This window comes from Anaerococcus vaginalis ATCC 51170 (assembly GCF_000163295.1).
GTDB classification, from domain to species: domain Bacteria; phylum Bacillota; class Clostridia; order Tissierellales; family Peptoniphilaceae; genus Anaerococcus; species Anaerococcus vaginalis.
In genome coordinates, this window is the sequence record NZ_GG700527.1 from 117,435 (window position 1) to 174,856 (window position 57,422).

Consider the following 57,422-nt stretch of genomic DNA (forward strand, 5'->3'; position numbering starts at 1 on the left):
TTTTTTTAAAAAACCTTTATAATAATAAGAATAAACTTATATTAATTAGAAAGAGGTTAGTCCGTTTTGGAAATTATAAAATTAAATGCTAAGTTGGGCGATTTTTTGTGGGGTTATCCTATGATTATCGTCTTGATTTTTGGAGGAATAGTTTTAAATTATAGGTCAGATTTTTGGGTTTTTAAAAATTTTTCTTATATTTTTAAAAATACTTTTGGAAGACTTGTTAAGGATTCAAAATCTGATGAAAATTCTATTTCTCCTTTTGAGGCGGTTTCGACAGCTCTTGCTGGAACAATTGGAGCTGGAAATATTGTAGGAGTTGCAACGGCAATTGGCTTTGGTGGTGCTGGGGCGATTTTTTGGATGTGGATTGCAAGTTTTATTTGTATGACAACAAAAATGGTTGAAGTTACTATGGCTGTTGCTACAAGAATTTCAGATGATGATGGAAAATATATTGGCGGACCAATGTATTATATCGAAAAGGGAACTGGGTCAAAATTTTTGGCGAAAATTTTTTCGTTTTTTGCTTTTATTGCAATTATTGGAACAGGAGCTTTGGTTCAATCAAATTCTATTTCTGAATCTTTAAATGCTATGACTGGTTTAAATTTGCATCTTGGTGGAATTTTAATCGTTATTTTTATGCTTTTGGTTCTTGTTGGTGGGATAAAAAGAATTGGAGCTTTTGCATCGAAAATTGTGCCTATAATGTCAGTTTTTTATATTGTAGCTTGTATTTTGATTCTTATTTTGCAAATTGAAAATTTAATTCCAGCTTTTAAAGAAATTATTATTGGAGCTTTTAATCCAAAAGCTTTTGCAGGAGGAGCAACAGGCTCTGGGATTTTAATTTCTATTAGGTGGGGGCTTGCTAGAGGGATTTTTTCAAACGAAGCAGGTCTTGGTACAGCGCCTATGGCTCATGCAACAAGTCATACCGACCATCCAATTAGACAAGGAATGTGGGGAGCGATTGAAGTTTTTATTTCTTCAATGATAATTTGTACCATGACAGCTCTTGTAATTATTACAAGTGGAATTTATAAAACACAAGGCCTTGAAGGTGCTGCTCTTACGGCTGAATCATTTTCAAAATCAATTTTTTGGGGAAAATATTTGGTTTCTTTGGCTTTGGTGTTATTTGCTTTTACAACGGCAGTTTCTTGGTGCTATTATGGGCAAAGATGTGTAAAATATTTGACGGGTTCAAGTAAACTTTCTGATTTATTCAAATATATTTATATTATTTTTTGCTATCTAGGCTCAATTGGCGGTTTGAAATTTGCTTGGTCGGTTGCTGATACAGCAAATGCTTTAATGGTTGTTCCAAATATTTTGGCACTGATTATAATGAGCAAAACTTATAGGAAAATTTTAAATGATTTTGATAAGTACAAAGATTCAGAAAAAAAAGGAAATTATTTTTGGACTTATGATAATAAGTGGGAAAAATATTTTGAAAAAAATTAAAAAACAAAAAAGACTTTTGCAAAAAAATACGCAAAAGTCTTTTTTTGTTTATTTATTTAATTTTTCAAGCAAGAAATCTGGATCAATTCCGTGAACCATACAAGCTTCATCTAAGGTTTCGTACAAAGATGAAGGACAAGCAATACAACCCATTCCTATTGATAGGAAAGTGTTAATTGATTCTGGCTTTGCTTGGATTATATCACCGATTAACATATCGTGTGTGATTTCCACCTTCTCTTTTTTTCTATCTTCTAAAGCCATAAAAACCCTCCTTTATGTCTAAAATTTATTTTACTATAAGAGAAATTAAAAATCAAAGTAAAATACTAGGAATTGGGGTACAATTATTTTGGTGATATTATGAATGAGAAAAATTTAAAAAATATTATGGAATTAAGGAAAAAACTCCAAGATCTAGATGAAAATTTGGAAAAAATAAAAAAGAAAAATTCATTTTTTTCATTTTTTCTTAAATCTTTAATTTTTTCTTTGATTTTTTTATTAATTATATCTTTGGCTAAGACAAAAACGCCTACAAAAATTATAGTTTTTGTTGGAGCTTTTATTATTTCAAATTTTGTTCAGTCGATTTTAATTTCAAAAAAACAAAATGAGGAAATTAAAAAAATAAAAAGGGAAAAAATTAAAATTCAAGCTGAAATATTCAGCCTTGCCAAAGATTTAGAAAATTGAAAAAAATTTTAGAGTAAGTATAATATTAGCAGTCAGCAACTTAAAGTGCTAAGGAGGATTTATGAAAAAAGAATTTAAAGCAGAAGCCAAAAAAGTTATGGATTTGATGATAAATTCAATCTATACAAATAAGGATATTTTTCTTAGGGAATTAATATCAAACGGCTCAGATGCTATTGATAAATTATATTATAAAGATTTAAAATCAGATAAAAATGTAGACAAAAAAGATTATTATATTGAAATTATTCCAAACAAGGACGAAAGATCTTTAACCATAAGAGATACTGGAATTGGAATGGATGAAAAAGATTTGGAAGAAAATCTTGGAACAATTGCAAAATCTGGTACAGAAATTTTCAAAAAAGAAATTGAAAGCGAAGATTTAAATAATTTAATTGGACAATTTGGAGTTGGATTTTATTCAGCCTTTATGGTAAGCAAAAAAATTATTGTAAATACCAAAAAAGATGACCAAGCCTATAAATGGATAAGTGAAAATGCCGAAAGCTATGAAATTGAAAAATCCGACAAAAAAGAAAATGGAACAGATATTACCTTATTTTTAAAAGAAAATACAGAAGACGAAAACTATGATATTTATCTTGACCAATATAAAATCAAAGAACTTGTAAGAAAATATTCAAACTACATTAGATATCCAATCAAAATGGAAGTTACAAAGTCAAGAAAAACAGATGATTCAACTGATGAAAATCCAGAATATAAAGATTACAAGGAAGTAGAAGTTTTAAATTCTGAAATTCCAATTTGGAAAAAATCCAAAAATGATTTGACTGATGAAGATTATATAAATTTCTACAAGGACCAAGGCTTTGGTTTTGATGATCCCTTATCATGGATTCATTTAAATATTGAAGGAACTGTTGAATTTAGGGCGATAATTTATATTCCAAGAAAAGCACCTTTTGATTTTTATTCAAAAGATTATCAAAAAGGCCTTCAACTTTATTCATCAGGAGTAAAAATTAAAGATAGGCACGAAGACTTGCTTGAAGATGAATTTTCTTTTGCAAAGGGAGTTGTTGAAAGTGACGATATTTCTCTAAACATTTCAAGAGAAACCCTTCAAGAAACAAGAGAATTAAGATTTATTGCCAAACAAATAAATAATAAAATCAGATCTCACTTAATGGATTTGATGAAAAATGATAGGGAAAAATACCAAATATTTTTCAAAGAATTTGGCAATAATTTGAAAGTTGCAATTTATGAATCTTTTGGAGGAAAAAAAGATAGGTTAGAAGATTTATTATTGTTTAATTCCTACAGAAAAGATAAGATGATTTCATTAAATGAATACAAGGAAGATTTGAAATCAACAGATGAAAATATCCTCTATACAGTTGGAGAAAATTTAGAAAAAATCAAAAATTCCCCAGCCTTAAAATCAGTAGAAAAAGACAAAGATGTTCTTTTACTTGATGAAAAATTGGATGAATTTTTGATAAAAATGCTAAATGCTTACAAGGAAATTCCATTTAAATCAATAAATCAAGTTGATGAAGATGAAGATGAAAACGAAGAAAACAAAGACTTGGTTGAAAAAATCAAGGAAATTTTACCGGAAGAAGTAGTAGATGTAAAAATTTCAGATAATTTATCAGAAGATGTAATTTCAATGATAAAACAAAGGGGAGATGTTTCAATTGAGATGGAAAAAACTTTAAAATCTCAAGTAAATGCCCCAGATATAAAGGCGGAGAAAGTTTTAGAAATAAACAAAAATTCTAAGGCCTATAAACTATTAGAAAAAGATTTTAAAGAAAATTCTGATGAATTTAAAATGATAGTAAATATTTTATTTGACCAAGCAAAACTTATAGAGGGACTTGAAATTGATAATCCTCTTGAGTATGCAAAAAATATATGGAAATTAATTTAGGAGAAAAAAATGACAGAGTACAAAAGAAAAAATGTTTGGGAGAATTTATCCTTAGAACAAGAAAAAGAATTAGAAAGTCTCTCAAAAGATTATATGGATTTTTTGGACAAAGGAAAAACTGAAAGACTTGCTGCAAAAGAAATTATAAATTTAGCAAAAAAAGCAGGTTATGTTGACCTTGAAGAAAAAATAAAGGCTGGAAAAATAAAGACTGGCGATAAAATCTATGCAGTAAATAAAAATAAAGCTGTAGCTATGTTTCATATAGGAAGCGAAGATTTATCAGATGGACTTGCTATAGTTGGAGGTCATATCGATTCTCCAAGGCTTGATTTAAAACCTGTTCCACTTACAGAAGAAAATGGACTTGCTTATTTAAAAACTCACTATTATGGGGGAGTAAAAAAATATAATTGGACAAATATGCCCCTTGCCCTTCACGGAGTAGTTTTTACAAAAAATGGAGAAAAAGTAGATATTTCAATCGGAGATAAGGATGATGAGCCAGTATTTTTCATCTCAGAACTTTTAATTCATTTATCAAGACAATTGATGGAAAAATCTGCAAAAGAAGTTATAACAGGTGAGCAATTATCAATTATAGTTGGCAATAGACCACTATTAGATGAAAAAGAAAATCCGGTTAAGAAAAATATTTTAAAAATTTTAAATGAAAAATACGGAATTGAAGAAGAAGATTTTATTACAGCAGAACTTGAAGTAGTTCCTGCAGGAAAAGCAAGAGAAGTTGGTTTTGATAAATCAATGATAGCTTCCCACGGTCACGATGACAGAGTTTGTTCATACGCAGCTTTGAGAGCTTTGCTTGATATAAAAGAAACAAAGAAAACTTTGCTAGGACTTTTTGTTGACAAGGAAGAGATTGGTTCAGTTGGAGCAACAGGAATGACTTCACAATTTTTTGAAAATACTCTTTTAGAAATTATGAATTTAAAAGAAGAGTTTGATTTGATTAAATTCAAAAGAGCTTTGAGAAATTCAAAAGTTTTATCAGCTGACGTAACCTTGGCAGAAGATCCAAACTTTAAAGATGCAACAGAAAGTCAAAATGCAGCACAAATTTCTCATGGAGTTGCCTTAACAAAATACACAGGCTCAGGCGGAAAAGGCGGATCAAATGATGCTGATGCAGAATATTTATCACAAGTTAGACTTGCTTTTAATAAAGATGAAGTAATTTTCCAAACAGGAGAGCTTGGTAAAGTTGATCAAGGTGGTGGAGGAACAATTGCCTATATTCTTGCAGAATATGGAATGGATGTAGTTGATTGTGGAACACCAGTAATATCTATGCACGCACCAATAGAATTAATTTCAAAAGCAGATTTCTACTCAACCTTTACAGCTTACAGAGCCTTTTATAAAAATATTTGACAAGAATTTTAATCTAGCGTATAATATTACGCTAATTTGACTTATCCACAATTTTGTTGTATAATATATACAAATGCATGGAAGGTGGATATATGGAATTTAAATCAGTTAGTGAAATAAGGTCAGAAGTTAAAAAAAACGTAGGAAAAGAAGTTACTTTAAAAGCTGATAAGGGTAGAAAAAGAATTGTTACCAAAAGCGGTATAATTTTAGACGCTTTCCCAAGTGTATTTACAATAAAAGTAAATAATGATTTTGATGCAGAAAGAACTGTATCATACAGCTACTCAGATGTTTTAACATCTACAGTTAGATTACAAATAAACAATTAATTATAGATTAATTCAAAAAATCATCCTAATATTTTGAGGATGATTTTTTTGATTTTGAATTTATTAAAAAAATAATTTAAATTTTTTAATTTTAATTTTTAAAAAATTTTAAACAAAAAAGAGCAAGAATTTCTTGCTCTTTTTTTGTTTAAAATTTAATTATTTATTTGATCCAGCGTCTGAAGCAGGTGTACTAGCATCGTTTGATGATGGTGTGCTTGCTGCGTTTGAATCCATTGTACTAGCGTTAGAATCAGCTTTTTCTGTAGTTGTTGTTGAAGCTGGTGTGCTTGAAGCGTTTGATGTTGTGTCAGCTTTTTTTCCACATCCTACTAAAGCAACTGTTAATGCTAATACTGGTAATACTTTTTTAATTTTCATTGTTTAATCCCCCTGTTTAAAAAAATATACTTACTATCTTTACCGATAGTAAGTATAATATACCAGATTTGAAGAAAAATTCAAATATTTATGTGAAAAATATTTTTATTTTATAATATATAATTAAAATCTCATTTAATTAAATTTCTATATTTACCCAATCGCCTTTTCTAAATCTTGTCCATAATCCAATAAATCTTGAAACTTGATCTGCTAGAACTCCTATCCAAATTCCTTGAAGTCCCAAATGAATAATATTTACAAAAAATATTGTTGCAGCTGATCTTATAAAGGTAATTGAAATCAAACTTACGGCAAGTGTATATTTAACATCGCCTGCTGCTCTCAAAGCCCCTCCAAAAATTATTGCGGAAATTTGGAAAATAACTATGAATATAAGATAAAAAGTTATCACAGACCCCATAGCTATTATTTTGTCATCATCAAAAAATAATCTAAAAATATTTTTTCTAAATAATACCAAAATAACAGATATTATTATTGAAATTGTTAAGCCAATTTCTTGGCAAGTTTTTCCATATTTTACGGCTTCTTCTTTTTTTCTTGCTCCAAGACAATTTCCTGTAAGGGCAACTGCTGCAACTTGCATACCATCCCCGAATGAAAATGAAAGAGAAAGCAAATTCATTCCTACATTGTGAGCTGCAAATTGGTCTGTTCCAAGTTTTGCGGCTGTAATTGCTGTAACCAAAAATCCAATTCTTGCTGCAATATTTTCTATAAAAATATTTGAGCCTAGTCCAAAAATTTCTTTAAATATAAAATTTGAGAAAGTAAGTTTATATTTTTTTATAAGCCCAAAGGACATATATGATGATCTTCTAAATAATGAAGAAAAACTCATAATTGCCGCAACAAAAGCTCCCAAAACTGTTGCGATTGCTGCTCCTTTTACTCCTAATTTTGGAAAACCAAAATTTCCATTTATAAGTAAATAATTGAAAAATATATTTACAATAGAAGAAACTAGATTTGTTGTAAAGGCTATTTGTGTATTTCCACTTCCTCTTTGGCCTGCATTTATTGTCATGGAAATTACATTAAATATCATTCCTGCCATTATAATTTTAAAATATGAAACTCCCAAATCGTGAGTTTCAGGAGATGACCCTGCAAGTTTTATAATTTGTGGAGTAAATATTACAAAAATTGAAGAGATTATTATACATAAACCAACAGCTACAATCATTGCAGTAACCATAGTTTGATTTGCCATTTTTTTATCTTCTTCGCCTTTTCGTCTTGCAACTAAGGCTGAAACTGAAACGGAAATTGCAATAAAAAAGGAAAGGGCGATAAATTTTGGCTGGGTTGTAAGTCCAATTGCAGCAACTGCTGATGAACCAATTGATGAAACCATAAAGGTATCAATCAAGCCTGCCAAAGAAATAAAAAATGACTCCAAGACAGACGGCCAAGCAATTTGCAAGGCCCTTTTCCAATATTTATTTTTAATCAAAAAACTACCTCACTTTCTATAATTTTTTCAAAATTTCATTTATACTAATATCATTTGCTTTATCATCAATCTTAATTTGCATATCAAGAATACAAGCTATCATATCCCTTGTATCTTTAATTGCAAGTAAAAAATCATTATTTTTCAAATAATTTGCCAAAAAAATTGAGTCAAACAAGTCCCCGCTTCCGCCAAAAGACTTGTCTAAAAATTTATAATCTTCTTCTATAAAATATTTATCCTTAGCCAAAATAAAATGTCTGTTTCCATCTTCAACACTTGTAATAATAAATTTTTTACCGATATTTTCAAAATAATCTACAATATCATGAGCTTTTTCAAATTTATTATCAGTCAAAAGCCTTGCCTCTGTGAGATTTGGAATAATTATATGAGCATAATCTGCCATATATTTATAAATTTCTACAATATTTTTATCAAGACCACTGTAGATTTTTCCAGAATCTCCCATAATTGGATCAAGTACCATAAATAGATTATTTTCTTTTACAAAATCACAAATTATTTTTGCCTGATTAAAATTTAAAACAAATCCCACAAAAACTGCCTTATATTTTCTATTTTGCTTTTTATAAACTTCAAGAGTATTGGTCAAAAAATTACTAGAATCAAAAATTTCTATGGGTTTTAGAGAAAACATATTTGAAATTAAAGCTGTAGGTACAAAATCTATATCAAAAGAATAAAAATTTAAAACACTTTTGCAAAGACTTCCACCAATATTTCCACTTGAAAGAAAGTCATTAATGAGCAAAATTTTTTCATTATTTTTACAAGATTTCATATAACTCCTTTAAATAAAATACTAATTCATTCTTATAGAACTATTATAGTTATATTAATGAAAATAAGCAAATAAGAAGATTTTTGTTAGATTTTTTAATAAAATATTTTGAATTTTTATCCTGTTAAAATAAGGCGAAATTAGATATAATAATATCATGAAAAAGTATAATAACAATATGAAAAAATATAATAACAATATGAAAAAATATAATGAAAAAATTAAAAAAATATTAAACGATAACAAATTTGTTGAAAAAACAAAATCATCTTTATTGAAAGTTGTTTTTGGCAGGGCGGGTTTGTATGTTTTGTTAGTACTTGCTCAAATTTTTATTTTTATGGCAATACTTAGACATCTTTCAATCGATCCATCTGTAATTTTTGGTTCATCAGCATTGATAGCAGCAATTTCTTTGCTTGTAATTTTGTCGATGGATGTAAATCCTTATGAAAAACTTTCTTGGTTTTTTCTAATTGCAGCCTTTCCTACTTTTGGAATTATGTTTTTTATCTTATCAAGAATTGACATAGGAAAAAAACTTGAAGAAAGCTCAATTATGGATAGCGAAGAAGAAACCAATTATCTGCACACAATCGATGAAGATTTGGTAGAAGAATTAAAAAATGAAGATAAGGAATTTTATAATTTAGTAAAATATTTAAATGATTACGGCTCATATCCTGTAAGCAAAAATAATGATGCAAAATATTACAGAGTTGGAGATGATGCAGTTAATGATATTATTGAGGCTATAAGAAGTGCAAAAGATTTTATTTTTGTAGAATTTTTTATAGTACATCAAGGATATTTTTGGGGAACAATTCTTGAAGAACTTGCACAAAAAGCAAGCGAGGGAGTTGAAGTAAGACTTATGTATGATGGAACAAATGCAATTTTAAATCTACCAAAAAATTTCCCAGAAGAGATGGAAAATCTTGGTATAAAATGCAAGGTATTTTCGCCAATAATTCCAATAATATCAACCTATCACAACAACAGAGATCATAGAAAAATTTTGGTAGTAGATGGCAAAGTAGCTTTTACAGGCGGAGTAAATTTGGCTGACGAATATATAAATGTAGAAGAAAGATTTGGCCATTGGAAAGATACTTTTATAAGATTAAAAGGCCCAGTAGTTCAGTCATTTACAATTATGTTTTTGCAATTGTGGGATAGCGAAGAAAAAGAAGATTTAAAAAGATATTTACAAACATATCCACAAAAATCAAAAGGCTATATGATAGGAGTTGGAGATAATCCGATTAGAAAAGAAAGATTTTTCAAAAATATTTATATGCACATACTAGATACTGCAAAAGACTACGCATATATAATGACGCCTTATTTAATTATAGATAATGAAATGACAAAATCTTTAACATTTGCAGCAAAAAGAGGAGTAGATGTAAGAATAATTCTTCCAGCAATTCCAGACAAAAAAATTCCATATATGCTAGCAAAATCTCACTACAAAAAATTAATTGAATCTGGAGTTAAAATTTATGAATATTTGCCGGGATTCATCCATGCGAAAACTTGGGTTTCAGATAATGAAAAAGCAGTAGTAGGTTCGGTAAATGTAGATTATAGAGCTCTTTATTTAAATTTTGAATGCGGAGTTTATATTCACAAACATCCAGTTATAAATGAAATATTGAAAGATTTTGAAATAAGTTTTGATATAGGAAAAGAAATAAGCCTTGAAGATGTAAAATCTTATCCAATTTATAAAAAAATAATAGCTTTTATAGTAAAACCATTTGCTCCATTAATGTAAACCTAGTTTTATCTAGGTTTTTTTCTTTGAAAAATTTTAAAATAAATTTCAAAAAAATATTTGACAAGAAAAATAATCTAGTTATAATTGAATTAAGAAGTGTATGGAGATATGCCATACACCATACAGAAAATAAAGGAAGGGGTTTTTATGTTTGATTTAAATAGCTCATCTCAAATTCCTTTGAATGAACAAATCGTTGAGCAAACAAAATTAATGATTGCTCAAGGAATTTTGATTGATGGCGACACTATGCCATCTGTAAGAGATTTATCAAAAGCTCTTTTGATTAATCAATCTACCGTTCAAAAAGCCTACAACAAATTAAAAGAAGAAGGAATTTTGCTTACAAAAAAAGGTCTTGGGACTTTTGTAAGTTTAGATGATGAAATAATTGATGTAAAAAAAGAAAAACTCGAGAAAAAACTCTACGATATTTTTTTAAAATGTATTTTTTATGGAATAAGTTTTGAAAAGATTAAAAATATTTATGAAAAGAGCAAGGAGGATTCTAATGGCTGTGGAAGTAATGAGCCTTTATAAATCTTTTGGGGAAAATAAGGTTTTGGAAGATGTGAATTTTTCTTTGGAAGAAGGAAAAATATATGCTTTGGTTGGAAGAAATGGATCTGGCAAAACTACTCTTTTGAAAGTAATGGCTGATATTTTTCAAAAAGATTTAGGCAAGGTTAATGTTTTTGGAAAATCTTGTGTGGAGGATAAGCATATATTGGAAAATATTGTTTATTTGCCTGATAGGTTTGATTATTTTGATTATATATCGGTTGAAAAAATGCTTGAATATTATGAAGTTATTTATCCAAATTTCAACAAAAAATTTGCAAAAAAAGAGCTTGAAAAAAATAATATAGATTTAAAAAAATCTTTGAGATCTTTTTCAAAAGGATATAAAAATTTGATTGGGCTTTTGGCTACTATTTCTACAAATGCAAAAGTGATTCTTTTAGATGAAATTCTTGATGGAATGGATGTTTTAAATAAGGAGATTATTCTTACTTATATTTTAGATTTGAAAGAAGAAGGAAGAACTGTTCTTGCATCAAGCCACGAGCTTGAGGAATTGGCAAAAGTTGCTGATGAAACTCTTTATCTTTCTAAGGAAGGAAAACTTACAAATCTTTATCAAAATAAGGAAAAATTTGTGAAGTTGCAAGTGGTTGTAAAGGATGAATTAGATCCAAAAATTCTTGAAAAATCTGTTTTGAGATTTCATTTGGGAAGAGTTTATACAATTTTGATTGATAATAGGGAAAATATTCTTGATGATATAAAAAGAAATGAATCTATTGTGCAATTTGATGTTTTGGAATCAAAAATTGAGGATAATTTTTATTGGGAGAAGGGAAGGAACAAATAATGAAAGACTTTAAGAAAGAAATTAAAATTCTTACAATAAGAAATGGATTTTGGATAATTCTTGCTGTTTTAGTTAGCCTTCTTTTTTATGGAGTTTTCCAAACAAATACATTGGAAGAAAAACACGATTCTTTAGTTAATGTTACAAATAAAATAAATATCATGGCAAATACAGGCAAGAAATACAAAAAAGATGTAGTAATAGATAAAGAATTCTTTGAAAAAAATGATATTATTTTTGAAAAAATGGCAAAAAAATATGAATTTGGCAAGTATGATAATTTTGATTTTTCAAAAGCAAGCGAAGAGGAAATGAAAAAATATGATGAATATCAATTGAAAAATGGAGAATATTTGCAAAATCTAACTAGCTATAACTATTTGTCAAAGGAGATGAAGGAAAAAACAAATAATTTCTTTTCAATTCCTATAAGTATTACGGGTATGATTGTGGTTTTAGTTTTGGGATTTTTATTTTCATCAATGGAGCATTCAACTTCTTATTATGAATTTGCCAGAACTTATCCATGGACAAAGAAAAAAGATTTTCTAATGAAAATTATTTTTGGGCTTATGATTATTTTTGGATTTGTTTTGATAAGCTCAATTTTAAATTATATGATAGTAAAAACTTCAAATGTTGAAATTTTAAAAACTGGCGTCAAATATATTCCAGGAAATTTGAAAAATTTTGGATTTTTGTCAGCTCTTTATCTTACAATTTTGTCAGTAGGTTTTATGGCAGGAAATATTTTAGGTCATGTTGGACTAGGCGTAATGACTTTTTTCTTTATTGATATTGTAAATGCTATATGGGACAGTTTAAATATGTTATTCAAAGGCGAATTTTTATATGAAAGGTCTTTAATATATTTAATTGAAGATAAAATTCCTAATGACACATCTTATTTTAACAAAATAATTAAAGTTATTTTAAGACCTGCTTCAAATTATGATAATTCTTATTTAGCCTTGGCTGGATTAATAATATTTTCCTTGCTTGTATTTATAGTTTCATATTCTTTGATAGAAAAAACAAAAACAGAAAAATCTGGAAAGATGGTTTTGTTAAAACCTATAGAAAATCTTGCGAAAGTTTTAATAATTTTGCTTTGTGCATGCGGTGGAACAATGATTTTTCAACAATCTGTTTTCAAAGGATTCTCTATAATTAATTTTGTAATATTTGCAATTTTGATTTTTGTATTTAGTAAAATATTTAATATTTTGTTTAAATTAAAATTAAAAGTTTAAAAAAATTAAAAGGCTGGAGTTTATCTTCAGTCTTTTTGTGTGATTAAAATTTTAAATTTGGTAAAATAGAATAAAGAAAAAAATTAAGGAGAAAAATTATGGCAAAAGATAGGCTAACTTGGAATGAATATTTTATAAAACTTGCTCACATGGTTGCTCTTAGGGGAACTTGCGATAGGGCTTATGTTGGTTGCGTTCTTGTAAATGGCGAAAATAGAATTATTTCTACAGGCTACAACGGTTCAATAAAAGGAAATCCACATTGTGATGAAGTAGGGCATACGATGAGAGATGGCCATTGTATTGCAACAATTCATGCTGAAATGAATGCACTTTTGTATTGTGCAAAAGAAGGAATTCCTGTAAAAAATTCTATTTGCTATGTAACTCATTTTCCTTGCTTAAATTGCACAAAAAGTTTGATTCAAGCGGGTATTAAAGAAATTTATTATTCAAATGATTATAGAATTGATCCTTATGCAATAGAACTTTTGGAGAAAAATAAAATAAAATATGAAAAGATAGAAAATAGAAATTGAGAATAAAATGGGATACAAAAAAAGAAAACTTGAGATAATAAAAAAATTTATAAGTCTAAATATTATTTTGGACGGCAGAAAACTTTTGAAAAATAAGGGAGAAAATTCAAAAGATTTAAGCGAGCTTGAAAGTCATTTTGGCAAAAATTTGAGGAGCTTGTTTGAAGAATTGGGACCTGTTTTTGTAAAATTTGGACAATTATTATCTACAAGAAGAGATATATTTTCAGAAAATATAATTACAGAGCTTGAAAAATTACAAGATGATGTAAAAGAAGAAGATTTTGAAAATATAAAAGAAGTTTTTTATGAAGAATTTTCAAAAGATATTTATGATGTCTTTGATGAATTTGAAAAAAAACCACTTGCATCAGGCTCAATTGCCCAAACTCACTTGGCAACTATAAAGGTCGGCTCTCTTGAGAGAAAGGTTGTTGTCAAAATTCAAAGAAAAGATATGGACAAAAGAGTTGTTGAAGATTTGAAAATAATGAATGATCTTTATAAAAAACTCGAAATAAAACTTGAAGGAATAAAATCTTTTAATTTTGGAGAAATTATCCAAGAATTTTCTCTTTCCCTAATTAGAGAAATTGACTTTGAAGTTGAAAAAAATAACATAAAAAAATACAGAAAATTAAATATCCAAAAAAAGGACCTCCTTTCTCCTGATGTCTATGATTCATATTCAAGCAAAAAAATCTTGACGATGGAATACATTGACGGCAAATCTATAAGAACAGTTTATGAAAAAAGATCAGATATTAGAAAGGAATTAGCTGAAAAAATCATAGGAGCTTATGTAAATCAAATGTTTACTTATGGATATTTTCACGCTGATCCTCATCCTGGAAATATTTTTGTAGATGATAATTTAAATATTTATTTGATAGATTTTGGAATTGTGGGAAATTTATCGGAAAATTATCGCTATCAAATAATGAAAATATTTTTGGGAGCAAGTTTTAATGAAGTAAAACTTATAACTGATGCTATAATTGGCATGGGACTTTTGGAATTTGATTCCAAAAAAATTGGAGATTTTGAAAAAAGAATTCAAAAACTTTTGGATAAGTATATGGTAATGAGCTTAAATCAAATGAAACTTGCAGATTTGATTAGAGATTTTTATACGCTTTTGGTGGATTATTCCATAAAAATACCATCAGAGCTTACAAATTTTGCAAAAACAGTTTTAATTTTGGAAGGCTTAATCGAAAAATTAGTTTACAAAGAATCATTCCTAGAACTTGCCCTTCCAATAGCAAAATCTATGGTTTTTAAAATTTTTAGTCCAGACTTAGTTTTGGATAGAATTAGACCAAAAATGTATGATACCTACTCATTAATAAAAGAATTTCCACAAACAACCCTAAATATTTTAAGGCAACTTGCAAGAGGAGATTTTAGGATAATCGACCAAAAAAGTGAAGAGGAAAGAAAGTCCTATGAAAAAACTGAAAATCAAAAAACACAAGCTATAATTTTTCTAGGACTTTGCCTAATAATTGCATCATCACTTTTGGGCTTGGCATTTGTAGAGATTGATAAAAATATTTTAAAAGCACTCTTGGTAACAAGTTTATTTTTGGGATTTTTTATGGCGTTTGCCATAATCAAAAATATATACAGAAAGGAATAAAATGAGAAAAACAAAAGAATTTGAAGTAGAAAGATTTCTTGCAAATAGCGAGGGATATTTAAAAAATAAATATCTTTTGTCTTTAATGTTTGAAGTATCCTTTGATCAAGCAGAAGAAGTAGAAAATAAAAAAATTATGGAAGATAAGAGGTGGATAGTTTATTCTTGGGATATAAAAATCAAAAAGCCAATAAAATCAAAAGATAAAATAAAAATTACCACCTTTGCCATTGATATGAAAAAATTCTATGCCTACAGAAACTTTATCATAGAAAGAAATGATGAAGAAATTGTAGAAGCCTATTGTGTGTTTTTGCTTTTTGACCTTAAAAAAAAGCGACCAATAAAAATTCCAAAAGAAATAGCAAAAGCCTACCAAAAAGAAAAGGCCATATACGAAGAAAAATCACACAAATATGATGATGAATTTACAAATTTAGAAAAAATTCAAATAAGATATACAGATATAGACACAAATTATCACGTAAATAACGCATCATACATGGATTTATTAAGAGAAATTACAAAAGTCAAAGACCAAGATATAGAATTTATAAATATAGTTTATAAAAATGAAATAAGAGATAAAAAATATATACTTGGAGAAAAATCCAAAAACAAAAATGAAATTTCATACAGATTTATAGACGATGACAAAAAAATTTATACCTACGGAAAGATAGTAAAAAGAAATGTATAAAGAAAATTATGGAAATATTCCAAACAAAGACAAAATAAATTATTATTTAATAGAAGATAACCAAAATATAGGAGCTTGGGTAAGAAGATCAAAAATTATAGGCAAAACAGCAAAAATGATGGCAAAAGAATTAGGACTAGACGAAGACATAGCCTTTGCCTGCGGCTCACTTTTTGAAATTGGAAAAAAAGAAAATAAAAACAATTTAGAAAAAAATATAAGAGGATTTTATATTTTAAGAAAAGAATCATATTTTTTTCCAGCAAAAACAAATCTTAGCCATTCCTTTATAATAAAAGATATAGACTCCTTTATAGGAGAAGATAATCTAGAAGAAAAAGATAAAAAAATAATAAAAAATTTTCTCCTATCCCACACTTACACAGATTACGACAAACTAATCCAAGTGCTAGACAATTCAATCACAGATAAATATATAGGAATAGAAAAATATCAAAAATATTTAAAAGAAAAATACAAAAAAATACCATACGAAAAAGAAAGATTAAAAATATTAGAAAGCTACCAAAAATATTTTGAAAATAAATTAAAAAATCCAATAGAATATTATGTAAATAAAAATATAAAAAAATAAAACGACTCAAAGCAAATACGATTTGAAAGAGTCGTTTTTTGTTTGTATAAGCCCACTCAGTTAGACTGAGGAGTTCAGTATAGCTTTAGCAATGATATCCAAACAAAAATACTTCAGTGATATAATAAATTTGCGGTCTGCCAACTGCAGAATAAAAAAATCAAGGAGATATTAAATGATACTCATAGTGTATCACACACTAAATGGAGTTGTAAATATTACCATGATAGAGACCAATGAAATGGCTCTCTGCTAGTGATCTAAAAGGAAAAAATGATTATGGAAAAGATGATGAATACAAAAACAGAGGGGAACACATTTACAAAGAAAATCGGGCAGAAGGTCTATGTTGTCCGTTATCATTTCGGTGAATAGGCAAAGGAAACAATGTAGGAGAAGATCAACTGGATGATGGTTACAGAAGCAAGCCGAATGGCAGTGTATTAGAATTAGGTGGATGTAATTGAAGAAAAAATATGATATCATGTGAATAACAAATCGGGATTTGGAGGTGCAACATGAATTCTTATAAATTACTTTTTGATTGGCAAATTTCTATGCCAGATAACTGGCAAGGCGAATACGATAAAGAGAGTGGTCAGTACATTTTTTATCCTGACAATAGTGATTTGACAATTCGTATAACACCGTTCCACGCAGAAAGGGATGGTATACTTGCACCAAGAGAAGTAATGGAAGATGCTTATATCAGAACAGTGCCATTATCTGCAAGACAGCGAAATTTAGATTTCTACATTCCAAGCGGATTTGAAGCAAAGATATACGACGATGTATTAACGGAAGATAGCAACACTATTTATGTTGTTTATGTAGGGTATTATTCTGCGGGTGAATTATTGTCTATCAGCGTATGGAGTACCAACAGAGATGAAGGTGAACAAGTCTTAAATGTTCTTAATACGATAAGGAAGTAAGCAATCGCCAAATTCCAGTTTGTAGAATTCAAAAATTTAATATGAAATGTGAGATAGAGCGTATGGAAATAATTTATATGTTCTATTTTTTTTGCCTTTTTGAAAAAAGTGATTAAAAAACTATTGACATTTTGTTACTGGAAAAACTGCCAAGTCAATTCTAATATCTTGTGGAGCAAGACTTGCACCTTTTGATATAAGAGAGCTTAGAGAACTAATGAGCTAAGACGAACTAGAACTTGATAAAATTGGAGATAGGAAAACTGCACTATTCGTAATAATATCAGATACAGATTATACATTTAACTTGTAGTTTCGATAATGTATTCTGAATTATTTAACCTACTATGTGATAAGGCAGATGATGTGTATGGTGGAAGACTTCCAGTTCATGTTAGGTGTCTACTTGATGAGTTTGCAAATATTGGCTTAATTCCTAAATTAAAAAAATGATTGCAACAATTCGTTTAAGAAAAATATAAGCAAGTATAATACTGCAAGAACAATCTCAGTTAAAAGAAATTTATAAATATAATGCAGATACAATAGTTGGTAACTGTGACTCAACACTCTTTCTGGGAGGAAAAGAAAAAACAACATTAAAAGATTATCAGAAACATTAGGAAAAGAAACTATAGACTTAAATAACACATCAGAAACAAGATCAAATCAAAAATCTTTTGGTCTAAATTACCAAAAAACTGGCAAGGAACTTATGAGCAAGATGAAATGACTTTAATGAATTGTGGTAAGTGTATTTATATACTAAGAGTAGTGAGGACTTTATCAGATAAGTTTGATATTAAAAAGTATAGAAAATATAAGCTACTTGAGGATTATATTAATGAAAACTTATTTATATTGAAAAATAAGTATAAAATAAAATTTAACACTATATTGTTGTACGATAATATATAAGTAAGTTAGCTCATATGATATAATTAATATAATATCAAAAAAGTGAGGGTAAGCATGTTCGAACGCTGTAAAATGAAACTAAAACAAAAAAAGAAAATTCATTCGGATAATTATAAGATTTATATAGGCAGTCTGAAAAAATCTAAGGATGCGATAAATAATTGTACTTTTAATGCTAGTTTAATTGAGTATAATTCTACAGAAAAGATAAAAAAATTTATTGATAATTGTAGTATATATGAAACCAGAATAATTACATATAAAGATAAAGGGACAAATGAAAGGAATGCTTCTATAGGTGCTAATATAAGAAATGGATATTCAGAAATAAATGCAAGTTTTGGTAGTCATGATTCTAAATCAGTAGAAAAAGGAATAGAATATAGTTCTCAATCCATAATTAGTGATATTAGAAATTATTTAAATAGTAACAATAATAATATAGATAATTGTTTTGATGTTAAAGCAGGTAATTATTTTAAAATAAGGTTTCCTGTATATGGAGGTAGGATTTGTTCTTTGTCAAAAAAATATCCTTCGATATATGTTTGGACAGGGAGATATAGAAATGTTGAGATATTTTTATGTGGAAATATAAAAAATGTAGACAGAGAAAATTGTAAAAACTTTGATGAGTATACTTGGAACCCCTCAAATTTAGGTGCTTCAGAAGAATTGCTTGAAGAAATCGAAAAGTATGTTTTAAACAATAAAAAAATTGAGGGAGATATAAATTTTAAAAACTTAGAAAGCAATATTAAACCTAGCACAGCAAGAATGGGAACAAAAAATTTCGGTTGGAAGGATATTCTTGCTATTTGTGATAAAAAAGAGATTACAGAAGATGGAATGATAAGAATATTAGGGTCCCCTGTAATTGTAACAGCTAATACAGACTGTGGTTATGGTTGGTACAATATTAATAAAAAAAATTATTTTGATAACTTTGAATTCTTTGAGTATGACGGGAATAACTTTACGGGGAAAATACTTAAAAAAAATCAATATTCTAAAGTGATATCAGATTATAAAGATCTAGTTATAGATATTCAAAAAGATTATCATGAAATTTATAATAAAATAAAAATAAAAAGTGAAGTTGAAAATTGTAGATTTGAAACTTCAATAATAGATCCAGTATTTTTTTATGATATAAAAAAGGGAAGATTTAATGATAATGAACAAACTAAACTAAAATCAAGATTATATCAATGTGAAGATATAATAGGAATTTGTATCACAAATGATTTACTAAATAATTAATATAACAAATATATTAAAGATGATAATAAATTATAACTCTAATCGTCTTTTTCTATACCCAAAATTAGGAGGTTAAAATGCTAAGGATAATAAGTCTTGCTTAAAAAATATAATATATTAGTAATTTAGCGATTTATTAAAAAAATTAGTGGCTTTTTTAATTGAAATTTATATATCAATGATAAGAAATTAATGGATAGAGAAATGATAAATTTAATGCAAATTTAGTTAAAGAAGCTGGATTTTCAGAATTTTAAAAAGGAGATCTAATCCATGTCTTTGGATATATCAAAGAAAACAAAAAAGGAGATAAGGTTTACAAAAATTTTATAGTTAAATCACTAAACAAAATAGAAAAAAGACAAGAAAACTAGGAGAAATAATATAGAATTTCGCAGCTGGAGTTGTATTTTAAAGGAAGTTGCAACTGCAATTGTTGCAGGTTTATTTTAGCGTTTAATGACTTATAAAATACTATATTATTGATTATTTTTTTAAAATGAGTAAAAATTTATGATTTTTTTATTTTTTTAGATTTACCTCTTATAATTAAATAATCAAAGGAGAAAGTTATGTCTAAGGAAGTACTTGAAATAAAATATCTAAACAAATCTTATGTTAAAAGAAAAATTATAAATAATTTAAATATGACTGTATTTAGAGGAAATGTTTATAGTTTTTTTGAAAAAAAAGAGAGGGGAATACAACTGCTAATAGAATGATATCATAACTTATATAACTTATAAGGGTAGATTTTGGAGAGATTTTAATAAATGATAAACCTGTAATAAAAAATGGGGATCAAGCAATTAAAAATATAGGAGCTATGGTAGGAGCTCCTAAGTTTTATGGAAATCTATCTGGATATGAAAATTTAAAATTGATGGCAAAACTAATTGATGGTACAAGTGATAAAGATATTGATAAATCACTTGAATTAGTAGGTTTAAAAGATAGAGGCAAAGATAAATTTACCTCATACTCTTTGGGTATGAAACAAAGATTTGGCATGACTTATCAACTTCCTTATCTGTAATATAAGCCAAGCCCACACAGATGAAATAAGTGACGGAGTTGCTGATAGCCCAAAAAAAGGATTAATATATAAGAATAATAAATAAAAAATTGAACAATAGAATCAAGTAACTAAAAAAGTATTCATCATTTGGCATATATTACAAAGATATAAATTACATAAAAGCTGGGGAGTCTTTAGATAAAATTGTAGAAGATTTAAATAAATCATTTAAAACTGAAATAGAAAATATTTTTTATAATAATGGTATAAAAGAAAGTACGATAATAGGCTTATCTTTAGTAAAAAAAATCATAAATAATGGTGGAGGAGATATAAAATTACAAAGTGAATTTTAAAAATATACAGTATTTTTATAGAGGTTCCTATAGTTCAAATAAAATAAATAAACTTGCAAAAAATTTAAAAAAATAAATTAATAAAAGGTATAGACGATTTTGATGTCTACACCTTTTATTAATTTTCAAAACAAATACAACTTATAAGTACCAACCTAAATACAAAAGAAATTAAACAGACCTTAGGAGCTTAGCTTATGTATTAATTTCACTTTGATAGTTGAAATTTGTTGTAGAAAAATTTTTTGATAAATTTTTACTCTCTGTTTTTATCTCCTATATATAAAGTAAGAAATAAAAATTTGCAAATTTTCACTTTGGCATATATAATAAAACGGATTGGTACAAAAATTATAAGAAAATGCTTGAAAATTTTTAAAAAAATTAGGAAATTTACTTGATTTTTCTTATGAATTGTTGTATCATATTTAAGTGCTATGAAGTGGGAGGTTGCTTTCACACTAAGCCAGATGTGGAAGGTAATTTCCACCAAGCAAGCTAGAGAAAAATCTCTAGTGCTTTCCAAATATAATTAAACGCCCGGTAGGGTGGCACATCAAAAGGAGGAAAAATGGCTAATCAAAAGATAAGAATTAGACTAAGAGCGTATGATCATGAAATAATTGACAGCTCTGCAGAGAAAATCGTTGAAGCGGTAAAAAGATCAGGAGCAAAAGTAAGTGGACCTATTCCATTACCAACTGAAAAAGAAGTAATAACAATTCTTCGTGCGGTTCACAAATACAAAGACTCAAGAGAACAGTTTGAACAAAGAACACACAAAAGATTAATCGACATCATTGGACCAAATGCAAAAACTTTAGATTCTCTAAAGAAATTGAATTTACCAGCTGGTGTTGACATAGAAATAAAACTGTAATTAGAATGATTGAAGGTTTTCCAAATAATTTTGGATCAATCCGCTGTAATTAAGGAGGTACTCAAATGAAGAGTATATTTACAACAAAAGTAGGCATGACTCAAGTCATTGATGAAGATGGTGTTGTTACACCTGTAACTGTACTTAAAGCTGATGAGAATGTAATTGTTCAAGTTAAATCAGAAGAAGTTGATGGTTACAATTCAATCCAAATCGGTTATCATGACAAAAAAGAAAAAAATGTAAAAAAACCTATCAAAGGACACTTTGACAAGGCTGGCGCTTCTTACAAAAGATTTTTAAGAGAAGTTAGACTTGATGAAAAATCTGAATTAAATCCTGGAGATACACTTAGTGTTGACCAATTTGAAGAAGGCGAATTAGTAGATATTACTGCTATTTCTAAAGGAAAAGGAACACAAGGTGCTATCAAAAGATGGAATTATGGAAGAGGACCAGCAAGCCACGGTTCTAAATCACACAGAGTAGCAGGTGCAAGAGCAGCAGGTTCTGATCCAGCTAGAGTGTTCAAAGGTAGAAAAGGCTCTGGAAAAATGGGACATGAACGTGTAACAGTTCAAAACCTAAAAGTTGTTAAAGTAAACACAGAAGACAGCTACATCCTAGTTAAAGGCGCAGTTCCAGGACCAAAAGGTGGACTTGTTCAAGTTAAACAAGCAACAAAGAGCCTATAATAAGGAGGAATAAATGCCTAAAGTAGAAGTTTTAAATATTAAAGGAGAAAATGTTGGTGAAATCGAGTTAAATGAAACTCTTTTTGCAGCAGAAATTGCTGAAACAGCTGTTTATGATACAGTTAAAAACCAACTAGCTAATAAAAGACAAGGCACACAATCCGCTAAGACTCGTGCAGAAGTAAGAGGTGGTGGAAGAAAGCCATTTAGACAAAAAGGAACAGGTAGAGCTAGACAAGGATCTATAAGAGCTCCTCACTATACAGGTGGTGGAATTGTATTTGCACCAAAGCCAAGAGACTATAGCTACAAAATTCCTAAGAAAATGAGAAGAAAAGCTCTTTACTCAGTTTTAACTTCAAAAGTAAATGATAATGAATTAATCGTACTTGATGAATTAAAACTTGATTCATACAAAACTAAAGAAGCTAATGAAATTTTAAATAACATTAATGCAAACAAAAAAGCTTATGTAGTTATTGCTGAAAATGATGACAAAGTTTATAGATCATTTAGAAACATTGAAGGATGCAATGTAGAAAAAGCGAACTTAATCAATGTATATGATCTTTTAAGACATGACAAACTTGTTATTACAAAAGATGCAATAAACAAACTTGAGGAGGTATTTATATAATGAAATCACCTTACGATATAGTAAAAAGACCAATAATTACTGAAAAAAGTATGGAATTAATTGAAGAAAATAAATACACTTTTGAAGTAGACAAAAATGCAAATAAAGCAGAAATCAAACACGCAATCGAAACTATCTTTGAAGGAGTAAAAGTTAAAAAAGTAAGAACTTTAAACTTTACTGGTAAAAAAGTTAGAACTAGATATGGTTATGGTAAAAAAGCTGATTGGAAAAAAGCTTACGTTACATTAACTGAAGATTCTGAAGCAATTGAATACTTCGACGGAATGTAGGGAGGATTTAAATGCCTATAAGAAAATTAAAACCAACATCAAACGGACACAGAAATATGTCTGTTATGACATACAGTGAAATTACAAAAAAAGCACCAGAAAAATCTCTAACAACTGATTTAAGAAAATCAGGTGGAAGAAACAATACTGGTAGAATAACAGTTCGCCATAGAGGTGGTGGAGCTAAAAGAAAATATAGAATCATTGATTTCAAAAGAAACAAAGATAATATACCAGCAAGAGTAAAAGCTATTGAATATGATCCAAACAGATCAGCAAATATTGCTCTTTTAGCTTATGCTGATGGAGAAAAAAGATATATACTTGCTCCAAGAAATTTAAAAGTTGGAGATGTAGTTGAAAGTGGAAAAGAAGCAGATATTAAACCAGGTAATGCACTTGAATTAAAAGATATTCCAGTAGGTACACAAATCCACAATATCGAACTTAAAGCAGGAAGAGGAGCAATCCTTGTAAGAAGTGCAGGAGTTTCTGCTCAACTTATGGCTAAAGAAGGAAGATTTGCAACAGTAAAATTACCAAGTGGCGAAACAAGACTAATCCACAATGATTGTAAAGCAACAATCGGAATGGTTGGAAACATTGAACACGAATTAGTAAGAATTGGTAAAGCTGGAAAAACAAGATACTTGGGACAAAGACCACATGTTAGAGGATCAGCAATGAACCCAGTAGACCATCCACACGGTGGTGGTGAAGGTAGAACACCAGTAGGAAGACCAGCACCATCAACACCATGGGGTAAACCAGCACTTGGTCTTAAAACAAGAAAAAAGAAAAATAAATCTTCTAAATATATAGTAAGAAGAAGAAACGAAAAATAGGGGGATTTAATGGCTAGATCACTAAAAAAAGGACCTTTTGTCGATGAACATTTAATGAAAAAAATTGAAGCATTAAATGAAAAAAATGACAAAAAGGTAGTTAAAACTTGGTCAAGACGTTCTACAATATTTCCTGAATTTGTAGAACATACTATAGCAGTTCACGATGGTAGAAAGCATGTTCCAATATATATAACAGAAGATATGGTTGGACATAAACTTGGAGAGTTCGTTCCAACAAGAACTTTCAAAGGCCATGCTAAAAAAGCAACAGAAATGAAATCAAAATTAAGTTAGGAGAGTATAAATGGAAGTTAAAGCAACAGCTAAATATGTAAGAATATCTCCTCTTAAAGTTAATTATATATGTAGAGAAATTAGAGGTAAACAAGTAGACGAAGCACTTAATATTTTAAGATTTACAAACAAAAAAGGTGCTAGACTACTTTCAGATGTACTAAAAAGTGCAATAGCAAATGCAGAAAACAATAACGGATTATCTAGAGAAAATCTTATTGTTAAAAAAGCCTTCGCAAACGACGCTCCAACTATGAAAAGATGGAGACCTAAGGCAAAGGGTGCAGCTTATCCAATCCTTAAGAGATCATCTCACATAGGCGTAGTTCTTACACAAGAAGAAGTAGAGGAGGCATAATAATGGGTCAAAAAGTAAATCCTAAAGGTTTTAGAGTTGGCGTAATTAAAGAATGGGACTCTAAATGGTATGCAAATAAAAAAGACTTTTCTGAACTTTTAGTAGAAGATCATAAGATAAGAGAATTAGTTAAAAAAGAAGTTTACGATGCAGGAATTTCTGATATAGAAATTGAAAGAGCAGTAAATAACATAAAAGTTTCAGTTTACACCGGAAAACCAGGAATGGTAATCGGCAAGGGCGGAGCAGGAGTTGAAGAATTAAAGAAAAAAGTTGAAAAAATCGCTCCTGGCAAAAGAGTAATAATAAACGTTGAAGAAATTAAAAACCAAGACGTTGATGCCCAATTAGTAGCTGAAAATATTGCAGCACAACTTGAGAATCGTATCACATTTAGACGTGCTATGAAACAAGCAGTTCAAAGAACAATGAGAGCTGGAGCTGTAGGAATTAAAACACAAGTATCTGGTAGACTTGGTGGAGCTGATATGGCAAGAAGTGAAGGATACAACGAAGGAAAAGTACCACTTCAAACACTAAGAGCAGATGTTGATTATGGTTTTGCAGAAGCAGATACCCAATACGGTAAAATCGGATGTAAAGTTTGGATAAACAGAGGAGAAGTTCTTCCTGGAGAAAAAGCAAAAAGAATTCCAGACATCAAACAACCAAAGCAAAACAGAAGAAATAAGAAAAGACGTCCAAATAGAAGAAATAACGATAGATAAGACTATTATCTCAAGGAGGAAACAAGATTATGTTAATGCCTAAAAGAGTAAAATATCGTAGACAACATAGAGGAAGAATGAAAGGTAAAGCCCAAAAAGGCAATACACTTTCTTATGGTGAATACGGATTACAATCACTTGGTAGCACATGGCTTACAGCAAACCAAATAGAGGCTGCAAGACGTGCTATGACAAGATATATAAAAAGAGGCGGAAATATTTGGATAAAAGTATTTCCAGATAAACCAGTATCAAAGAAGCCAGCAGAAGTAAGAATGGGATCTGGTAAAGGTGCTCCAGAATATTGGGTAGCAGTAGTAAAACCAGGTAGAATGTTGTTTGAGATGAGTGGAGTAAGCGAAGAAGTAGCAAGAGAAGCTATGAGACTTGCAGCCCAAAAACTACCAATCAAAACAAAATTCGTAAAAAGGCTTGAGGTCAAAGAAGTGGAGGAAGCTTAATGAAAGCAGTAGAAATCAGAAAATTAAGTGAAAGCGAATTAAATAAAAAACTTTTCGATTTACAATCTGAATTATTTAATCTTCGTTTCCAAATGGCTACAGGTCAACTTGAAAACCCAGCTGCTATTGGAAATGTTAAAAAAGATATAGCTAGAGTAAAAACAATCCAAACAGAGAGAAAGCTCAATATAAATAAGGAGGCTTAACTTGATGGAAAGAAATAGTAGAAGATCCGTTCAAGGAGTAGTTGTATCAGATAAGATGGATAAAACAATCACAGTAAAAGTTGAAACAAAAATCCAACACCCTGTATACAAGAAAAGATTAAAAGTAAGTAAGAAATATAAAGCTCACGATGAGAACAATGAAGCTAGAGTTGGCGATACAGTAACAATAATGGAAACTAGACCATTAGCAAAGACAAAAAGATGGAGACTAGTTAAAATTAACGAAACTGCGGTTCGTGCTTAATTAGGTAAAGGAGATTATTATGATACAACAAGAATCTCGTATGAGAGTAGCAGATAACTCCGGAGCAAGAGAACTTTCAGTTATCAAAGTTCTTGGAGGAGCCGGAAGAAGATACGCAAACATTGGGGATATAGTTACATGTTCAGTAAAAAGTGCAACACCCGGTGGAGCGGTAAAAAAAGGTGAAGTTGTAAAAGCTGTTATAGTAAGAACTTCAAGAGGAGTTAAAAGAAGCGATGGATCATATATAAAATTTGATGACAACGCTGCTGTAATAGTAAAAGATGACAAATCACCTGTAGGAACTCGTATATTCGGGCCAGTAACAAGAGAACTTCGTCATGAAGGATTCATGAGAATTATCTCACTTGCACCGGAAGTATTATAGGAGGATTAAATGCATATTAAAAAAGGCGATAAGGTCCAAGTAATATCAGGTGAATACAAAGGACACGTAGGAGAAGTTATTAAAGCATTTCCTAAGGAAAATAGAGTAATAGTTGAAGGTGCAAACATTCAAACTAAACACCAAAAAGCAAGACAAATGGGAGAAGAAAGTGGAAGATTTGAAAGAGAAGGAAAAATCTCAGCATCAAAAGTTCTACTATACTCAGAAAGCTTGAAAAAAGGTGTAAGAACATCAACTGAAATAATCGATGGAAAAAAAGTTAGAGTTTGCAAAAAAACTGACGAAAAATTCGATTAGATCCAAAAGGAGTAATTATGACAAGTAGATTAAAAGAAAAATATAAATCAGAAGTTGTTAAAGGACTTGTGGATCAATTCGGTTATGAAAACTTAATGCAAGTACCAAAACTTGAAAAAATTGTTATAAATATCGGACTTGGTGAAGCTAAAGATAACAAAAACATTTTAAACAAGGCAAAAAATGAACTTGCACTTATTACAGGTCAACAACCAATTGAAATAAAAGCAAAAAAATCTGTATCAAACTTCAAACTAAGAGAAGGCCAACCAATAGGTACAAAGGTAACTCTTAGAGGAGAAAAAATGTATGATTTCATGGATAAATTAATTTCAATTTCTCTACCAAGAGTTAGAGACTTCAGAGGAATTAATCCAAATTCATTTGATGGAAGAGGAAATTATTCATTAGGAATCAAGGAACAATTAATATTCCCAGAAATTAACTATGATGATGTTGATTTCTTACATGGTATGGATATTACATTTGTAACAACAGCAGAAACTGATGAAGAAGCTAAAGCATTCTTAACATTAATGGGAATGCCTTACAGAAAATAAAGGAGCAAAAAATGGCAAAAAAGTCAATGATTGCGAAACAAAAAAGAAAGCCAAAATATAGTACAAGAGCATATTCAAGATGCAAGATTTGTGGAAGACCACATTCTGTATTAAGAAAATACGGTATTTGCCGTGTATGCTTTAGAGAGCTCGCAAACAAAGGTGAAATTCCTGGAGTAAGAAAAGCAAGCTGGTAAGTTAGGAGGAAAATAATTATGATGACAGATCCAATTGCGGATATGCTAACAAGAATAAGAAATGGTAACAAAGCTAATCATTTATCTGTAAGCTTACCATCTTCTAATGAGAAACGTGCTATTGCTCAAATTCTATTAGACGAAGGTTACATCAAAGGATTTGATGTAGAAGAAGACAATAAGCAAGGTATTCTTACAATAGACTTAAAATACGCAGAAGAAGGCGAAAAAGTTATATCAGGACTTAGAAGAATTTCTAAACCAGGATTAAGAGTTTATGTAAAAGCAAATGAAGTACCAAAAGTTTTAGATGGACTTGGAATTGCAATAATCTCAACATCAAAAGGACTATTAACAGATAAAGCTGCAAGAGAGGCAAATGTCGGCGGCGAAGTTATGTGTTATGTATGGTAAGGAGGAATAAATGTCAAGAATAGGTAAAAAACCAATTGAAATCCCTTCTGGAGTAACTATTGATGTTAAAGACAATTTGGTTACAGTTAAAGGACCAAAAGGTGAAGATTCTCAATTAGTATCAAAAAACTTGAAACTTGAACAAGAAGAAAACGAGTTATTAGTAATGACTTCTGAAAATCCTACAAAAATCGAAAACCAAGAACATGGTCTTTACAGATCATTAATTGCTAATATGGTTTTGGGAGTAACAGAAGGTTATCAAAAAACTCTTCAAATAGAAGGAACAGGATATAGAGCCCAAAAACAAGGTAAAACCCTAGTAATGAATCTAGGATTTTCACACCAAGTTAAAATGGACGATCCTGAAGGAATTGAAGTAGAAGTTCCTAACGATAGAACTATCGTAGTAAAAGGAATCAATAAACAACTTGTTGGACAATATGCAGCAAACATCAGAAACTGGAGAAAACCTGAACCATATAAAGGAAAAGGAATCCGTTATGAAGGTGAGCATATTAGAAGAAAAGTTGGTAAGACAGGTAAGTAGGGGGCAATAATGGCTAAAAAAACAAAAGAGCAAAGATTAAAAACTCGTAAATATAGAGTTAGAAATAAAGTCAGTGGAACTGCTCAAAAACCAAGACTTAGTGTCTACAAATCAAATACTAATATATACGCACAATTAATAGATGACGATGCACAAGTAACACTTGCAAGTGCAAATACATTACAAAAAGAAGTAAACGAAGGTTTAGAAAATTGTGCAAATATAGAAGCTGCCACAAAAGTTGGCGAAATGATAGCAAAAGTTGCACTTGATAAAGGAATCGAAGAGGTTGTTTTTGATAGAAACGGATATCTTTATCACGGAAAAGTAAAAGCCCTAGCTGAAGCAGCAAGAGAAAATGGTCTTAAGTTTTAACGAGGGAGGATTTAGATGTATTTATTAAAACAAGATGTAGACAAACTAAACCTCGAAGATAGAGTAGTTAGTATAAATAGAGTTGCAAAAACTGTAAAAGGTGGACGTAACATGAGATTTGCTGCCCTAGTGGTAGTAGGAGATCAAAATGGACATGTAGGAGTAGGAACAGGAAAAGCTACAGAAGTTCCTGAAGCTATAAGAAAAGCAACAGAAGATGGAAAAAAACACATGGTTACAGTTCCTATAGTAAACACTACAGTTCCACACAGAATATTGGCAAACAAAGGTGCAGGATCTGTACTATTAATGCCAGCTAAAGAAGGTACAGGAATCATAGCTGGTGGACCAGTTCGTGCTATCTGTGAACTTGCAGGATACAAGGACATCAGAGCTAAAAACTTAGGTTCATCAAATCCAAAAAATATCATTAATGCTTGCTTAAAAGCTTTTGCTTCTATGAAAACAGTAGAAGAAGTTGCAAGATTACGTGGTAAATCAATAGAAGAATTCGATTATTAAGGAGTATTCTATGGCAAAAGTTGAAATTAAATTAAAAAAATCCTTCATAGGCAGAAAAGACGATCAAATAGCTACAGCAAAAGCACTAGGTCTTAGAAAGATTGGTCAAACAGTAGTTAGAGAAGACAATTCTGCATTAAGAGGAATGATAAACAAAATTCCATTTATGTTGGAAGTTAAAGAATTAAGCTAGGAGGTGTAAAATGAAACTTCACGATTTAAAACCTAACCAAAAGCTAAAAACAAAAAATAGAAAAGGTAGAGGTCCAGGAAGTGGAAACGGAACTAGAGCAGGTCGTGGTCAAGACGGACAAAACTCAAGAAGCGGTGGAGGAGTTAGACCAGGATTTGAAGGTGGCCAAATGCCATTATTTAGACGTCTTCCAAAAAGAGGATTTAAAAATATCAATAGAAAACAATACGAAACAATAAATGTATGTGATTTAGATATTTTTGAAGACGGTACAGAAGTTACACCTGAACTACTATTTGAAAATAAAATTTTAAATAAAAATAAAGCAAAAGCTGGAATTAAAATTCTTGGCGATGGCGAAATCACAAAGAAATTAACAGTAAAAGCTCACAAGTTTACAAAATCTGCAGAAGAAAAAATCACAGCCCAAGGGGGAAAGGCTGAGGTGATCTAATGTTAGATACGCTAAAGAGAGCTTGGGGTGAAGAAGAAATAAGAAAAAAATTCTACTTCACTCTAGTGATGTTATTAATATATAGATTAGGAAATAACATCCCAATTCCATTTATAGATGCACAAAAGTTAGCAGCAGCATATAAGGGAATGGAAGGAACACTTGTAGATTATTTAAATATGCTAACAGGTGGCGGACTTTCAACCCTATCAATATTTGCCCTTGGAGTGCAACCATACATTACAGCATCAATAGTAATGCAATTATTAACAGTTGTAATACCAAGACTTGAAGAGCTAACAAAAGAAGGCGAAGCAGGAAGAAAAACTATACAAAAATATACAAGATATATGACAATATTTCTTGCAATATTTCAAGCTATAGCAATAACAAACGGATTATATGGAGCAGCTTTATCATCTGCAACACCATTCCAAAAAATAGTTATGAATGTTGTACTAATCGGTGGAACAATGCTTGTTACATGGATGGGAGAAACCATAACAGAAAAAGGAATAGGAAATGGTGTATCAATTATAATCTTTATGGGTATCATTGCAAATGTACCTAAAACATTAAAAACTTGGAAGACTGGTCTTCATTACAATACAATTACATGGATTTCAATTTTAATCATGGCACTTGTAGTAATTTTTATAGTAGTATTTACAGTAAAAATTACAGAAGGCGAAAGAAAAATACCAGTCCAATACGCAAAAAGAGTAGTTGGAAGAAAAATGTATGGCGGACAATCAACTCATATACCAGTAAAAGTAAATATGAGCGGAGTAATGCCAATAATATTTGCTTCAGCAGTATTAGCAATTCCATCAACAATCTCATTATTTATGGGAAATGCTAATGGAGGATTGAATCAATTCTTTAGCAAATCAACTTATGGTTTTGTAATTTATCTTGTTGTTCAAGCAGTATTAATATTAGTATTTGCTTATTTCTACAACATGATACAATTTAATACAGTTGAATATGCAAAACAACTTCAACAAAATGGTGGTTTTATTCCAGGAATAAGACCAGGAAAACCAACTAGTGACTACCTAGCAAAAGTAGGAAATAAAATTACATTTATTGGTGCTATTTCGTTAGCGCTACTTACAATAGTACCAGCACTATCATCAAGATTTTTAGGACTAAACTTATCCTTTGGAGGAAGTTCAGTAATAATTGTTGTTGGTGTAATACTTGAAACAGTGAAACAAATAGAAGCAATGCTTACTATGAAAAACTATAAAGGATTTTTAAATAGGTAATATTATGAATATCATATTGTTAGGCCCTCCAGGAGCCGGAAAAGGAACACAAGCAGAAAAATTAATAAAAGAATTAGATGCAGTTCAAATATCAACAGGTGATATATTTAGAACAAATATAAAAAATAACACACCTTTGGGAGCTAAGGCAAAAGAATATATGAACAAAGGCCAATTAGTTCCAGATGAGTTAACAATAGATTTAGTATGGGATGCATTAGACAAAGTAGAAGATGGAAAAAGCATACTACTTGATGGATTTCCTAGAAATATTACTCAAGCCGAAGCACTTGATGAAGGAATGCAAAAAAGAGATAATAAGATTGATAAGGTAATAAATATCAATGTGCCTGAAGATGTAATTATTGAAAGAATATCTGGAAGAAGAGTAAATGTGTCAACCGGAAAAGTTTATCATATAAAATTCAACCCACCAAAAGTTGAAGGAATTGATGATGAAACAGGAGAAAAATTAATCCAAAGAGAAGATGACACAGAAGCTGCAGTTAAAGAAAGACTTGATGTTTACAACAAACACACATCAGTTTTGATTGATTACTACAACAAAAAAGGTATATTAGTTACTATTGACGGTGCAAAAACTCCTGAAGAAGTTTTTGATCAAATTATAAAAAGTTTAGAGAAATAAAATAAAAAATATTAACAAATATGCTAAATTTTTCAATGAATTACAAAATCGAAAACGAGATAAAGATAGAGTCTTTCATTAAAGATATCTAGATTATGTCTTGTTGTTAAAAAGAATCAATCAGACATTAATAGATCAAAATAAAAGAAAAGGAGAGATTTTATCGATGTCAAAAAAAGATGCTATAGAAGTAACAGGAGTAGTTAAAGAAGCTCTACCAAATGCAATATTTAAAGTAGAACTAGAAAATGGCCATGAAATACAAGCACATATTTCAGGCAAACTTAGAATGAACTACATTAGAATATTACCAGGAGATACAGTAACAGTAGAATTATCTCCATACGATCTTACTCAAGGCAGAATTACTTGGAGACGCAAATAACAATAAAAAATCTACGATTTTTTCTTGTTATTTTAAATCTAAAAGTGTAGATAAAGAAAGAGAGAACGATAATGAAAGTTAGAGCATCAGTAAAAAAAATGTGTGATAAATGCAAAATTATCAAAAGAAACGGTAAAGTTATGGTAATTTGCGAAAATCCAAAACATAAACAAAGACAAGGTTAAGGAGGTATTAGATGCCAAGAATAGCTGGTATAGACTTACCTAGAGAAAAAAGAGCAGAAATTGGATTGACTTATATTTATGGTATAGGAAAATCTTCAGCGCAAGAAATATTAGAAAAAGCAGGAATCAATCCTGATACAAAAATGAAAGACCTTACAGAAGGAGAACTAGGAAAAATTCGTGAGATATTAGACGACTATACAATTGAAGGTGATTTAAGACGTGAAGTATCTATGAATATTAGAAACCTTAGAGAAATTAATTGCTACAGAGGAATTAGACACAAAAGAGGTTTACCTGTAAGAGGTCAAAATACAAAAAATAACGCAAGAACTAGAAAAGGAAGACATTAGGAGGAGATATGGCAGCAAAGACTAAAAAATCTTCTGCTAAAAGAGGTAGAAGAAGAGTTAAAAAGAATGTCGAAAGAGGACAAGCTCATATCAATTCAACATTCAATAATACAATGGTAACTTTGACAGATGCACAAGGTAATGCCTTATCATGGGCAAGTGCTGGACAATTAGGTTTTAGAGGATCAAGAAAATCAACTCCTTTTGCAGCACAAGAAGCAGCTTTAGAAGCAGCAAAAAAAGCTATGGAATATGGTTTAAAAAGTGTAGAAGTATTTGTTAAAGGACCAGGCTCAGGAAGAGAATCTGCAATCAGAAGCTTACAAGCAGCAGGACTTGAAGTAACAATGATAAAAGACGTAACACCAATTCCTCACAATGGTTGTAGACCACCTAAGAGAAGAAGAGTTTAATAAGGAGAAACTATGGCAGTAAGCAGAGATCCAATATTTAAAAGATGTAGAAGCTTAGGAATCAGCCCAGCATACTTAGGTTACTCAGGAGAATCTAAAAGAACAAACTCTAATCAAAGAAGAAAACTTAGTGAATATGGTATGCAACAAAGGGAAAAACAAAAAGCTAAATTCATCTACGGAGTAAGTGAAAAACAATTTAGAAGTTATTATGAAAAAGCTTCAAAAATGCAAGGACAAACAGGTGAAAATCTAATTATCCTTTGTGAAAGAAGACTTGACAATATAGCATTTAGATCTGGACTTGCTAGAACTAGAAGAGAAGCAAGACAAATCGTAACACATGGACATTTATTAGTAAATGGAAAAAGTGTTGACATCCCATCAATTCTTGTAAACGAAGGAGATGTTATTGAAGTTAAAGAAAAATCTAGATCAAGCCAATTATTTAAAGCTATCAAAGAAACAAACCAATCATTTGGAGTAGTTTCATGGTTAGATTCAGATTTGGAAAACTTAAAGGTAAAAGTTACAAACTTCCCAACAAGAGAAGATATTGATATACCTGTAGAAGAACGTATGATTGTTGAGTTCTATTCTAAATAGAATTAGTTAAATTGTTAGAACTAAGGAGATACAATGATAGAAAAATTAGATACAAAGATTGAAATTTTAGATATAGACGAAGAAACTAATTACGGTAAATTTGTCCTATATCCACTCGAAAGAGGCTATGGTACAACCATAGGAAACAGTATGAGAAGGATGCTTTTATCATCCTTACCTGGTTCTAGCGTCTCAAAGATTCTTATAGACGGGGTACTACACGAATTTTCCACAATTCCTGGAGTTGTAGAAGATGTACCTGAATTAATATTAAATATCAAAGGTATTGATATTAAAAAACATACTAAAGAAGATATAACACTATTTTTAGATATAGAAGGACCTAAAATTGTTACAGCTAAAGATATAAAAACAGATGCCCAAATAGATGTGGCAAATCCAGATCATTATCTTGCAACAGTTAATGATAAAGGAAGATTGTTTATTGCCCTTGATGTTACAGATGGTAAAGGATATAGGGTAGCTGAACAAAACAAAAAGGATACCGACCCAATAGGAGCAATAGCTATAGATTCATCATTTACACCAGTAAAAAGCGTAAACTTTACAGTTGAAAATACTAGAGTAGGTGAGTCTACTGATTATGATAAATTAATTCTTGAAGTTTGGACTGATGGAACAATCACTCCACAAGAAGCCTTATCAGAAGGCGCTTCAATTTTGATGGAAGATATAAGATTTTTCAAAGACCTACCAGGTCAACAATTCCCACCAGAAGATGAGGAAGAAGAAATTGAAGAAATTGAAGAAGACAATAATCAAATGGAATTATCAAAAACTATTGAGGAATTAGATCTTTCATTAAGATCATTCAATTGTCTAAAAAGAGCAGGATATAATACTGTTGGTGAGATAATAGAAAAAAGTGAATCTGAGCTAAAGGATATCAAAAACTTCGGTAAAAAATCACTAGAAGAAGTTATTGATAAAATCCACAGTTTAGGACTTAGTTTAAGAGAAGAATAGGAGGATATGATGGCTAATAAAAGAAAGCTTGGTAGAAGAACAGATCATAGAAATGCCCTACTTAGAAATCAAGTTACTTCTTTGTTAGACAATGGTAGAATTACTACTACCCTAACAAGAGCAAAAGAAACTCAAAAAATGGCTGATCGTATGATTACATTAGGTAAGAAAAATACACTTCACACAAGAAGACAAGCAGCTCAATATATATACAAACCATCTACAGTTCAAAAATTATTTGGCGAAATTGCACCAAAATATGAAGATAGAAACGGTGGATATACTAGAGTATTAAAATTAGGACCAAGAAGAGGCGATGGTTCCGAAAGAGCAATAATAGAACTTGTATAATAAACTTACTCTATAGCATCTTATGAAAATAAGGTGCTTTTTTTGTGGGAAATTTTAATTTTCAAAATAAAATGAAGAATTAAAATTTGATTTTTATTTTTGGATAGTAGTCTTCTATTTTAGAATGAAAATTTTTGTCTATTTTAAATTTAATATAAATATTTTATATAGATTAGCAAATGAAATATAGATTCATTATCAACGGACTTAAATAAGTTAATTTACTTTTATTGTAAAGGATATTTTAAATTAATATAAAAATTTTAAATATAGATTGGCTAATGACATATAGATTCATTATCAACGGAGTTAGATAGGTTTATTTAGATTTTATTATAAATGTAGTTTTATAATTTAATTTAGATTTTATTATAAATGGGTTTTAAAATTTAATTTAGATTTTATTGTAAATGGTATTTTAAAATTTATTTTAGATTTTATGTTAAGTTACAATGCTTTGTTAATATTTTTATAATATTTGCTTTTGAATTTTGTTTTGTATCTGATTTAGAGTTTTATAATGAATTTTGTTTTGTATTTCTTTTAGAGTTTTATTATCAAATTTGTTTTGTATCTGATTTAGATTTTTATTATGGATTTTATTTTTGGATTTAGTTTTTAATTTTGCCTTTCTTTTTATCGATATTTTCTTTAAATTTTAGTCTTTGTTAATAATTTTTATATTAAAAATTTCATTAGTTTAGTTAATTAATTGAAAATATATCTTATAAATGTTACCATAAAAAGAGAATAAATGTTTATAAAGAGGTTCTTATGGGTAAGGCGAATATAGAAAAATTTAGGGATGATAATTTCTATGTCTTAAACTCAATGGATGACTGGGTTAGGATACTTGATAAGTATGGTAGGCTTGTTTTTATTAATGAAAAAATGAAACGAGATATTCATCTTGACAGGTCGCTCATTGAGCAAAATATTGATATAGAAAAACTTAGTGAAAAGGCTGATATTTTTAAAAATACTACAATTGAAGAGGAAAAACTCATTAATGGTAAATATTATTCTATTAAATCTTCTCCCCTTTATAATGACAATGAATTTATGGGAATTATTGAAGTTTATAGGGATATAACTAGCGAATCTAGGATGAAAGTTGACCTTTTTAATGCAAATAGAAAGATGCTTGAAGATATTAGGTTTGTTAGGAAAATTCAAGCGAGTATTTTGCCCAAAAATAAAACTTATGGGGATATAAAGCTTGAGGGAAGATATATTCCATCAAATGATCTTTCGGGGGATTTGTTTGATATTATTAAGGTTGATGAAAATAAGTATGCCTTTTATATTGCCGATGTTATGGGACATGGGGTTAAATCTTCTATTATGACCATGTTTGTAAAATTATCTATAAGCGGAATTTTTGAACGACATAGTGATTATTCTCCAGGTCAAGTTTTGAAAAAACTTAGGGAAAAGTTTGTAAAACTTGATATGAATTCATCCCAGTATTTTACAGTTTGGGTTGGAATTTTTGATAGCCTAAATGATAGCCTTACTTTTTCTAATGCTGGACATAATTGCCCACCTCTTCATCTTATTGAAAATAAAAATCGTGTAAATAAACTTGTTGTTTCTGGTAGGATGATTTCTAATATTATTGAGCAAAATATTTACCAAGAAGTTACTATTAAACTTCATCCTAAAGACAGGATTTTATTTTATACTGATGGTGTTATTGAAAGTAAGGATATTGAAAAAAACGAGTATTCTGTTGAAAGATTGATGGAAAAATTAAAAAATAAAAATAATCTTGATTCTATTTTAGAGGATTTGGAAAAATTTACTTGGGGCGAACAAGATGATGATATTAGTCTTGCCCTAATCGATTACAAAGGAGAAAAAAATGAAAATTAATCAATATATTGACCACACTTTATTAAAAGCTGATGCAAGAAAAGATGAAGTTACAAAGATTGTAGAAGAAACTTTAGAATATAATTTTAAATCTATTTGTGTAAATTCTTCTTATGTTTCTATGATTAGAGATATGGATAAGGATATTAGAATTACATCTGTTATTGGTTTTCCTTTGGGGGCAATGACTACAAAGGCTAAAGTTTTTGAAACAGAAGATGCCATAAAAGATGGGGCAGATGAAATTGATATGGTAATTAATGTTGGAAGATTAAAAGATAAAGACTATGATTATGTTCTTGAAGATATAAAAGAAGTTAAAAAAGCTTGTGGCGATAAAATTTTAAAGGTTATTATTGAAACTTGCCTACTTGATGATGAAGAAAAAATTAAAGTGTGCGAACTTTCCAAAGAAGCTGGTGCAGATTTTGTAAAAACTTCTACAGGATTTTCTACGGGTGGAGCTACAAAAGAAGATGTGGCTCTTATGAGAAAAACTGTTGGAAAAGATTTGGGAGTAAAGGCAAGTGGAGGAATCCATACCTATGATGAGGCAATGGAAATGATAAATGCTGGAGCAAGTAGACTTGGTTGTTCAGCATCAATTGCCATCGTTGAAGGGGAAAAATAAATGAGCGATGTTATGATGCAAGCCTTCGAGTGGGACAGTCCCGCTGACGGAGGCTATTATGCTTTTTTGAAGGAAAATGCAAAAAAAATAAAGGATGCTGGAATTGATGCTCTTTGGCTTCCACCAATGTGTAAGGGCGGAGGCGATCAAGATGTTGGATATGGAATTTATGACTTGTGGGATTTGGGAGAATTCGACCAAAAAGGCACAGTCAGAACAAAATATGGAACAAAAAAGGAACTTCTTGAAGCAATTGATGAACTTCACAAAAATAATATAAAAGTTTATGCCGATGTTGTTTTAAATCACAAGGGAAACGCCGATTTTGAAGAAGAATTTATGGCGAGAATGGTAGATCAAAATAACAGGGGAAAAGACGTATCAGAAGATATGAAAATTAAGGCTTGGACTGGATTTGATTTTCCAGGACGAGCTGGTAAATATTCAGATTTTGTTTGGCATTATTATCATTTTACAGGAGTTGATTACGATTCAAATACCGACACAAAAGCAATATTTAGAGTCCTTGGAGAAGGAAAATATTGGGACCATGGCGTAAGTGATGAAAAAGGAAATTTTGATTATCTAATGAACGCTGACATAGACCATTCCCATCCAGAAGTAAGAGAAGAAATATTTAAATGGGTTGATTGGTTTATGGAAGAAACTGGAGTTGATGGTTTTAGATATGATGCATTAAAGCACATTTCTGACGAATTTATTTATGATTTATCAAATCATATAATGGAAAAAAAGAAAGATAATTTTTATCTTTTCGGGGAATATTGGCAATATGACGAAGGTCAAATTGATGGATATTTGGATGATACTGATTGGAAAATAGACTTATTTGATGTGCCACTTCATTTTCACTTTGAACAGGCGAGCAAGTCAAATGGAAATTATGATATGAGAAATATTTTTAACAACACAATTGTCAAAAATCATCCTTTACAAGCAGTAACCTTTGTAGATAATCACGATTCCCAACCAGGTCAGTCTTTGGATTCTTGGGTTGAAGATTGGTTTAAAGAAATAGCCTATTCCTTAATTTTATTTAGAAAAGACGGCTATCCTTGCATATTTGCAGGAGATTATTATGGTTTAAAAGGAGAAATCAAAAAAGATCCATTAAAAGAAATGATTGATAATATGCTTGATGTAAGAAAAAAATATTCTTTTGGCGATCAAGATGATTATTTTGATAATCCACAAGTTGTAGGTTGGGTAAGAAGAACAGATGATAAAACATCTTCCCTTGCAGTTTTGATTTCCATAGGAGATATGGCTGAAAAACAAATGTTTGTAGGCGAAGAAGAAGCCGGAAAAACCTATGTAGATTTGTCAGGCAACAACAAAAACGAAGTTACAATCGATGAAAATGGAAACGGAATTTTTAATGTTGGACCTGGTTCAGTTTCATATTGGGCAGCAAAGGAAAATTAAAACAAATGAAATATTACGCAGTAAAAAAAGGCAGAAATCCTGGGATATATACATCCTGGGATTTGTGTTTAAAAGAAGTAAAAGGTTACAAGGGAGCAATCTACAAATCTTTTAAGAAAAAAGAAGACGCAGAAGATTTTCTAGAAGATAAAAATATTGAAATAAAAGCTGACAAAGATTCAGTAATAGCCTACATTGATGGTTCATATTCCAAAAAAGATAAAAAATATGGCGTGGGAATTGTCTACATAACAGACGAAAAAATCGAAGAAATCTACAAGGATTTTGATGACGAATTTCATATCCACAGAAATGTTGCAGGAGAAGTAAAGGCAAGTGTTGGAGCAATCAACAAGGCAATATCCGAAGGCAAAAAAACAATCTATATCCATTACGACTACCAAGGAATAGAATCTTGGGCAAGAGGAGATTGGAAAAGAAATAACGAACTTACAAAAAGATACTACGAATTTTTCCAAAAAGCAAAGAAAAAAATCGACGTACACTTTATAAAAGTAAAGGCTCACTCAAACGACAAATACAACGATATGGCTGATGCCTTGGCGAAAAAATCCTTGGGGATAGAAGGATAAAATTTATAATAAATTAAGATAATAAGATAGACAGAAAAGTTAAAAAGCTTTTCTGTTTTATTTTCGCCTTAAAATTTCTAAATAAAATGGTACTATATATAAGGATAAAAATTTAAGGGGGATATATGAATTGTTTAATTGGTCAGTCAGGTGGGCCCACCGCTGTTATTAATTCTTCTTTGGCTGGTGCTATCCAAGCTGGGATTGATTTTGATTTTGAAAATGTATTTGTTTCACTTAATGGAATTGAAGGGCTTTTAAGTGAAAATATCAAATTAGTTGACAAAGATTTGTTTGAAAAAGAAAATGCAAATGAAAGGCTTAGAAAAAGACCTTCTTCTATTCTTGGATCATGTCGTTTTAAATTAAGTGATGACTTGAAAGATTGGCAATACAAAAAAATCTTTGAAAATTTAAAAAAATATGAAATTTCGACTTTTGTCTATATTGGTGGAAATGATTCAATGGATACAGTTATGAAACTCAATTCTTACATAGAAAAAAATAAGATTGATTGGGTAAATGTAGTTGGTTGTCCAAAAACAATTGACAATGATTTGTGCGAAATGGACCATTCGCCAGGCTTTGCATCAGCATCAAAATTTGTAAATTCTGCCCTAAGACAAATTAGGCTTGATTGCGATATTTATCCAATAAAATCAGTTACCTTTGTAGAAATTATGGGAAGAAATGCAGGCTGGCTTACAGCAACTTCATATCTTGCAAATTATAAAAGAAAAAAAGATATAGTAAATTTAGTCTATCTTCCAGAAGATAAAAAATCATTAGATGATATAGAAAAAGAAATTAAAGAAAAATTCAAGGAAGATAATAATTTGCTAATAGCAGTTTCAGAAGGATTTATGGACAAAGATGGAAAACTTTTAAATGAAAAACAAAAATCATTTGATAAAGGCTTCAATCATCCAATAATTGCAGGCATTGGCTTAAAAATTTCAGACTATATTCACGATAAATTAAAAGTAAAAACTCGTTCGGTCGAATTAAATATTGTCCAAAGAACAAGTTTTCTAATTTCAAAAACCGATTCAGATGAGGCTTACCAATTGGGATATTTGACAATAAAATATGGGAAGGAAAAAACAAATCTAGTTCCTATATTAAAAAGAGAAAATTCTAAGGATTACAAAGTAAAATATTCTACAACAAAACCATCAAATATAGCAAACAAAGAGAAAAAAATACCACAAGAATGGCTAGAATCAAGAGAGATTTTAAAAGAAAAAATTACAAATTACACTCTTCCATTAATAAAAGGAGAAATATACCAAGAATTTATAGATGGAATTTTTGATTATATAAAATTGGAAGATTTTACAAAAAATAATTAAATAAATTTATAAAAATAAATCAGCATAAAGAATAAATCTTGTGCTGATTTTTTTTGCGGTAATATTTTTCGCAAATATGTAAATGTTTTGTAAAAGGCTTTTATTTCATTGATTATTAGTATATAATTGAAGTAATAATATAGTAAAAAAAAGGAGGTATTTTTAGTGAAAAGTAAAAAGAATAAAAAAATTATTTTAACACTATTACTAGCTATTATTTTGCTCGGTACAAATATAGCTTTGGCGTCGTATACAAAACGTGATGACGATAGCGATGATATTTATATCGACAAGATAAATGAAAATATTGTAAAAAAACCTACTGAGCTTGATGAAAGCAAGGATATTGATGAACAATTAGAAAATCCAAAATATCCAAATATTTACACCTATAGGTGGGATTACAAAATTGGTGTAAAAGAAAACGGTTTAGATAAGGATAAAATTATTTTTCAACCATATATAGCAAGCGTAGGAGAAAATGCAAGTCCAGAAGAAAGGGCAGAAGTTTTAAAAGAAATAAACTTGCCTGAAGTAAAAGGCTACAAAAAACCAAATGGCATTGATTCCTATGATGTTACTTATGATTTTGTAAAAAATAATGCCAAAGATACAAAAAAAGCGAGCTTTTTGTTTTATGGAAATCATGATTATAAATATGAACCAGAAGAAAAATATATTAAAGTAAAATATATTTTTCAAAACTTATATGATCATGAAAAATATGAAAATCCAAATGGTGAAAAAGAACCATTAATCAAAGAATATAAGGCAAAAACTGGAGATAAATTTAAAATTCCAGGACTAAATAAAGAAGATAGTGAAAAATATGCAAAAGGATTCGAACCAGAACAAAATAATCTTGAGGTAACAGTTCCAGAAAATGCAAGTGAAACTCCTTTAATTTATCACTACAATAGAAAAACTTTCCAATTGGATTTTGATACGGATGGTGGATCTTATGTACCAAATATGACTCTATATTATGGTCAAACTATTCCATATTTTGATTACAAACCAACAAAAGATGGGTCAGTTTTTAAAGGATGGAAGTCTAATAAAGATATAGAAACTTCTGATGGCACAAAAATAAAAAAAGGCGATCTTATAGATATGAAAAATTATCCAGATGGTCTAAAAGATGCAATGCCATCAGAAAACATCATCTTTACTGCAGTTTGGGAAGAAGAACCAACAGCAGATTATAAGATTCAATTTTGGACTCAAAAAGCTGAATCTGATGGCTATGATTTTATAGGAGCAAAAGTAATAAAAGATGCAGACACAGGCTCTCGTCCAAATTTAGATTCAATGTTACCAGAAGGTTTCAAATTCCCTGAAATAGAAAAAGATCTTACAAAAAAGGGAAAAGAAAAAGAACTTAATAAATATTATGTTAGAAATACCAAAAAAATAAAAGAAGAAAATACAGAAAATGTTAAAAATGATGATGGATCAAGTAAAGTTCTTGTAAAAAAAGTTCATTCTGATGGCTCAACTACCTATAACATTTACTATGATCGTCAAACATATACAATGCTATTTGAAAAATTCTGCATTGATAGTCCTGAAGAAGGTTTTCCAGCTAAAGAAGCAAAAATGGTACTTCCTGATGGAAGAAAATATGATTCTACAAAAGAAGTGAACAAACCATATAAATTTACAGCGAAATTTGGCGAGAGATTGACAAAATGGCCTAATGATATGTGGCTTATAGAAAAAGGCGGAGTTGACTTTGATCCAAATCGTAGTTTTATAGGCTGGCAATTAAATACAGAAAATAATAATAATGAAGATCAAAGTCTATATCTTGATACTCCACCATACTGGCTAACATCAAAAGATTTTATAGACAGAGATTTTACTAGTGAATGGGGTCCAGATGTAAGACCTGCAACTCACTCAACTTCAACAGGAGAAGTCCTACCTGAAAGAACTATTTCTCTTGGACCTTGTCAAAGTGCAGAGGATCAATTTGCTATCTACTATATGGAATATTTGTTTGAGGGCTTTGACGGTAAGCTCCACTATAATCCAGATATGTCATATACAAAAATTGACACAAATGCTCAATACGAATATCCTTCTCCAGGTATTGTAGGATTTAAACCTAAATATGAGGGAATTGATCCTTATGACGATGTACTTCAACGTCCTGCAAAGAAAAAAGGCTATACAGAAAGACTTACAGAATACACTTTTGATGAACTTAAAGAAAAATTAGCTGAATATGAGAAAGATAGATCAACGGATGAAAAATCCTTCTTTGATCCTATAGGTGAAAAAGGAATTAATGGAGTTCCTTTCAAGGACATTGAGAGATACCGCTTTGCATTTACTTATGAACGTGAAAAATATACACTATATCTTGATAAAGATCCATCAGATGTAAATGCACATGCTGATTTTTCTGGAGAGAAATTTTCAAATGGTAAAGATGCGATTATATCTGATGTATATTATGATCTTCCTCTTAGAAAATTAAATCTTGATGAAGATTATAAGCTTACAGAAGATGATAAGCCTAAAAATCTTCCTGATAATTATGTATTTAAGGGTTGGGCATTGGATGCTCAAGGTAGCAAGCTTATTAAGGATACTATTAAAGAATCTGAGAAACTTGAATCTCAAATTGCTGAGAAATATAAAGAGCTTGAAAAAAATTCAAATGACAAAGAAAAGAAATTTAAGTTACAAAATGAAATAAAAGAGTTAAAGTCTAAGCTAGATGATGCTGACGCTAACATGCCTAATTATGATGTTGTCCTTTATGCAAAATGGGGCGAACCTGACAAAAATTATAAGGTAAAATTTGATCCAAATCTTGATCCAAATGATGGAGAAATTAATTCTATTGAACAAAAAGATATTGCAACTCACAAAGATGGCGAAAGAATTAAAATATCAACTGAATTTGGAAAAGTTCCATACAAATCTCCTGAAAAACTTAAAAATGAAGGAAATACTCAAGTATTTGATGTAGCAAATAGAATGACAATAAAAGAGCCACCAAAACCACAAAGAGATGGTTATGATTTCTTGGGCTGGGAGCTTGTAACTTATAATGAAAATGGAAGTGAAGATACTTCTTATAAAGATAAATATGGTGTTCCAAGACTTTATTCTTTTGGAAACGAAATTATATCAGATCTTCATCTTAGAGCAATTTGGGTAAAAAATGGTTTAGTTGATGTAAAAGTCTACCATCACTTGCTTGATAAAGATTTTAATGAAGTAAAATTAGTTGATGGCGTAATAAAAAATCAAAGAGTTAAAACAAACACTACAGCTTATGGTGTTATGCAAGGCGAAGATTACATCTTGGCTAATGATGATGAATTTGATAATAAAAATGTAAATGAAGATACAAAAAATCAATACGAAAAATATAAAGAAGAAACGGAAAGAGAAAATTCTTATTATCAAAACCAAGTTGTTCAAGCTGAAGACGATAATACAACATATGATGATGATGGAAATCCACAACAACCAATAAAATTAGACTTTAAAAATCAATTCCACTTCTACTACAGACCTTATCGTTATAGAAAATATACAGTAAATTATCTACTAGCAAAAGATGGACAAGATAGTTTTGAAACTGTTGGAAGTCAAAAAGACTTTGAAAATGTAATAGAACCTGAAGAAGTTTTAAATGGAAATAGACACTTTGATTCTGTAAATTATAGAAAAATAAGAGGTTTCAAATTAGTAAGTCCTCCACAAACTCAATTATTCTTTGATATTAACGAATACACTCACGAACTAAATGGTATTAATGGAATAAAAAATACAAAGGATGTTAATTTCTATTATAAAGATGTCAGAGTTCTAAAAACAAAAAATCCAAATACACCAATACCTAAGGGCTATCACAGAATTACCTTTAAGGCACTTGATAATGGTTCATTTGGAACAGACAAAGATGGCAAGGAAATAAAAGAAATTTATTATGATGTAATCGATGGTTTGAATTTCAAAAATATTCCTGTACCAACAGATGAAGAGAAAAATGGCATAAAAATTACTCCAGATAAAAATTACAACATTGGTTCATGGAGTGGAAGAAGAGAAGGTGGAAAAGAATTAGGAGGTTTACTTGATGAAAATACTTCTATAAAACACAATTATGAATTTGAAATTGACTTTATAGAAGATAAATATCCAGAAGTAAAACCTATTAAAGTTTTTGAATCATCAAAAGATGACGGCGGAAACTTCATTAATGACTTTATGCCAACAAATGCCCAAATAGAAGAATCTATTAGCGATTTAATTAAGCTTGAAAAATATAAAGATTATCAAGTCTTAGAAAAAGAAAAAATCTATGATAAGGTAAAAGAAGATGAAGCTTATAATAATAAGCCAAGTGATGTTAAACCTAAAAAAGATTCAATTAAAGTAAGGGTTAATTTCAAAAATGATACTTACAAAGATTTTGAAATTCCTGTAGAAATTTACAAAAATATATATAGGGCATTGGATAGTAAATCTAAACCAAATATAGTTCAAGACGACGAATTTTTGAAAGATTTTGTAAAAGTTGATGTAGTTCCAACAAATAAGGCTAAAGATAAACAAACAAAAACTTATTATGTAAATCCAAAAGCTCAAGTAAGAATTCCAGAAAATGATCCAGAAGGAGAAAATGACTGGACATTTGAAAAATGGACAGCTGATTTGGATTCATTGGAAGATAAAGATGATTTCAAAATGCCAAATCGTCATATTTTTGAAAATGAAACTGTGCTTACTGCAAGATATTCAAAAACACCAAAAGATATTGTATATCCACCAAGTGCTAAGATGATAACAACCTATGTAGGAAATTATCCAACTTTAGAAGAATATGAACAAAAAATAAAAGCTGGAAAAATCGGAAAAACTGGAGAAGTTGCAGAAATTGACTCTTATTATCTAATAGATAAAAAACCAGACGTAAGCAAAGAAATTCTACATCCAGAAAAAGAAATAGATGATCCAACAGATCCAACAAAGAAAGTTTACACAAATTACCAAAGAGTAAAAGTAACTTACAAAACAGGAGAAGTATTCTTAGTTGACGTACCAGTAAGAGTATTAGATACAATCAAAGAAGTACCAGATGAAAATACAATTCCAGGAGAAGACTACAAAGATTATATTCTAGTAACAGTAGATCCAACAGACAAAGCAAAAGATCCAACAAAGAAATACTACAGAGTAAGAAAAGATGTAGAAGTAACAATTCCATCAAATAATCCAGAAGGAATAGAAGTAACAAGTAAAAACGGTGAAAGCCACAGCTACGAATTTACCAAATGGAAAGAAAAAGATACAAAACCAAGAGAATGGGAAAAAGACAAAAAAATCATAGGCAAATTCGAAAAAGACACAGAAATAATAGCAAAATATAGTCTTAAAGCGTGGCAACAAGAAAAACCAGAGAAAAATGTAATACCAAATGATCCAGATAATCCACAAAAAAAACCAAAAGGTTATGTAAGTGTAAAATTCACAAGTGATGATGGATTAACACTAAGTGGCATCCAAGAATATTTCGTAAAGAAAAACCTTGAAATAACATTAAAAGATATAAAATGGGCACAAATAGAAGAAAAAGTAGGATATAAATTCGATAAATGGGATAAAGAAAAAGATTTAGAAATAAAAGATCAAGACATAGTTGTAAATGCAACATCAATCCCATTAAAAGATGTAATACCAAAAAAAGATGGCGAAGAACAACCAAAAGGTTACGTAAAAGTAGACTTCAAAACAGACGGAAATGGAACACTAGAAGGAGAAACAAGCTACTATGTAAATCCAACCAAAGAAGTAACACTAGAAGTTCCAGAAACAAAAGCAAATATAGGCTATAAGTTTAAAGAATGGGACAAAGATGCAAACAAGCCAACAAAATATGAAAAAGATACAACAATCACAGCAAAATTTAAAGCACTAGATGATGTAAGCGAAACACCAATAAAAGATTACGTAAAAGTAACATTCCAAATAGAAGGAAAAGGTGGAAAAATAAAAGAAGGCGAAGTAGAAACCTACTATGTAAATCCAGAAAAGAAAGTCATAGTAACAACGCCAAAGCTAGAAACAGAAATAGGCTATAAATTCAAAGGATGGGATAAAGATACAAGTAAACTAACCCAATATACAGAAAAAGAAACAATAATAAAAGGAACATTTGAAAAAATAGCCGACATAATCCCAGAAATTGACGAAGATGGAAAACCAAACGACAAACCAAAAGGCTACGTAGAAGTAATCTTTGAAAAAGGAAAACACGGAGTCTTAGAAGGAATAACAAAATACTACGTCAATCCAAAAGCAGGAAAAAAATTAAAAGAAATTAAGCATCCAGAAATCAAAGCAAACAATGGATACGAAAAATACGGATGGGATACAGACGATAATACAGAAATAACCAAAAAAATAATCGTCACAGCAAGATATAGCAAAGAGTTTACACCATTAGCACAAGAACCAAGTGCGAAGATGATAACAACCTATGTAGGAAATTATCCAACTTTAGAAGAATACGAACAAAAAATAAAAGCTGGAAAAATTGGAAACAGTGGAAAAGTTGCAGAAATTGACTCTTATTATCTAATAGATAAAAAACCAGACGTAAGCAAAGAAATTCTAGATCCAGAAAAAGAAATAGATGATCCAACAGATCCAACAAAGAAAGTTTACACAAATTACCAAAGAGTAAAAGTAACCTACAAAACAGGAGAAGTATTCTTAGTAGACGTACCAGTAAAAGTATTAGATACAATCAAAGAAGTACCAGATGAAAATACAATTCCAGGAGAAGACTACAAAGATTACATCCTAGTAACAGTAAATCCAACAGACAAAGCAGTAAACAAAGAAAAATCATACTACAGAGTAAGAAGAGATGTAGAAGTAACAATTCCAGAAAAAGATCCAACAGGAATAGAAGTAAAAAGTGAAAAAGATAGCCACAGCTACGAATTTAGCGAATGGAGAGAAAAAGAAGACACCGAACCAAGAAAATGGGAAAAAGGTAAAAAAATCACAGGAAAATTCGAAAAAGACACAGAAATAATAGCAAAATATAGTCTTAAAGCGTGGCAAATAGAAGAAACCAAGAAAAATATTATTCCTGATCCAGAAGAAATACCTGAGGGCTATGTAAGCGTAACATTTACGAATGATAATGGTTTGTATTTGGATGGCACACAAAATTATGCTGTAAAGAAAAATGTAAATGTCAAATTAAGTGATTTGAAATGGCCAAATATTGGAGAACATTTGGGTTATGAATTTGTAAGTTGGGATCAAGAAAAAACTTTAGAAATAAAAGATAAAGATATAGTTGTAAGGGCAAGCTCAAAGGCGATTGATGATGTGATTCCAAATGATGGAAATCATGAAAAGCCAAAAGACTATGTAAAAGTAGATTTTACAACTGATGGTCATGGAAGTCTAAGTGGACAATTATCATATTTTGTAAATCCTACAAAAGAAGTAACTTTGGAATTCCCACAAGCAAGTCCAAATACTGGATATGAATTTGGATCATGGGATCCTGATAATACAAGTAAGCCAACTGTTTATAACGTTGACACTACAATTACAGCATATTTCAATGAATTGAATGATGTAAGCACTGAACCTGTAGAAGGATATGTTGAAGTTTCTTTTGTAACACAAGGCGAAGGTGGCTCAATAATGGATGGACAAATTACAAAATTCTATGTAAATCCAGAAAAAGAAGTTATTCTTCCACCTCCAAGTTTAAATGTTGAAATTGGATACGCATTTAATGGTTGGGATTTTGATACAATACAATTTGTTCAATACAAAGAAAATAAAATAGTTACTGGAACATTTGCTAAACTTCCTGATGTAATTCCAGAAGTTGATGGAAATGGTAATATTAATGATAAACCTCATGGATATGTTGAAGTGATTTTTGAAAAAGGAGATCATGGAGATCTTGAAGGAATAACAAAATATTATGTAAATCCAAAAGCTGGAAAAACTTTAGCAGAAATTGCTCATCCAAAAATTGTAGCAAAAACAGATTACAAAGTAAAAGGATGGGATACAGATGATAAGACAGTAATTAATAATAATATAATAGTAACTGCCTTGTATGAAAAAATTGAAAAAGCAGATCCTAAACCACAAGAACCAACAAATCCACCACAACCATCCAATCCATCAAGCACAGAACCTTCTGTAGAAAAACCAAGTTCTAGCAATGAAAAGGATAAAGAAAAAGATGTTAAATTACAAAAAGTAAGTGGAGATGATAAAAAAGGTTCAAATGTTGGAGGCACAAAAATGCCAAAAACAGGAATTGAAAGCAATTTAGGATTCTATTTATCAACAATTGGACTAAGCACAATTGGATTATTTATCCTAAAAAAGAAAAATAAGTAAAATTTTTCCTAACCCTAGCTAAAGCTAGGGTTATTTTTTGCAAAAAAAATCCAATCTATAAATTTCAATAGGCAATAAGCTTTTGAAAATATAGATTGGATTTTTGTTTTTAAATTATTAATTGTTAATTAGTTAAAAATTAATTTTATAGAAATTCAACTTCTTTTTTGTCAGTGATTTTTACAGGGATTCCTACTTGATTTGTTTTGATTTTTTCTTCAAAAGCATTAAAATTATCCCTATATGCCAAAAATCTTTTGAGATTTATCATAGAATCGGTTATATCTATGATTTCACATCCTTGGAAATTTTTTGAATCATTATTGTAATTTTCAATTATTTCAGTGCAATCTGGACAAAGTTTGCTAACAAATATTTCTATCATTTTTTCCTCCTATAAGTTATATAATTAAATTTAAGGTCATTTTCGTAATAAGCTTCTGATTTATTTACAATTTCAAAATTTTTGTCTTTATCAAAATTGTGAAGGAAGGTATCAGCATCTTTTTCTGCATCGATTTTTGTAATAATTGCCTCATCACAAAAATCTAAGAGCAAGTCTACAATTTCTTTTCCACCGATTACAAAAACTTCTCTATCATTTTTATTTTCTCTTACATATTTTAAAATATTTTGTGGGCTATTAAAGACTAAAGCATCATCAAGTTTTAAATCTTTATTTCTTGTCAAAACTATATTTTCTCTTTTGGGAAGAGCCCCATTCATGGACTTATAAGTTTTTCTTCCCATTATAACTATATTATTTAGGGTAAGGTCTTTAAAATGTGCCAAGTCTTTTTTTAAATGAAAAAGAAGTTTATTATCTTTTCCAATTCCAAAATATCTATCTACAGCCAAAATTATTTTCATAATTGCTCCTTGTAAATTTGTAATCTTCTTTTATTCTATCATTTTTGATAAATAAATTAAATTTTTTAAATTGATATATCAAAAGTGATGGGAAATGGAAGTAAAATTTTCACAAAAAAACTTCAAGCAATTAGCTTGAAGTTCTAATTTTTTTATTATTTAATTTTAATACCAACCGTTGTTGTTCCAAAATGCTAGGGCGTTATCCCATGAACCATATCTTTGAGCTACGTATTGGTCTGCAACTCTTTCTTGGTTAGCTGGAGAATAATCTCCGTTTAAGTAAGATGCTGACAATTGATATTTTCCAATATATTGTCCGTTTCTAGCATTGTAAGATCCACCAGATTCTCTTTGTGCTATAATTTGTTTTGCTGATGAATTATTAGCTGTATAATTTTGTGCTGGTGCTTGTGTTTGAGCAGGTGCTTGATAAGATTGAGCTGGAGCTTGGTATGAAGCTGTAGCTTGATAGTTATTATTTGTGCTTGTTTGACTTTGAACTGGTGCATAATTTTTGTTGATAAAATCATTAGAAAGTCCTAATAAACTATTGTGGATATATCCTTCTTTACCTTCAAAAACTACTTTTACAAATCCGTTGTTTGCTGCAGATTTTACTTCTACACTACTATCTTTTTTAAGAACTTGATAAACTTCTGAATTTAAGTTATCAGATTTTCTAAAGTTTGCTGGGCTTAAAATTTTAGCTGTTTCTGTAATATTAAACCATTGACCACCAACGTAAGCTTCTTTACCGTTAAATTTGATTTTTAACCAACCATCTGTTGATCCTAGAACTTCATAAGATTTATCATCAGTTATAAGTCCGATTATATTATTTGATTCGCTAGCATCACTTCTTACATTAACTGCGTCAGCTTTGTTTGCATCTTTAACTGCAGATGAAGCCTCAGCCTTGTTTGATGCTGTAAATAATGTTGGTAGTACGATTGCCGCTGCTAAGGCATATTTTTTTAAATTTGTCATAATGATTACTCCTTATTTGTGTTTTTTTTAATTTATTGTAACTAATTAATAGTTTTTTTATGTTTTTCATTTCTTTTTCGTAACAATAGTTACAAAATAATTACAACTCGTTTTTACAAGCATTATAATATATCAAGATTATGTAGAAAATATGTAGAAAAAATAAATTTTGTTTTTAAAGTTTTATAAAAAACTATTTTTTGTTATAATATAAAAATACGAAAAGGAGTGAATTAATAATGGGCTTTGTAAAAGCAGAAAATTTTACTGACCAAGAACTTTTAAATTTTATAAAAGATGACTCATACAACGAATATTTGGCAAAAAAAGCCGACAAGGTTAGACAAGAAATTTATGGCAAAGACGTATATGTCAGGGGTCTAATTGAATTTACAAATTTTTGCAAAAATGATTGCTACTATTGTGGAATTAGAAAATCAAATTCTAATATAGAAAGATACAGACTTTCTTTTGATGAAATTCTAATGTGTGCAAAAATTGGTTACAAATTGGGTTATAGAACTTTTGTTCTTCAAGGTGGGGAAGATTTATCTTATAAAGATGAAGATATTTGTAAAATTGTTGAAGAAATTAAAAAAATTCATCCTGATTGTGCTATAACTTTATCAATTGGGGAAAGGTCAAAAAAATCTTACAAGAAATTTTTTGAAGCCGGAGCTGATAGGTTTTTATTAAGAGAAGAAAGTTCAAGCAAAGATCATTATTATAAAATCCATCCAAAAGAAATGTCTTTTGAAAACAGGAGAAAGGCTCTTTTTGATTTAAAAGAAATTGGTTTTCAAGTTGGGGGAGGCTTTATGGTGGATTCTCCTTATCAAACGGATGAAGATTTGATTTCTGATTTGAGATTTTTACAAAAATTAAAACCGGATATGATAGGAATAGGTCCTTATTTATCCCAACACGATACTCCATTTAAAAATATGAAAAATGGTTCGTACAAAAAAACTTTAAGACTTATTTCTATTTTAAGATTGATGTTTCCTTATTGTTTGATACCAGCTACGACGGCGCTTGGAACAATAAATCCATTTGGAAGAGAAGAAGGTTTGAAGGCAGGTGCAAATGTCCTAATGCCAAATTTATCCCCAACATCTTACAGAGAACTTTATTCCTTATATGATAATAAAATTTGCACAGGAGATGAGGCGGCAGAGTGTAGAAATTGTTTGGAACTTAGAATAAAAAAAGCAGGCTACAATATAGTAACCCACAGAGGAGATGTGTCTTTTTATAAAAAAATGTATGAATAAAGGCTCTTTGTGAGCCTTTTAAATTTCTATAATTTTTTCTTTTTTATTTTCAAAATAGGAAATGTGGTCAAAGCCCAAATCTTTTAAATGTTTTATTCCATCATTTATTTTATAGGAAATTGTATCTGGGAAATGGGAATCTGAGCCTAGGGTTAAGATTTTTCCTCCTAGATTTTTATATTTTTCTAAGATTTCATCTTTTGGATTTGCGTAGGACAAATTATTTCTAAAACCTGCTGTATTATATTCAAAAGCTCTATTTGTTTTTATTAATTCTTTTAAAATTTCTTCAATCAAATCTTCATATAGTGAAAAATCTGGTATTACTGATTTATCTTCAAGATACCTATCAATATAGTCAATATGACCTAAAACTGAGAAGTTTTTGCAGGATTTTACAGAATCTAGCATATACCTATAATATTTTCTGTAATAATGTTTTGGATTTTTTTCTATATTTTTTCTATTTAACCAAACATCTTTAAATTCTACGGCATGGATAGAGCCGATTACAAAATCAAATGGATTTTCGTCAATAAATTTATCAATTTTATCTGCGTTTTCATAAGCCAATCCTATTTCAATTCCTGCCAAAATTTTTATTTGATTTTTATATTTTTCCCTTAGCTTATATATAGTAGAAAAATACTCATCAAGATCAAAGGAAATATCCCTGTCATTTTGGCAAAAATTATCCAAGTGGTCTGTAAATGCCATTATTTTTATTTTATTTTTTATAGCTGATTTTACATTTTCTTCTGGATTTGTATTTGAATCAAAAGAAAAATGTGAATGTAAATGTAAGTCTATCATATTGTTCCTTTCTTTTATTCTTCTTTTTTATATAATAACACAATAATACAAAACTTTTTTATTTTTGTGATAAATTTCCTATTCTACTATAAATTTTTTTGAAAATTTGATATAATCATAAATAGAAGTTAAACAGGAGAGGGGAACAATGAAAAAAAGTAAAAAAATATTATTTTTGGCTCTAAGTATGTCTTTGGCATTTTCGCCAATTAATAGCATGATTTCAAATAAGGCAAATGTTGCTTATGCTGAAGAGATTATGAGTGAGGATAAAGAATTAACTCCAGAGGAATTTATACAAAAAGCTAAAGACTTTGTAAATTCAGAAGAATTTAAGCAATATACAAAAGAAGGTCAAGACGCATATATAAAATTAATTGAAGATTTAAAAGTTGAAAATGTAGAAGAGAAAAAAGAAGAAATTTTAAAATCTATTGATAGTATAAAATTATCTTATATAAAAAAACAATACGAAGATTTGAAAGAAGAAGTTTTTAAATTAAAAGCTGAATCCTTGTCTGATGACTTGAAAAATGAACTTGATTCCTATAAAGATTCTTATGATAGTTATAAAGATTACGAAGAACAAATAAAAAATCTAAAAACTACTAAATCAAATATAGAAAATTACAACAAGGATTTAAAAAAATTCAAGGACATTTTAAAAGATGGCTTAGAAAAAAATAGAAACTTTGGCATTGATTTAAGAGAAGAAAAATTAGTTTTGGATGATGCAAATTCAAATCTAGAAAAAGTAGAAAAAGCCATTGAAACCTTAAATAATAAGGTTAAGGCATATAATGCTAAAACTTTGAAAGAAGAAATTATAGATAAGGAAGAAAATACAAAAAGTCAGTATTATTATAAAAAATCAGATGAAAGTTTGAAAAATAATTTCAATCAAAGTCTTGATGCTATAAAGAAAGCTTACAGCAAACTTCAAAACAAAGAAGAAGTTAATAATATTGATAATTTGGTAAATTCTTATAATACAGCCTACAAAAATCTTAATGGAGATAAGTTTATGGCTGAACATAAAAAACTTGTTGATTATTTTGAAAAAAATAAGGGCAAATTATCTTCATCAAATCAAAAAAAATATGCTGATTTAATTAAGGGATTACCAGATAAGGCTGATTCTAATTTGGATAGCATAAAAAAATTAAAAGCCGAAATAGAAAAAGCTATAGAAGAAAATCAACAAAAAGGGAAATTAAGTAAAGTATCAAGGAAAGTTGCAGTTAAAAAACAACCTGCCACGAAGAAAAGTCGTTCCTTTGTAAGAACAGGAGTAAAATCTGTAGGAATTGTTCTTGTAGTTTTAATACTTGCAGGAATTGCATATTTCTTTCTATCAAAGAAAAGTAAAAAATAATAAATAATAAAGAAAAATCTTCAAGTAAAACTTGAAGATTTTTTCTTTAAGAATTTATTTTATTTGAAATATTTTTGCCCTTATCTATAACTTCCAATAATTCTTTCAAAACTTCTATTCTTGCTCTTATTTTTTCGCCTTCATCTGTATCTTTTATAAGCATTCTTGGAATAAGTTTTTCAGTTTCGTAAATTTTTGGAGTATAGGCTCCCATGTTATCTCTAATGTGTGAATATGAAACGTGTTCTGCAAGGGCTACGTGGTGGGAATTATACATCAAAGTGTAGCCTGCAATGCCTGTCTTTTTTTGGTAAGGTTTTGAAATTCCACCGTCAATTACATATAATTTTCCATTTGCTCTTACTGGTTTTTTACCTTCTTTGACTCTAACTGGGACGTGACCGTTTATAATTCTTCTTCTTTCGCATTTTAAATCAAATTCATCCAAAATTTTATCGCAAATTTCTTCTTTTTTATTTAAATCATAATAAGCATTCATTTTTTCGTATTTTAAATTTTTATCATCTACCAATAAATTTTCAAAATACGAATATTGACTTTTGCCAAAAATTGGAGATTTTTTTCCACAAACCAAGTACCAGCAAATATCTTGAGCAAATTCTTTTTTCTTTGAATCATTTGAAAAATAAGCATCTCTTGCAAGCTTATCAAAAATATCAAGCATGGCTTTTCCTTTATAGGATTTGCCATTTATTTTTACTTCTTGGAAATTTCCATCAGAGTCCATTGGAATACAACCGTGAAATAAAAGCGAACCGTTGGATTTTTTGTACATTGAACCATTTGTGTACATAAATTTAATGTGCCTATTTAAAAGAAGGTTTTTTGAAAATTCTTTTTGGAGAATATCAATTATAAATTCTTCTTCATAAGTTAATTTTGATGGATTTTTTGGGTCAATAGTTGGGAAATTTGTATCAAGAAGTTTTGCTCCCTTATAGGTCATGTCATCAAAATTAATATGTTTCAAAGAATTTCTATCATCCATATTAAAATCTGGATTTCTTTCAAGAAGCAAGCTATCAAGTTTAAACCTAATTACGCTCATAGCTTTATACATTTTTGCAGCCACATCTTTATTTACCTTATCGTAAATATTTTCTTCAAAAATTTTCGGCATAAATCTCTCACATGGGTCATCCCTATAAGTTTTCATCGAAAATTCATAAAGTGGTCTTAAATTTATTCCATAACCTTCTTCAATAAAGTCAAAATTATTGTAGGAAAATGCATTGCAAAGGCAAGCTGCAATCAAAGCTTTATTTCCACTTACAGCTCCCATCCAAGCAAGATCGTGATTTCCCCACTGAATATCAACATTTGGAAAAGAAATTAATTCATCCATAATAATATGAGGTTCAGGGCCTCTGTCGTAAATATCTCCAACTATGTGGAGGCTATCAACAGAAATTCTTTGGATTAGGCTTGATAAAACAATAATAAAATCATCAGCAGCCTTATATTTTATAATATTTTCAATTATCTTTTCATAATATAATTTTTTATTAAATTCAGAATCATTTGTGTACAAAAGTTCATCGATAATTTCTTTGTAATTTGTAGGAAATTTTTCTTTTACTGTATCTTTTGGATATTTTGTAGAAACAAACCTAAACAAATTTACAAGTCTGTGAATATTAATTGTGTACCAATCATCATCAACAATATTTTCTTCCTTTAATCTTACAAGTTCTCTTTCTGGATTATAAATCAAACTTGCCAAATCGTCTTGGTCTTTTTTTATCAAAGTATCGCCAAAATATTGCTTAGTCTTATCTCTAATATTTCCAGCAGCCGACCTTAAAAGATGAATAAAAGCCTTAGCCTCTCCATGAAGATCAGAAAAAAAGTATTCAGTTCCCTTTGGAAGGTATAATTTTGCGTTTAAACCAATCAATTCATCAACTAAATGAGTCCTACTTGGATAATTTTCTCTAAGAAGATTTAAATATTTTTCGTTCATAACAAACCCTTTCATAATAATTTCAAAAAAAAGCAAGGCTAACCTTACTTTTTCTCTTTTCTATACCTATATTAAATTCAAAACAACTTACTTATTTTCTATATTTTCTTTTCTATTACTTAC

The 57,422-nt window shown here is 29.6% G+C and carries 65 protein-coding genes and 2 pseudogenes (1 of these 67 only partly in view); 57 read left to right on the top strand and 10 right to left on the bottom strand.

Translation table 11 applies throughout. The features are described 5' to 3' along the window. The first annotated feature begins 120 nt into the window (after nt 1–120). Entirely contained in the window at nt 121–1,476 is a 1,356-nt protein-coding gene (locus HMPREF0078_RS00625) for an alanine/glycine:cation symporter family protein (protein ID WP_456061946.1), read from the top strand. 48 nt (nt 1,477–1,524) lie between these two features. Here HMPREF0078_RS00625 and HMPREF0078_RS00630 read toward each other — a convergent pair whose 3' ends face one another. Beyond that, complete coding sequence (locus tag HMPREF0078_RS00630) at nt 1,525–1,740, bottom strand: DUF1858 domain-containing protein (RefSeq protein WP_004838081.1); 216 nt, start codon at nt 1,738–1,740, stop codon at nt 1,525–1,527. Between the two features lie 99 nt (nt 1,741–1,839). Here HMPREF0078_RS00630 and HMPREF0078_RS00635 point away from each other — a divergent pair, with 99 nt between their 5' ends. The 4 genes from HMPREF0078_RS00635 to HMPREF0078_RS00650 all read left to right on the top strand — a co-directional run bounded on the left by HMPREF0078_RS00635 (nt 1,840) and on the right by HMPREF0078_RS00650 (nt 5,805). Continuing rightward, on the top strand, nt 1,840–2,172 hold the full coding sequence (locus tag HMPREF0078_RS00635) for a hypothetical protein (RefSeq protein ID WP_004838082.1): 333 nt from the start codon (nt 1,840–1,842) through the stop codon (nt 2,170–2,172). Between the two features lie 61 nt (nt 2,173–2,233). Beyond that, nucleotides 2,234–4,078 (top strand): molecular chaperone HtpG, encoded by a 1,845-nt coding sequence (gene htpG, locus HMPREF0078_RS00640; RefSeq protein WP_004838083.1) that lies wholly within the window; start codon nt 2,234–2,236, stop codon nt 4,076–4,078. Between the two features lie 9 nt (nt 4,079–4,087). Further along, nucleotides 4,088–5,473, top strand: a complete 1,386-nt coding sequence (locus HMPREF0078_RS00645; RefSeq protein ID WP_004838084.1) for an aminopeptidase — start codon at nt 4,088–4,090, stop codon at nt 5,471–5,473. 92 nt (nt 5,474–5,565) lie between these two features. Beyond that, nucleotides 5,566–5,805, top strand: a complete 240-nt coding sequence (locus HMPREF0078_RS00650; protein WP_019118205.1) for a Veg family protein — start codon at nt 5,566–5,568, stop codon at nt 5,803–5,805. Between the two features lie 159 nt (nt 5,806–5,964). Here HMPREF0078_RS00650 and HMPREF0078_RS00655 read toward each other — a convergent pair whose 3' ends face one another. The 3 genes from HMPREF0078_RS00655 to HMPREF0078_RS00665 all read right to left on the bottom strand — a co-directional run bounded on the left by HMPREF0078_RS00655 (nt 5,965) and on the right by HMPREF0078_RS00665 (nt 8,471). Then, nucleotides 5,965–6,186, bottom strand: a complete 222-nt coding sequence (locus HMPREF0078_RS00655) for a hypothetical protein (RefSeq protein WP_004838086.1) — start codon at nt 6,184–6,186, stop codon at nt 5,965–5,967. Nucleotides 6,187–6,325: 139 nt separating this feature from the next. After that, nucleotides 6,326–7,666 (bottom strand): MATE family efflux transporter, encoded by a 1,341-nt coding sequence (locus tag HMPREF0078_RS00660; protein ID WP_004838087.1) that lies wholly within the window; start codon nt 7,664–7,666, stop codon nt 6,326–6,328. A gap of 16 nt (nt 7,667–7,682) precedes the next feature. Continuing rightward, a complete protein-coding gene (locus HMPREF0078_RS00665) occupies nt 7,683–8,471 on the bottom strand; it encodes a bifunctional hydroxymethylpyrimidine kinase/phosphomethylpyrimidine kinase (protein WP_004838088.1) in 789 nt (262 codons plus the stop codon). A 157-nt stretch (nt 8,472–8,628) separates the two neighbouring features. Between HMPREF0078_RS00665 and cls the strand changes: the two genes are divergently transcribed. From cls to HMPREF0078_RS00905, 50 genes and pseudogenes are all read left to right on the top strand, one after another. Then, nucleotides 8,629–10,251, top strand: a complete 1,623-nt coding sequence (gene cls, locus HMPREF0078_RS00670) for a cardiolipin synthase (RefSeq protein WP_004838089.1) — start codon at nt 8,629–8,631, stop codon at nt 10,249–10,251. 150 nt (nt 10,252–10,401) lie between these two features. Next, a complete protein-coding gene (locus tag HMPREF0078_RS00675; protein WP_019118200.1) occupies nt 10,402–10,794 on the top strand; it encodes a GntR family transcriptional regulator in 393 nt (130 codons plus the stop codon). Further along, the gene (locus HMPREF0078_RS00680) at nt 10,766–11,629 is read left to right on the top strand and encodes an ATP-binding cassette domain-containing protein (RefSeq protein WP_039920346.1); all 864 of its coding nucleotides are present in this window, start codon (nt 10,766–10,768) and stop codon (nt 11,627–11,629) included. The genes HMPREF0078_RS00675 and HMPREF0078_RS00680 overlap by 29 nt, the downstream gene beginning before the upstream one ends. After that, the gene (locus HMPREF0078_RS00685) at nt 11,629–12,882 is read left to right on the top strand and encodes a hypothetical protein (protein ID WP_004838092.1); all 1,254 of its coding nucleotides are present in this window, start codon (nt 11,629–11,631) and stop codon (nt 12,880–12,882) included. Before HMPREF0078_RS00680 ends, HMPREF0078_RS00685 begins: the two co-directional genes overlap by 1 nt. A 98-nt stretch (nt 12,883–12,980) precedes the next feature. After that, nucleotides 12,981–13,421 (top strand): deoxycytidylate deaminase, encoded by a 441-nt coding sequence (locus HMPREF0078_RS00690; protein ID WP_004838093.1) that lies wholly within the window; start codon nt 12,981–12,983, stop codon nt 13,419–13,421. Between the two features lie 7 nt (nt 13,422–13,428). Beyond that, complete coding sequence (locus tag HMPREF0078_RS00695; RefSeq protein ID WP_004838094.1) at nt 13,429–15,063, top strand: ABC1 kinase family protein; 1,635 nt, start codon at nt 13,429–13,431, stop codon at nt 15,061–15,063. 1 nt (nt 15,064) lies between these two features. Then, nucleotides 15,065–15,763 (top strand): acyl-ACP thioesterase domain-containing protein, encoded by a 699-nt coding sequence (locus HMPREF0078_RS00700; RefSeq protein ID WP_004838095.1) that lies wholly within the window; start codon nt 15,065–15,067, stop codon nt 15,761–15,763. Then, nucleotides 15,756–16,358, top strand: coding sequence for an HD domain-containing protein (locus HMPREF0078_RS00705; RefSeq protein WP_004838096.1), 603 nt, complete (start codon nt 15,756–15,758; stop codon nt 16,356–16,358). Before HMPREF0078_RS00700 ends, HMPREF0078_RS00705 begins: the two co-directional genes overlap by 8 nt. Nucleotides 16,359–16,876: 518 nt before the next feature. After that, complete coding sequence (locus HMPREF0078_RS00710) at nt 16,877–17,293, top strand: hypothetical protein (protein ID WP_004838098.1); 417 nt, start codon at nt 16,877–16,879, stop codon at nt 17,291–17,293. Nucleotides 17,294–17,432: 139 nt separating this feature from the next. Then, nucleotides 17,433–18,211: pseudogene (locus HMPREF0078_RS08910) on the top strand (VirD4-like conjugal transfer protein, CD1115 family); the annotation flags it as partial. A 72-nt stretch (nt 18,212–18,283) separates the two neighbouring features. Then, entirely contained in the window at nt 18,284–19,474 is a 1,191-nt protein-coding gene (locus HMPREF0078_RS00715; RefSeq protein WP_004838100.1) for a hypothetical protein, read from the top strand. Between the two features lie 257 nt (nt 19,475–19,731). After that, nucleotides 19,732–19,848 (top strand): annotated as a pseudogene (locus tag HMPREF0078_RS09360) (single-stranded DNA-binding protein); the annotation flags it as partial. A gap of 198 nt (nt 19,849–20,046) precedes the next feature. After that, nucleotides 20,047–20,196, top strand: coding sequence for a hypothetical protein (locus tag HMPREF0078_RS00720; protein ID WP_004838101.1), 150 nt, complete (start codon nt 20,047–20,049; stop codon nt 20,194–20,196). 104 nt (nt 20,197–20,300) lie between these two features. Continuing rightward, nucleotides 20,301–20,510 carry a P-loop NTPase family protein gene (locus HMPREF0078_RS00725; RefSeq protein ID WP_004838102.1) on the top strand — a complete coding sequence of 70 codons (210 nt, stop codon included), beginning with the start codon at nt 20,301–20,303 and terminating at the stop codon, nt 20,508–20,510. Between the two features lie 909 nt (nt 20,511–21,419). After that, nucleotides 21,420–21,728 (top strand): 30S ribosomal protein S10, encoded by a 309-nt coding sequence (gene rpsJ / locus HMPREF0078_RS00730; protein WP_004815458.1) that lies wholly within the window; start codon nt 21,420–21,422, stop codon nt 21,726–21,728. A gap of 65 nt (nt 21,729–21,793) precedes the next feature. Beyond that, nucleotides 21,794–22,423 carry a 50S ribosomal protein L3 gene (gene rplC, locus HMPREF0078_RS00735; protein WP_004838103.1) on the top strand — a complete coding sequence of 210 codons (630 nt, stop codon included), beginning with the start codon at nt 21,794–21,796 and terminating at the stop codon, nt 22,421–22,423. Between the two features lie 13 nt (nt 22,424–22,436). Further along, nucleotides 22,437–23,060 (top strand): 50S ribosomal protein L4, encoded by a 624-nt coding sequence (gene rplD, locus HMPREF0078_RS00740; RefSeq protein ID WP_004838104.1) that lies wholly within the window; start codon nt 22,437–22,439, stop codon nt 23,058–23,060. Continuing rightward, nucleotides 23,060–23,353 carry a 50S ribosomal protein L23 gene (gene rplW, locus HMPREF0078_RS00745; RefSeq protein ID WP_004838105.1) on the top strand — a complete coding sequence of 98 codons (294 nt, stop codon included), beginning with the start codon at nt 23,060–23,062 and terminating at the stop codon, nt 23,351–23,353. Before rplD ends, rplW begins: the two co-directional genes overlap by 1 nt. A gap of 11 nt (nt 23,354–23,364) precedes the next feature. Then, on the top strand, nt 23,365–24,198 hold the full coding sequence (gene rplB / locus HMPREF0078_RS00750; protein ID WP_004838106.1) for a 50S ribosomal protein L2: 834 nt from the start codon (nt 23,365–23,367) through the stop codon (nt 24,196–24,198). Between the two features lie 9 nt (nt 24,199–24,207). Next, nucleotides 24,208–24,495 carry a 30S ribosomal protein S19 gene (rpsS, locus tag HMPREF0078_RS00755; protein ID WP_004838107.1) on the top strand — a complete coding sequence of 96 codons (288 nt, stop codon included), beginning with the start codon at nt 24,208–24,210 and terminating at the stop codon, nt 24,493–24,495. A gap of 10 nt (nt 24,496–24,505) precedes the next feature. Beyond that, entirely contained in the window at nt 24,506–24,853 is a 348-nt protein-coding gene (gene rplV, locus HMPREF0078_RS00760; protein ID WP_004838108.1) for a 50S ribosomal protein L22, read from the top strand. A gap of 2 nt (nt 24,854–24,855) precedes the next feature. Next, nucleotides 24,856–25,581 (top strand): 30S ribosomal protein S3, encoded by a 726-nt coding sequence (gene rpsC, locus HMPREF0078_RS00765; RefSeq protein WP_004815467.1) that lies wholly within the window; start codon nt 24,856–24,858, stop codon nt 25,579–25,581. Nucleotides 25,582–25,610: 29 nt separating this feature from the next. Further along, nucleotides 25,611–26,042, top strand: coding sequence for a 50S ribosomal protein L16 (rplP, locus tag HMPREF0078_RS00770; RefSeq protein ID WP_004838109.1), 432 nt, complete (start codon nt 25,611–25,613; stop codon nt 26,040–26,042). Further along, nucleotides 26,042–26,248, top strand: coding sequence for a 50S ribosomal protein L29 (rpmC, locus tag HMPREF0078_RS00775; protein WP_004838110.1), 207 nt, complete (start codon nt 26,042–26,044; stop codon nt 26,246–26,248). The genes rplP and rpmC overlap by 1 nt, the downstream gene beginning before the upstream one ends. A gap of 4 nt (nt 26,249–26,252) precedes the next feature. Continuing rightward, nucleotides 26,253–26,513, top strand: coding sequence for a 30S ribosomal protein S17 (gene rpsQ / locus HMPREF0078_RS00780; protein ID WP_004838111.1), 261 nt, complete (start codon nt 26,253–26,255; stop codon nt 26,511–26,513). A gap of 19 nt (nt 26,514–26,532) precedes the next feature. Beyond that, the gene (rplN, locus tag HMPREF0078_RS00785) at nt 26,533–26,901 is read left to right on the top strand and encodes a 50S ribosomal protein L14 (protein WP_004815474.1); all 369 of its coding nucleotides are present in this window, start codon (nt 26,533–26,535) and stop codon (nt 26,899–26,901) included. Nucleotides 26,902–26,910: 9 nt separating this feature from the next. After that, a complete protein-coding gene (gene rplX, locus HMPREF0078_RS00790; RefSeq protein ID WP_004815475.1) occupies nt 26,911–27,219 on the top strand; it encodes a 50S ribosomal protein L24 in 309 nt (102 codons plus the stop codon). Between the two features lie 17 nt (nt 27,220–27,236). Further along, complete coding sequence (gene rplE, locus HMPREF0078_RS00795; protein WP_004838112.1) at nt 27,237–27,779, top strand: 50S ribosomal protein L5; 543 nt, start codon at nt 27,237–27,239, stop codon at nt 27,777–27,779. A gap of 11 nt (nt 27,780–27,790) precedes the next feature. Continuing rightward, on the top strand, nt 27,791–27,976 hold the full coding sequence (locus HMPREF0078_RS00800) for a type Z 30S ribosomal protein S14 (RefSeq protein ID WP_004838113.1): 186 nt from the start codon (nt 27,791–27,793) through the stop codon (nt 27,974–27,976). 18 nt (nt 27,977–27,994) lie between these two features. Next, complete coding sequence (rpsH, locus tag HMPREF0078_RS00805; protein ID WP_004838114.1) at nt 27,995–28,390, top strand: 30S ribosomal protein S8; 396 nt, start codon at nt 27,995–27,997, stop codon at nt 28,388–28,390. Between the two features lie 10 nt (nt 28,391–28,400). After that, nucleotides 28,401–28,940: a 50S ribosomal protein L6 gene (gene rplF / locus HMPREF0078_RS00810; protein WP_004838115.1), complete on the top strand. Its 540-nt coding sequence runs from the start codon at nt 28,401–28,403 to the stop codon at nt 28,938–28,940. 9 nt (nt 28,941–28,949) lie between these two features. Further along, nucleotides 28,950–29,315, top strand: a complete 366-nt coding sequence (rplR, locus tag HMPREF0078_RS00815; protein WP_004838116.1) for a 50S ribosomal protein L18 — start codon at nt 28,950–28,952, stop codon at nt 29,313–29,315. Nucleotides 29,316–29,330: 15 nt separating this feature from the next. Then, nucleotides 29,331–29,837, top strand: coding sequence for a 30S ribosomal protein S5 (rpsE, locus tag HMPREF0078_RS00820; RefSeq protein WP_004838117.1), 507 nt, complete (start codon nt 29,331–29,333; stop codon nt 29,835–29,837). A gap of 10 nt (nt 29,838–29,847) precedes the next feature. Then, a complete protein-coding gene (gene rpmD, locus HMPREF0078_RS00825) occupies nt 29,848–30,030 on the top strand; it encodes a 50S ribosomal protein L30 (RefSeq protein WP_004838118.1) in 183 nt (60 codons plus the stop codon). A gap of 10 nt (nt 30,031–30,040) precedes the next feature. Continuing rightward, complete coding sequence (gene rplO / locus HMPREF0078_RS00830) at nt 30,041–30,484, top strand: 50S ribosomal protein L15 (protein WP_004838119.1); 444 nt, start codon at nt 30,041–30,043, stop codon at nt 30,482–30,484. Continuing rightward, nucleotides 30,484–31,755, top strand: coding sequence for a preprotein translocase subunit SecY (gene secY / locus HMPREF0078_RS00835; protein ID WP_004838120.1), 1,272 nt, complete (start codon nt 30,484–30,486; stop codon nt 31,753–31,755). The genes rplO and secY overlap by 1 nt, the downstream gene beginning before the upstream one ends. 4 nt (nt 31,756–31,759) lie before the next feature. Next, nucleotides 31,760–32,404, top strand: a complete 645-nt coding sequence (locus HMPREF0078_RS00840; protein WP_004838121.1) for an adenylate kinase — start codon at nt 31,760–31,762, stop codon at nt 32,402–32,404. A 166-nt stretch (nt 32,405–32,570) separates the two neighbouring features. Beyond that, the gene (gene infA / locus HMPREF0078_RS00845; protein WP_019118178.1) at nt 32,571–32,789 is read left to right on the top strand and encodes a translation initiation factor IF-1; all 219 of its coding nucleotides are present in this window, start codon (nt 32,571–32,573) and stop codon (nt 32,787–32,789) included. Nucleotides 32,790–32,860: 71 nt separating this feature from the next. Then, nucleotides 32,861–32,974 (top strand): 50S ribosomal protein L36, encoded by a 114-nt coding sequence (rpmJ, locus tag HMPREF0078_RS00850; RefSeq protein WP_004818043.1) that lies wholly within the window; start codon nt 32,861–32,863, stop codon nt 32,972–32,974. Nucleotides 32,975–32,985: 11 nt separating this feature from the next. Beyond that, nucleotides 32,986–33,327 carry a 30S ribosomal protein S13 gene (gene rpsM / locus HMPREF0078_RS00855; RefSeq protein WP_004838123.1) on the top strand — a complete coding sequence of 114 codons (342 nt, stop codon included), beginning with the start codon at nt 32,986–32,988 and terminating at the stop codon, nt 33,325–33,327. 8 nt (nt 33,328–33,335) lie between these two features. Next, complete coding sequence (rpsK, locus tag HMPREF0078_RS00860) at nt 33,336–33,740, top strand: 30S ribosomal protein S11 (RefSeq protein WP_004838124.1); 405 nt, start codon at nt 33,336–33,338, stop codon at nt 33,738–33,740. 12 nt (nt 33,741–33,752) lie between these two features. Beyond that, nucleotides 33,753–34,346, top strand: coding sequence for a 30S ribosomal protein S4 (gene rpsD, locus HMPREF0078_RS00865; protein ID WP_004838125.1), 594 nt, complete (start codon nt 33,753–33,755; stop codon nt 34,344–34,346). 33 nt (nt 34,347–34,379) lie between these two features. Continuing rightward, nucleotides 34,380–35,333: a DNA-directed RNA polymerase subunit alpha gene (locus HMPREF0078_RS00870; RefSeq protein ID WP_004838126.1), complete on the top strand. Its 954-nt coding sequence runs from the start codon at nt 34,380–34,382 to the stop codon at nt 35,331–35,333. A 9-nt stretch (nt 35,334–35,342) separates the two neighbouring features. Then, the gene (gene rplQ, locus HMPREF0078_RS00875; protein ID WP_004838127.1) at nt 35,343–35,684 is read left to right on the top strand and encodes a 50S ribosomal protein L17; all 342 of its coding nucleotides are present in this window, start codon (nt 35,343–35,345) and stop codon (nt 35,682–35,684) included. A gap of 774 nt (nt 35,685–36,458) precedes the next feature. Next, nucleotides 36,459–37,559: a PP2C family protein-serine/threonine phosphatase gene (locus HMPREF0078_RS00880; RefSeq protein ID WP_004838128.1), complete on the top strand. Its 1,101-nt coding sequence runs from the start codon at nt 36,459–36,461 to the stop codon at nt 37,557–37,559. Then, the gene (gene deoC, locus HMPREF0078_RS00885) at nt 37,549–38,190 is read left to right on the top strand and encodes a deoxyribose-phosphate aldolase (protein WP_004838129.1); all 642 of its coding nucleotides are present in this window, start codon (nt 37,549–37,551) and stop codon (nt 38,188–38,190) included. The genes HMPREF0078_RS00880 and deoC overlap by 11 nt, the downstream gene beginning before the upstream one ends. Further along, complete coding sequence (locus tag HMPREF0078_RS00890) at nt 38,191–39,636, top strand: alpha-amylase (RefSeq protein ID WP_004838130.1); 1,446 nt, start codon at nt 38,191–38,193, stop codon at nt 39,634–39,636. It begins immediately after the preceding gene. Nucleotides 39,637–39,641: 5 nt separating this feature from the next. Continuing rightward, entirely contained in the window at nt 39,642–40,229 is a 588-nt protein-coding gene (locus HMPREF0078_RS00895) for a ribonuclease H1 domain-containing protein (RefSeq protein ID WP_039920349.1), read from the top strand. A gap of 125 nt (nt 40,230–40,354) precedes the next feature. After that, nucleotides 40,355–41,581, top strand: coding sequence for a diphosphate--fructose-6-phosphate 1-phosphotransferase (locus tag HMPREF0078_RS00900; RefSeq protein ID WP_004838132.1), 1,227 nt, complete (start codon nt 40,355–40,357; stop codon nt 41,579–41,581). A gap of 165 nt (nt 41,582–41,746) precedes the next feature. Continuing rightward, nucleotides 41,747–49,993 (top strand): InlB B-repeat-containing protein, encoded by an 8,247-nt coding sequence (locus tag HMPREF0078_RS00905; protein WP_039920350.1) that lies wholly within the window; start codon nt 41,747–41,749, stop codon nt 49,991–49,993. A gap of 145 nt (nt 49,994–50,138) precedes the next feature. On the opposite strand, the gene HMPREF0078_RS00910 is transcribed toward HMPREF0078_RS00905, so the two are convergent. The 3 genes from HMPREF0078_RS00910 to HMPREF0078_RS00920 all read right to left on the bottom strand — a co-directional run bounded on the left by HMPREF0078_RS00910 (nt 50,139) and on the right by HMPREF0078_RS00920 (nt 51,853). Next, nucleotides 50,139–50,378: a hypothetical protein gene (locus HMPREF0078_RS00910; RefSeq protein ID WP_004838133.1), complete on the bottom strand. Its 240-nt coding sequence runs from the start codon at nt 50,376–50,378 to the stop codon at nt 50,139–50,141. Next, the gene (locus HMPREF0078_RS00915; RefSeq protein WP_004838134.1) at nt 50,375–50,863 is read right to left on the bottom strand and encodes a dihydrofolate reductase; all 489 of its coding nucleotides are present in this window, start codon (nt 50,861–50,863) and stop codon (nt 50,375–50,377) included. The genes HMPREF0078_RS00910 and HMPREF0078_RS00915 overlap by 4 nt, the downstream gene beginning before the upstream one ends. 165 nt (nt 50,864–51,028) lie before the next feature. Further along, nucleotides 51,029–51,853, bottom strand: a complete 825-nt coding sequence (locus HMPREF0078_RS00920; protein ID WP_004838135.1) for an aggregation-promoting factor C-terminal-like domain-containing protein — start codon at nt 51,851–51,853, stop codon at nt 51,029–51,031. Nucleotides 51,854–52,092: 239 nt separating this feature from the next. Between HMPREF0078_RS00920 and hydE the strand changes: the two genes are divergently transcribed. Beyond that, the gene (gene hydE / locus HMPREF0078_RS00925; RefSeq protein WP_004838136.1) at nt 52,093–53,127 is read left to right on the top strand and encodes a [FeFe] hydrogenase H-cluster radical SAM maturase HydE; all 1,035 of its coding nucleotides are present in this window, start codon (nt 52,093–52,095) and stop codon (nt 53,125–53,127) included. 18 nt (nt 53,128–53,145) lie between these two features. Here hydE and HMPREF0078_RS00930 read toward each other — a convergent pair whose 3' ends face one another. After that, nucleotides 53,146–53,940, bottom strand: a complete 795-nt coding sequence (locus HMPREF0078_RS00930; RefSeq protein ID WP_004838137.1) for a histidinol-phosphatase HisJ family protein — start codon at nt 53,938–53,940, stop codon at nt 53,146–53,148. A gap of 148 nt (nt 53,941–54,088) precedes the next feature. On the opposite strand from HMPREF0078_RS00930, the gene HMPREF0078_RS00935 reads away from it, so the two are divergent. Then, the gene (locus HMPREF0078_RS00935; protein ID WP_004838138.1) at nt 54,089–55,315 is read left to right on the top strand and encodes a V-type ATP synthase subunit I domain-containing protein; all 1,227 of its coding nucleotides are present in this window, start codon (nt 54,089–54,091) and stop codon (nt 55,313–55,315) included. A 46-nt stretch (nt 55,316–55,361) separates the two neighbouring features. Here the strand turns inward: HMPREF0078_RS00935 and HMPREF0078_RS00940 are convergent, their stop codons facing one another. Both HMPREF0078_RS00940 and HMPREF0078_RS00945 read right to left on the bottom strand, forming a co-directional pair. Then, complete coding sequence (locus HMPREF0078_RS00940) at nt 55,362–57,299, bottom strand: fructose-bisphosphatase class III (protein ID WP_039920351.1); 1,938 nt, start codon at nt 57,297–57,299, stop codon at nt 55,362–55,364. 87 nt (nt 57,300–57,386) lie between these two features. Next, on the bottom strand, nt 57,387–57,422 hold the end of the coding sequence (locus HMPREF0078_RS00945; RefSeq protein WP_004838140.1) for a hypothetical protein. 591 nt of this gene lie beyond the right edge of the window; only the last 36 of its 627 coding nucleotides appear in the window; the start codon falls outside the window, past its right edge; its stop codon occupies nt 57,387–57,389.

Coding starts and splice junctions, on each gene's coding strand:
- HMPREF0078_RS00625 (WP_456061946.1), top strand. CDS start 121: ATGATTATCGTCTTGATTTTTGGAGGAATAGTTTTAAATTATAGGTCA.
- HMPREF0078_RS00630 (WP_004838081.1), bottom strand. CDS start 1,740: ATGGCTTTAGAAGATAGAAAAAAAGAGAAGGTGGAAATCACACACGAT.
- HMPREF0078_RS00635 (WP_004838082.1), top strand. CDS start 1,840: ATGAATGAGAAAAATTTAAAAAATATTATGGAATTAAGGAAAAAACTC.
- htpG (WP_004838083.1), top strand. CDS start 2,234: ATGAAAAAAGAATTTAAAGCAGAAGCCAAAAAAGTTATGGATTTGATG.
- HMPREF0078_RS00645 (WP_004838084.1), top strand. CDS start 4,088: ATGACAGAGTACAAAAGAAAAAATGTTTGGGAGAATTTATCCTTAGAA.
- HMPREF0078_RS00650 (WP_019118205.1), top strand. CDS start 5,566: ATGGAATTTAAATCAGTTAGTGAAATAAGGTCAGAAGTTAAAAAAAAC.
- HMPREF0078_RS00655 (WP_004838086.1), bottom strand. CDS start 6,186: ATGAAAATTAAAAAAGTATTACCAGTATTAGCATTAACAGTTGCTTTA.
- HMPREF0078_RS00665 (WP_004838088.1), bottom strand. CDS start 8,471: ATGAAATCTTGTAAAAATAATGAAAAAATTTTGCTCATTAATGACTTT.
- cls (WP_004838089.1), top strand. CDS start 8,629: ATGAAAAAGTATAATAACAATATGAAAAAATATAATAACAATATGAAA.
- HMPREF0078_RS00675 (WP_019118200.1), top strand. CDS start 10,402: ATGTTTGATTTAAATAGCTCATCTCAAATTCCTTTGAATGAACAAATC.
- HMPREF0078_RS00680 (WP_039920346.1), top strand. CDS start 10,766: ATGGCTGTGGAAGTAATGAGCCTTTATAAATCTTTTGGGGAAAATAAG.
- HMPREF0078_RS00685 (WP_004838092.1), top strand. CDS start 11,629: ATGAAAGACTTTAAGAAAGAAATTAAAATTCTTACAATAAGAAATGGA.
- HMPREF0078_RS00690 (WP_004838093.1), top strand. CDS start 12,981: ATGGCAAAAGATAGGCTAACTTGGAATGAATATTTTATAAAACTTGCT.
- HMPREF0078_RS00695 (WP_004838094.1), top strand. CDS start 13,429: ATGGGATACAAAAAAAGAAAACTTGAGATAATAAAAAAATTTATAAGT.
- HMPREF0078_RS00700 (WP_004838095.1), top strand. CDS start 15,065: ATGAGAAAAACAAAAGAATTTGAAGTAGAAAGATTTCTTGCAAATAGC.
- HMPREF0078_RS00705 (WP_004838096.1), top strand. CDS start 15,756: ATGTATAAAGAAAATTATGGAAATATTCCAAACAAAGACAAAATAAAT.
- HMPREF0078_RS00710 (WP_004838098.1), top strand. CDS start 16,877: ATGAATTCTTATAAATTACTTTTTGATTGGCAAATTTCTATGCCAGAT.
- HMPREF0078_RS00715 (WP_004838100.1), top strand. CDS start 18,284: ATGAAACTAAAACAAAAAAAGAAAATTCATTCGGATAATTATAAGATT.
- HMPREF0078_RS00720 (WP_004838101.1), top strand. CDS start 20,047: ATGTCTAAGGAAGTACTTGAAATAAAATATCTAAACAAATCTTATGTT.
- HMPREF0078_RS00725 (WP_004838102.1), top strand. CDS start 20,301: ATGGTAGGAGCTCCTAAGTTTTATGGAAATCTATCTGGATATGAAAAT.
- rpsJ (WP_004815458.1), top strand. CDS start 21,420: ATGGCTAATCAAAAGATAAGAATTAGACTAAGAGCGTATGATCATGAA.
- rplC (WP_004838103.1), top strand. CDS start 21,794: ATGAAGAGTATATTTACAACAAAAGTAGGCATGACTCAAGTCATTGAT.
- rplD (WP_004838104.1), top strand. CDS start 22,437: ATGCCTAAAGTAGAAGTTTTAAATATTAAAGGAGAAAATGTTGGTGAA.
- rplW (WP_004838105.1), top strand. CDS start 23,060: ATGAAATCACCTTACGATATAGTAAAAAGACCAATAATTACTGAAAAA.
- rplB (WP_004838106.1), top strand. CDS start 23,365: ATGCCTATAAGAAAATTAAAACCAACATCAAACGGACACAGAAATATG.
- rpsS (WP_004838107.1), top strand. CDS start 24,208: ATGGCTAGATCACTAAAAAAAGGACCTTTTGTCGATGAACATTTAATG.
- rplV (WP_004838108.1), top strand. CDS start 24,506: ATGGAAGTTAAAGCAACAGCTAAATATGTAAGAATATCTCCTCTTAAA.
- rpsC (WP_004815467.1), top strand. CDS start 24,856: ATGGGTCAAAAAGTAAATCCTAAAGGTTTTAGAGTTGGCGTAATTAAA.
- rplP (WP_004838109.1), top strand. CDS start 25,611: ATGTTAATGCCTAAAAGAGTAAAATATCGTAGACAACATAGAGGAAGA.
- rpmC (WP_004838110.1), top strand. CDS start 26,042: ATGAAAGCAGTAGAAATCAGAAAATTAAGTGAAAGCGAATTAAATAAA.
- rpsQ (WP_004838111.1), top strand. CDS start 26,253: ATGGAAAGAAATAGTAGAAGATCCGTTCAAGGAGTAGTTGTATCAGAT.
- rplN (WP_004815474.1), top strand. CDS start 26,533: ATGATACAACAAGAATCTCGTATGAGAGTAGCAGATAACTCCGGAGCA.
- rplX (WP_004815475.1), top strand. CDS start 26,911: ATGCATATTAAAAAAGGCGATAAGGTCCAAGTAATATCAGGTGAATAC.
- rplE (WP_004838112.1), top strand. CDS start 27,237: ATGACAAGTAGATTAAAAGAAAAATATAAATCAGAAGTTGTTAAAGGA.
- HMPREF0078_RS00800 (WP_004838113.1), top strand. CDS start 27,791: ATGGCAAAAAAGTCAATGATTGCGAAACAAAAAAGAAAGCCAAAATAT.
- rpsH (WP_004838114.1), top strand. CDS start 27,995: ATGATGACAGATCCAATTGCGGATATGCTAACAAGAATAAGAAATGGT.
- rplF (WP_004838115.1), top strand. CDS start 28,401: ATGTCAAGAATAGGTAAAAAACCAATTGAAATCCCTTCTGGAGTAACT.
- rplR (WP_004838116.1), top strand. CDS start 28,950: ATGGCTAAAAAAACAAAAGAGCAAAGATTAAAAACTCGTAAATATAGA.
- rpsE (WP_004838117.1), top strand. CDS start 29,331: ATGTATTTATTAAAACAAGATGTAGACAAACTAAACCTCGAAGATAGA.
- rpmD (WP_004838118.1), top strand. CDS start 29,848: ATGGCAAAAGTTGAAATTAAATTAAAAAAATCCTTCATAGGCAGAAAA.
- rplO (WP_004838119.1), top strand. CDS start 30,041: ATGAAACTTCACGATTTAAAACCTAACCAAAAGCTAAAAACAAAAAAT.
- secY (WP_004838120.1), top strand. CDS start 30,484: ATGTTAGATACGCTAAAGAGAGCTTGGGGTGAAGAAGAAATAAGAAAA.
- HMPREF0078_RS00840 (WP_004838121.1), top strand. CDS start 31,760: ATGAATATCATATTGTTAGGCCCTCCAGGAGCCGGAAAAGGAACACAA.
- infA (WP_019118178.1), top strand. CDS start 32,571: ATGTCAAAAAAAGATGCTATAGAAGTAACAGGAGTAGTTAAAGAAGCT.
- rpmJ (WP_004818043.1), top strand. CDS start 32,861: ATGAAAGTTAGAGCATCAGTAAAAAAAATGTGTGATAAATGCAAAATT.
- rpsM (WP_004838123.1), top strand. CDS start 32,986: ATGCCAAGAATAGCTGGTATAGACTTACCTAGAGAAAAAAGAGCAGAA.
- rpsK (WP_004838124.1), top strand. CDS start 33,336: ATGGCAGCAAAGACTAAAAAATCTTCTGCTAAAAGAGGTAGAAGAAGA.
- rpsD (WP_004838125.1), top strand. CDS start 33,753: ATGGCAGTAAGCAGAGATCCAATATTTAAAAGATGTAGAAGCTTAGGA.
- HMPREF0078_RS00870 (WP_004838126.1), top strand. CDS start 34,380: ATGATAGAAAAATTAGATACAAAGATTGAAATTTTAGATATAGACGAA.
- rplQ (WP_004838127.1), top strand. CDS start 35,343: ATGGCTAATAAAAGAAAGCTTGGTAGAAGAACAGATCATAGAAATGCC.
- HMPREF0078_RS00880 (WP_004838128.1), top strand. CDS start 36,459: ATGGGTAAGGCGAATATAGAAAAATTTAGGGATGATAATTTCTATGTC.
- deoC (WP_004838129.1), top strand. CDS start 37,549: ATGAAAATTAATCAATATATTGACCACACTTTATTAAAAGCTGATGCA.
- HMPREF0078_RS00890 (WP_004838130.1), top strand. CDS start 38,191: ATGAGCGATGTTATGATGCAAGCCTTCGAGTGGGACAGTCCCGCTGAC.
- HMPREF0078_RS00895 (WP_039920349.1), top strand. CDS start 39,642: ATGAAATATTACGCAGTAAAAAAAGGCAGAAATCCTGGGATATATACA.
- HMPREF0078_RS00900 (WP_004838132.1), top strand. CDS start 40,355: ATGAATTGTTTAATTGGTCAGTCAGGTGGGCCCACCGCTGTTATTAAT.
- HMPREF0078_RS00910 (WP_004838133.1), bottom strand. CDS start 50,378: ATGATAGAAATATTTGTTAGCAAACTTTGTCCAGATTGCACTGAAATA.
- HMPREF0078_RS00915 (WP_004838134.1), bottom strand. CDS start 50,863: ATGAAAATAATTTTGGCTGTAGATAGATATTTTGGAATTGGAAAAGAT.
- HMPREF0078_RS00920 (WP_004838135.1), bottom strand. CDS start 51,853: ATGACAAATTTAAAAAAATATGCCTTAGCAGCGGCAATCGTACTACCA.
- hydE (WP_004838136.1), top strand. CDS start 52,093: ATGGGCTTTGTAAAAGCAGAAAATTTTACTGACCAAGAACTTTTAAAT.
- HMPREF0078_RS00930 (WP_004838137.1), bottom strand. CDS start 53,940: ATGATAGACTTACATTTACATTCACATTTTTCTTTTGATTCAAATACA.
- HMPREF0078_RS00935 (WP_004838138.1), top strand. CDS start 54,089: ATGAAAAAAAGTAAAAAAATATTATTTTTGGCTCTAAGTATGTCTTTG.
- HMPREF0078_RS00940 (WP_039920351.1), bottom strand. CDS start 57,299: ATGAACGAAAAATATTTAAATCTTCTTAGAGAAAATTATCCAAGTAGG.